Source organism: Curtobacterium sp. VKM Ac-1376 (assembly GCF_015351025.1).
Taxonomy (GTDB): Bacteria; Actinomycetota; Actinomycetes; order Actinomycetales; family Microbacteriaceae; genus Curtobacterium.
Genome location: NZ_JADKRV010000001.1, coordinates 507,344 through 561,755, shown reverse-complemented (window position 1 = coordinate 561,755; position 54,412 = coordinate 507,344). Strand labels below are relative to the sequence as shown.

The window sequence follows — 54,412 nt, the reverse complement described above, 5'->3', positions numbered from 1 at the left end:
TCACGCTGCACGAGATCCTCCGGCTCCGGCAGGACGTCTTCGTCGTCGAGCAGGAGTGCGCGTACGCGGACATCGACGGCCGTGACCTCGAGCCGGGCACTGTGCAGTTCTGGGCGGGGAGCGGGTCGGTGGACGCGACCCTCCGCCTGCTGCGCGAGGCCGACGGCACCGAGCGCATCGGCCGCGTGGCCACCGCGAAGCACGCCCGCGGGCAGGGGCTCGGCGGGCAGCTCATCGAGGCGGCAATCGCCGAGTCCCGCTCACCCAGCATCGCGCTCGGCGCCCAGGCCCACCTGGAGCAGTGGTACGCCCGCTTCGGGTTCGAGCGTTCCGGCGACGAGTACCTGGAGGACCGGATCCCCCACGTCCCGATGACCCATCGGCGCTGATTGGAGTGCGCTGAGCCAGGAGCGCCGCGTCAGGCCCGCCAGCGGCGCAGCTCGTCGAACGAGCGACCCTGTGCGGCTCGATCGGCGACGAGCCGTTCGAACACGATGTTCGTCTGGGTCGTGGCCACCGACGGGTCACCACTGAGTTGGTCTGCGACGAAGTCGCGCAGCTGTTCGGTCGACTCGCACGCGATGTGGACGAGGAAGTCCTTGTCCCCCGCCAGGAACGACACGTCCTGCACGACCGGCACCCGCAGCAGTCGTTTCGCGAAGTCACGCAGTTCGTGACGGGCCGCGGCGTGCACCCGGACGGACACCATCGCCTCGATCGAGAACCCCAGTCGCGCGACGTCCACCTCGGCGCGGTAGCCACGGATCACGCCGGCGTCCTCGAGCGCACGGACGCGGGCAAGGCAGGTCGACGGCGCGATGCCGACCGCGGCCGCCAACCGGTTGTTCGGCATCCGGGCGTCCGCCGCGAGCGTCCAGAGGATGCGCTCGTCGACCTCGTCGAGGCGCGGGTGCGGATCGGGGCGACGAGCGGGGCGGTCGGACACGGCTCGACGCTACCGCGACGGTGTGAGCAGGGCGCGGAGGGCGTCCTCGAGGGCTGCGGCCACGAGGGCGTCGTCCGCGGACGCGAGGGGCTCCACCGCCGTCGACTGCCGCAGCATCGTCATCCCGAGGACGACCGACAGCGCGATCTCGGCCCGGACGAGCAGTTCGTCGGAGACCTGGTCGTCGCCGACGGCGCCGGCGAGCCGCTCGGCGTACCGGCGGAGGGTCTCGCGCCGGATCGCGTCCGCGCCGTCGTCGCCGGAGGACCGGAGCAGCAGCATGAGCTGGAGCGAGTCGTCGTCGGTCGGCGCCCGGACGACGTGGGTGACGAGGCCGGCCAACGCCCGCTCGAGCCCCTGCTCGACGGGCTCCTCGGTGCCGAGGTCGCGCACCACCCGGTCGAGGCAGGCGCGGAACAGCCCCTCCTTCGACCCGAAGTAGCGGTTGATCAGGGCGACGTTCACCCCGGCGTCGGCGGCGATGTCCCGTACCGTCGTCGCCCGGTACCCGTCGAACGCGAACCGGCGCCTGGCAGCCTGCACGAGGTGCAGGCGAGTGGCAGCGGCGTCCTTGCTCATGGCCGAAGCCTAACGGTGCGCACAGGGATGTAAGCGCGTGTTGACATAGACCTCGATCCGCGTACGCTCGTCGAGTCAGCAACTGTTTACATCGACAGTGACACCCACTGAGACGACACGGAGCACGATGACCGACACCCTGCAGAGCCCCCGCACGGGCTCGCACCCCACCACCGCCGGACACCGGCCGAACAGCACGGCGATCATCGTCTACCTGTCCCTCGGCGGCCTGTCGTTCGCGGTCCTGCAGTCGCTCGTCGCCCCGGCGCTGTCGACCATCGGGCAGGACCTCGGCGCGTCCACCAGCGCGACGAGCTGGGTGCTCACCGCCTACCTGCTCTCGGCCTCGGTGCTCACGCCGATCCTCGGCCGCCTCGGTGACATGATCGGCAAGCGCAAGGTCCTGATCGTCGTGCTGTCGATCCTGCTCGTCGGTGCCGTGCTCGCGGCCCTCGCGCCGAACCTCGGGGTCCTCATCGTCGGACGCGCACTGCAGGGTGCCGCCGGCGCCGTGATGCCGCTGTCGATCGGCATCGTCCGCGACGAACTCCCGAAGGAGAAGGTCAGCGTCACCATCGGCCTGCTGTCGGCGATCTTCGGCATCGGCGCCGGTGTCGGCATCGTCGCCGCCGGCCCGATCGTCGAGCACCTGTCGTGGCACTGGCTGTTCTGGCTGCCCGCCGTGCTCGTCGTGATCGCGCTGCTCGGGGCGATCTTCGGGATGCCGGAGTCCCCGGTCCGCAAGCCCGGTCGTCTCGACATGGCCGGCACGTTCGTCCTCGCGGTCTCGCTCGTCGCGATCCTGCTCGCCGTCAGCGAGGGGGAGACCTGGGGCTGGGGCGACGCCAAGACCGTCGGACTGCTGGTCCTCGGCGCCGTCGCGCTCGCGGTCTTCGTGCTCGTCGAGCTGCGGGTCGCCGAGCCGCTCATCGACGTCCGGCTCTTCGCGGTCCGCGGCGTCTGGACGGCACACGTCGTCGCCCTGGTCTTCGGGTTCGCGATGTTCGGCACGTTCGTCCTGGTCCCGACGCTCCTGCAGCTCCCGGCAGCGACCGGCTACGGCTTCGGCAAGGACGTCACCCAGGCCGGGCTCTTCCTGCTGCCGACCGTCGTCATGATGGTCATCGCCGGTCCGATCGCGGGCATCCTCGTCCGGAAGATCGGGCCGAAGCCCCCGATGCTGATCGGCGGGTTCGCGATCGTCGCCGCGTTCCTGCTGCCCGCGATCGCCCACGGCGAGCTGTGGCAGGTGGTGGCCTCGGGCGTCCTGACCGGCATCGGCATCGGCATGGCGCTGGCCGCCTGCTCGAACGCCATCATCGAGAGCGTCCCGGCGAACCAGACCGGCGAGGCCATCAGCGCCAACACGGTCGTCCGCACCATCGGCTCGAGCGTCGGCACCGCGGTCATCGCGGCGCTCATCACCTCGCACAGCACGCCGCAGGGGCTGCCGACCGACGACGCGTTCACGATCGGCTTCTGGGCGTGCGCCGGTGTCGCGGTCCTCGCCGTGCTCGCCGCCCTGATCGCGCCGTCGATGCGTGCGCGTCGCGCGGCGGCCGCGGCCCGTGGCATCGACGACCTCGAGGAGATCGCCGGGTAGGGACTGTCGGCCAGACCACCCCGGGAGGCCCGTCCTGCGTCGTCGGCGCGGGGCGGGCCTCCCGGTCGTCACTCCCAGGCTGGGAAGGAACTCAACGCGCCCCGACCGGCGTGAGGATCATCGGGTCCGTCGCGTCCCGCAGGGGGACGCGGACTGCCGCGCCCGCACAGGAGACCCCAGATGAGCACCACCGACCACGACGACCGCACCTCGACCGGCCGACCGTCGTTCCGCGACACCGTGACCGCCGGGCTGGTGCAGAAGGCCCTCGAGCCGGTGCTCCGCGCCGTCCGCGACGAGGTCGCGTCGGCGCGGCGCGAGATCGGCGAACGCGCGAGCAGCGCGAAGACCGGGCTGGTGCTGACGGGCGTCGCCGTCGCCTTCGCGCTGACGACCCTGGTCGCGCTGGCGGCGTTCGTCGTCACGCTGTCGGCGCTGGTGCTGCCGCTCTGGGCCGCCGTCGGCATCACGTTCGGTGTCTTCGCGATCGTGACCGCGGTCCTGTTCGTGCTCGGACTGCGGGGCCTCCGACGGGGCGTGCCCCCGGTGCCCGAGCACACCATCCGCGCAGCGAAGGACCGCGTGGAGCAGGCGGGTGACCGCACCACGCACGGGGGCGAGCGCGCGAGCGAGCGCGACTGACCGCGCCGCGCTACATCGCGAGCGTCATGCCGACGACGGCGACCGTCATCGCGAAGACCTCGCCGCTCCGGACCGCACGCCGGTCCTCCCGCGCCCACTCGGACCGGAGCAGCCAGCCACTGAACGCGCAGTAGCCGATCACACCTGCGCCGAGCACGGCCGACAGGGCGATGCCGTGCCCGCCGTGGCCGCCGGTGACGCCGGTGGCGTGCCCCATCAGCAGCATCCCCGCCATGACCACGGCGGAGAGTGCGCGGTGCACGTCCATCGGTTCGCCACGGCGGCCGTCGGCACGGCGACGGCGCATCACGGGCAGCGGCGCGAGGAGCAGCAGGAGCGTCGCGGCGAACAGCGTCCACACGGCGCCCGCGTCGACCACCGGCATGAGCATCGCGACGAGCATCACGCCGGCCGGCACGATCACGCCGGGTCGCGGCCGGTACCGGTCGCCGACGATGCAGCACACCGATGCGAACTGCGGCACGACGAGCATGGCGTCGGCGACGGTCTCGTGCACGGCGTGTCCTCGGGCGCGTGGGTGGTGCGGGGCTGGGTCAGTCCTCGGCGCGGGCAGCGGCCTTGGCGGCGCGCTCCTGCTTCACGCGGGCGTTCTCGGCGTGCACGGCGGCCTGCGTCGCACGCTCGCGGACGAGCCACTCCGGCTTCTGCTCGAGCAACGTCTTGATCTCCGCGGTGGTCAGCGCGTCGTCGATCCCGGAACGGTTCAGACCCGAGATCGAGATGCCGAGCTTCTGGGCCACGACGGGCCGCGGGTGCGGGCCGTCGCGTCGGAGGTCTTCGAGCCACATCGGGGGTTCGTTCCGGAGCTCGTCGAAGGCGGTGCGCGTGACGGGAGCGTTCCGGAAGGACTCCGGAGCGGCCGTCAGCAAGATGCCGAGCTTCTTCGCGGCCGTCTCGGGCTTCATGGTCTGTTCCTGCGGCATGGTGTCAAGGGTACGGCCCCTATGCTCGTGTGCATGACCGCGGCTCTCACCATCGCCTTCGTGCCGGGGGTCTCCCCCGCAAAGTGGGCCCGTGTCTGGCGGGAACGCTTCCCCTCGATCGAGCTCCGGCTGCGGCCGATCGGCGCCGACGACGTCGACGACACGCTGGCGGGCGAGGCCGACATGGTCTTCGCCCGGATGCCGGTGTCCGAGCAGCACAACGCAATCCCGCTCTGGACCGAGACGGCCGTCGTCGCGATGCCGAAGGACTCCCCGCTCGCCGAGCTGGCCGAAGTCGACCTCGACGATGCCGAGGTGCACGTCGTCGACCCCGGCCCCGTGCCCGCGGACATCGAGGCCGCGCTCGACCTGGTCGAGGCGAACGTCGGCGTCGTCGTGCTCCCCCAGTCGCTGTTCCGCGCCGCCAGCCGCAAGGACCTGGTCGGTCGTCCGCTCATGAACGCTGAGGGCACGCGCATCGCACTGGTCTGGCGGGACGAGGACGCCACCGAGACGACCGAGGAGTTCATCGGCGTCGTGCGGGGGCGCACCGCGAACAGCTCGCGCAGTCAGCCAGACCAGCCGGGAGGCACGGATCGCGACGACGCGGACGCCTCGGGCCCGGCTCGTGGCGGCTCCAAGGCGGGGTCGGGCGCGAAGGGCGGGTCCGGTTCCAAGGGCGGTGCCGGCGGCGCAGGCGGCAAGGCAAAGGCGAAGTCGCCCGGCAGCGGGAAGTCCGGCAGCGGGAAGAAGTCCAACACCGGCAAGGCCCCCACGCCCGGTCGCGGGAAGATGCGCGGCAAGCCGAGCCGGGGTTCCAAGGGCAACCGATGACGGACACGCGGCTGGTCGCGATGCCGGCCGAGCGCCTCCCGGCCTGGCTGGACGCCACGATGGCCGAGTACGTGACGTCGCGGATGCAGGCGGGCGAGACCCGGGAGCAGGCCGAGGCCAACAAGCAGCAGTCGCTCGAGCGGTGGTTCCCCGACGGCGAACCGGCCGACGGGCACCTGGTCTGGGACGTCGTCGACCAGGACGACGGCGTCGTCGGGTACCTGTGGATCGGGCCGTTCGCGCCGGACAGCACCGACTGGTGGGTGTTCGACGTCGAGATGGACCAGGCGCACCGGCGCCGTGGGCACGCCCGACGTGCCCTCGAGCTGGCGCACCGTGCGGCAGCGGAACACGGTGCGACGAGCATCGGCCTGAACGTGTTCGGGTACAACACCGGGGCGCAGGAGCTGTACGCAGCGCTCGGGTACCAGCTGACGTCGGCGCAGATGCGGAAGCCGCTGGCCTGACGCCGGGGTGCGGCGGGGTGCGGCGGGGTGCGGCGCGTCACGACACCCCGCATGCGCGGCCCCGAGCGGTCACGAAGTGTCGGCTGGCCGCGCCCGGAACGACGTTTCGTGACCGTTCGGCGGACACCAGCGGGGATTCCTGACCGCCGTCGGTCCGTCCGCGTCAGCGCAGGACGGCTGCGGCGGCTCGGGTGACGCGTTCGCCGCGTGCTTCCTCCGCTGCCGCACGGGCCCGGGCGACCACGACGGCGTCGGCCCGCTCGGCCGAGCCGCTGTCGAAGGGCGGCTGCGGGTCGTACTCGATCTGCAGCTGGATCGCCTCGGCGGCGGACCGGCCCGCGAGTTCGGCCGCGAGCCACAGCGCCATGTCGATGCCGGCGCTCACCCCGGCGGCCGTGACGACCGCGCCGTCCTCCACGATCCGGGCGTCGACCGGCTGCGCGCCGAAGGCCTCGAGCATCGGTTTCGAGGCCCAGTGCGTCGTGGCCCGCTTGCCCGCGAGCAACCCGGCGGCACCGAGCACGAACGCACCCGTGCACACCGAGGTGACCCACGTCGCCCCTTCGGCCTGGCGACGGACGAAGGCCACGACCGCCGGGTCGAGCATCGCGTCGAAGGCGCCGTCACCGCCGGGCACGACGAGCACGTCGGCGAGCGCGGCTCCGTCGGCACTCGCCTCGGCGATCGTCTCCGTCGGGACGAGCGCCAGGCCGCAGTCGCTCGGGACCGGGTCGAGGGTGGCCGCGACGTACGTCACCCGCGCGCCCGGCACCCTGCTGAGGACCTGCGCCGGACCGGTGAGGTCGAGCTGGGTCAGGTGCGGGAACAGCAGGAACGCGATCCGGATCTCGTCGGCCATGCCGCGACCCTAGCCCCGGGACACGCGGGCCGTGCCGGTCAGCCCCAGACGCCGGAGGTCCCCCGGCGGTGGCTGCCGACCAGGTGGGTGTCGACGATGCCGAGCGCCTCCATCAGGGCGTACATCGTCGTCGGGCCGACGAACGCGAACCCGCGCTTCCGCAACGCCTTCGACAGGGCGAGGGACTCGTCGGACGCCGTGGGCACCTCGGCGTACGAGGACGGCTCGGGCGTCGTGTCCGGGCGGAAGGACCACACGAAGTCGGCGAGTCCGCCGTCGGCACGCAGGGCGATCGTGGCGCTCGCGTTGGTGATGGTGGCCAGGATCTTCGCTCGGTTCCGGACGATCCCCGCGTCGGCCATCAACCGGGCGACGTCGTCTTCGCCGAAGGCCGCCACGGTGTCGGGGTCGAAGTCGGCGAAGGCCCCACGGAACGCCGGCCGCTTCGCCAGGATCGTGCGCCAGGACAACCCGGACTGGAACGCCTCGAGCGAGAGCCGTTCGAACACGCCGCGCTCGTCCCGCACGGGCATGCCCCACTCGGTGTCGTAGTAGTCGCGCAGCAGCTCGTCCGACGACGCCCACACCGGCCGCGCCAGACCGTCGTCACCGGTGACGAGGTCGGGTGAGGAAGCGGGCGCGGTGCCGGCGGGTTCGGTGCTCATGGCACCATCCTGGCGGGCACCCCCGACAGCCCGAGACTCACTCGGCGGGCGGCCCGTCCTCCATCGCCTGCTCGTCCATCCACACGTACTCCCAGCGGTGGCCGTCGGGGTCCGTGAAGCTGCGCTGGTACATGAAGCCGAGGTCCATCTCGGGGCGGTCCTCGGTACCACCGGCGGCGACGGCAGCGTCGACGATGCGGTGGACCTCGTCCTTCGACGGGGCGCTGAGCGAGTTGATGACCTCGATCGTCCCCTCGTCGGCGATCGTCTTGTCGGTGAACTCGGCGAACTTCGGCTTCGTGAGGACCATCAGGTAGACGGTGTCGCTCACCACCACGCACGCGGCGGTGTCGTCGCTGAAAGCCGGGTTGATGGAGTAGCCGAGTGCCTCGTAGAAGGCCTTCGAGCGGTCGAGGTCGGCGACGGGCAGGTTGATGAAGACCATGGTGTCCACGGGTGGTTCCTTTCGTCACGCTCAACCTGGCCCTGGTGCGAGCGCAGCGCAACCGTTTCGTGGGGGAACCAACCGGTACACGGGTCAAGGCGCCGGTTCCGAGGCCGGAAACGACGAAGTCGCTGTCGTGCGACAGCGACTTCGTCGTTCTGGGTCATGCAGGACGGGCCGAACCGGCTCAGGCCAGCTCGCGCCCCTCGCCCGCGGCCCGCTGGTGCGCCTCGGCCTCGGCCTGGCCGATGATGTCCTCGGCGGGCACCGGGTTCAGGCGGTCCCAGAGGAAGAACAGCAGCCCGCCGACGAGCAGCGAGATGCCGACCCACAGGTTGATGTGGATGCCGCCGGTCTTCTCGGGGTCGGTGTCCCAGTGCACGATCCCGACGATGGTCGTGATCACGCCGTAGAGCACGAACAGGCCACCGAGGATGCGGCGGAGGTCGAGGCGGCGGGTGGAGCGGACCAGGGCGGCCTTCTGCTCCTCGGTCATCGCGCCGGGGGTGGTGGTGTCACTCATGAGTGGTGATCTCCTTCGCGGATCAGAGGAACGGGAGGTACAGGACGACGCACAGCACGAGCGCGACGGTGCCGAGCAGCGCGGGCGAGCGGTACCAGGCGGTGTCGGTCGCGACGGAATCGCCGTGCAGGTCGATCTTGCCGACGCCGTAGACCAGCCCGCCGAGCTCCTTCTCGTCCTTCGGCTTCGTCAGCATCGAGACGACGAACCCGACGACCAGCACGGTGACGAACGAGATGATCGCGCCGTACAGGGTCTCGGCGGTCGCCGTCGCGAACAGGTCCGGGTTGACCAAGTACGCGATCCAGGTGATCGTCGGCGTGACGATGCCCAGGACGTAGCCCCAGAGCGCGCCCTGCGTCGTCATGCGCTTCCACAGCAGACCGAGGATGAACACGGCGAACAGCGGCGCGTTGAAGAACGAGAACAGCGTCTGCATGTACGTCATGATGTTGGACGCCTGCGCGGCGATGAACGCGGTGGCGATGCCGATCACGACACCGACGACGGTCACCCAGCGGCCGGTCTTCAGGTAGTGCATGTCCGGCATGTTCGGCCGGATGTAGCGCTGCCAGATGTCGTACGTGAAGACGGTGTTGAACGAGGACACGTTCGCCGCCATACCCGCCATGAAGGAGGCGAGCAGACCGGTCACCGCGATGCCGAGCACACCGGTCGGCAGGTACATCTGGATGAGCTTCGGGATCGCGTCGTTGTACGTGAGCGTCCCGTCGGCGAACTGGTTGCCGACGACGGCCGCGGCGATGAGACCGGGGATCACGACGATGGCGGGGATGAAGAGCTTCGGGATCGCGGCGATGAGCGGGGTGCGGCGGGCCGCGGACATGTTCTTCGCCGAGAACGCGCGCTGCACCTCGGTGAAGTTCGTGGTCCAGTACCCGAAGCCGAGCACGAAGCCCAGGCCGAGCACGATGGCGAGCCAGTTGGCACCGATCGGGTTCGTCACGTCACCGAAGCCGGTGCCGGCCCACGCCTGCAGGTGCTGCACACCCTGGGTCTCGGTGATGGCCTTCGACAGGCCGTCCCAGCCGCCGACACGGTGCAGACCGACGATCGTCAGCGGGATGAGCCCGGCGATGATCACGAAGAACTGCATGACCTCGTTGTAGATGGCGCTGGAGAGGCCGCCGAGCGTGATGTAGACGAGCACGAAGCCGGCGGAGACGATGATCGCCAGCCACTCCGGCCAGCCGAGCATGGCCTCGATGACGATGGCCATCGCGTAGAGGTTGATGCCGGCGATGAGCACGTTCGACACCGCGAACGCGATCGCGTTCACCAGGTGCGGCGCCTTGCCGAAACGGCGCAGCATGAACTCCGGCACGGAGCGGACCTTCGAGCCGTAGTAGAAGGGCATCATCACGAGCCCGAGGAACACCATCGCGGGCACGGCGCCGACGAGGTAGTAGTGCAGGGTCGCCATGCCGATCTGGGCGCCGTTGGCGGCCATGCCGAGGATCTCGGTCGCGCCGAGGTTCGCCGACACGAACGCCAGACCCGTGATCCAGGCCGGCATCGACCGACCGGACAGGAAGAAGTCCATGCTCGTACGGACCTGTTTGCGGGCGGTGAACCCGATCCCGATGACGACCGCGAAGTACACGATGATCATCAGGTAGTCGACCCATCCCAGGTCGAGCCGTATCCCTGTGTTCGCTGCAGCGAGAACCATTCAACATCTCCACGTCAGTGTGTTGCGGTCGACAACTGCGCCGACCCGGACGGAGACGTTACACCGATTTGTGACCGTTCACATAGCCGGCGCATGCATCGTCCGGACCACGCCGTGCTCCCCGCGTTCGCTACGCTCGGCCCATGACCGACGCGCCGCGCATCCTCGTCCTCAACGGCCCGAACCTCGACATCCTGGGGCGCCGCGACCCGGAGCAGTACGGCTCGGTGACGCTCGCCGAGATCGAGGCGATCGTGCACACCGAGGCAGCCGTGCACGGACTCGAGGCGGACTTCCGCCAGACGAACCGCGAGGGCGACCTGGTCGAGTGGCTGCACGAGGCGCTCGACGACTTCGCCGCGGTCGTCATCAACCCCGCCGCGTACGCGCACACCTCGGTCGCGCTGCACGACGCCGTCGAGGCACTGTTCGTCCCCGTCGTCGAGGTGCACCTGTCGAACACGTGGAAGCGCGAACCCTTCCGCCACGTCGACCACGTCGCCACCGCCGCGACGGCGGTCATCGCCGGAGCGGGCGCGGACGGTTACCGCCTGGCGGTCGCGCACGTCGCGTCCCTGCTCGGCTGAGCCACAGCAAGACTGGGCCCACGCCGCCGGTACCAGGCGGACGCGCCAGCGGCCGACTGGCCGTGCCGGTGGGGAGAGGCCCGTGGCGGCGTCGCCACGGGCCTCCCGTCCGCCTGCTGGTCGCGCTGGGTCGCGCCCGTTCCTTCCCATCGCACGCGCGATGCAAGGTGGTTCCGGGCGTACCCGATGAGAAGTTCGGACCAGGGACGCCCGGAAACACCCGGTACGACCGGAAGGGCCAGGCGCGACCGCGCGGGTCAGAAGTCGGCGGGCCGCCGCACGTCGGCGACGCCGGCGGACGCGAAGCCACCGCGGATGAGCGGGACGGCCCGACGCACGGCCTGGTCGATCCGGAGCTCGAGGTCGATGCTGGCGATGTCGTAGCCGCCCTCGCGCTTGGTGAAGTCCCGCTCGTTGCCGAACACCCCGAGCGGCAGGGTCGTCGACTGGAAGAAGCCGAACAACGGACGCATCTGGTGCTCGACGAGCAGCGCGTGCCGGTCGCTGCCGCCGGTCGCGGTCAGGAGCACCGGGGTGTCGACGAGGTCGTACTGCCCGACCCAGTCGAAGAACAGCTTGAACGCGCCCGAGTAGGCGGCGCGGAAGGCCGGACTGCCGACCACCAGCACGTCGGCGGCCTCGACCGTCTCGAGCGCTCGACGGGTCCGCTCGGACATCGCCTCGCGACTCGACGCGGCCCCGAGGTCGGCGAGCAGCGGTCCGATCTCGATCGTCTCGGTGCGGGCACCGTCGATCTCCTCGGCGAGGCGCGCCACGGTGGCCGCGACCAGGGTGGAGGTCCGCGAGGGGTCCGATGGGCTGCCGCTGACGCCGACGACCAGTTCTCCGCTCATGCGGTCGATGCTCACACGGTCCCCGGTGGCGTGGCACGTTCGTGACGGCATGTGTCGGAGGCCAGGCGACCGGCGTACGGTCCGCGTCATGCAGACGTTCCTGCCGTTCGCCGACTTCCGGGCGTCCGCCGAGGTCCTCGACGACCGGCGGCTCGGCAAGCAGCGGGTCGAGACCCTGCAGGTGATGCGCGCACTGACGCTCCCCGACTACGGCTGGCAGCACCACCCGGTCACGGCGATGTGGCGCGGCTACCGCCCGGCGCTGATGGCCTACCAGGAGGCCACGTGCCGGGTCTGGGCGGAGCGCGGGTACGCCGACACGTGTCTCGAGAAGACCCTGCTCGACCTGGGCCGTGTGCCGGAGGACCTGGCGGCGTACGAGCGCGGCGACGTGCCGATCCCACCGTGGAACGACGACGAGGCCCTGCACCGATCGCACCGGTCGAAGCTCGTGCAGAAGGCGCCGGAGCACTACCGGGAGCTGTTCCCCGACGTGCCGGACGACCTGGACTACGTCTGGCCGGGGACCCCCGAACCGGCGACGCACTCGGCCTGAACGTCAGGCCACGGGCAACCAGCGGCCACCCTCGCGGCGGGTGACGACGTCGGAGCGGATCTCGACCAGGTCCCGCAGGCCGTCGACTGTGGCGTCCCGGACAGCCGCGGCGGCGCGGTCGTCCTCGGCCTCGAACCGAACGACGGCGCAGGGCACACCGCGGAGCAACCGGACGTCCTCGGCCTCCACCACCGCGTGCTCTCGCACCAGACGGGCGGCAGTGGGCAGGACGGCGTCGGGTGCCGTGCCGGGAGCGAGCGCCCCCACTGCCAGGGTCACGCGGTACGAGGGCATGCCGCGACGCTACCGGGGAACCGGAACCCGCCGTGGGCTGCAGGGGAACCGACGCCGCTCAGGGGTGCGGACGTCGAGACCCACGGCGGGATCGCGGTGTGCGGCGGGACACGACGACAGGGGGAACGTCGCGCCCCGCGCCGGACGTCGATCAGGGAATCGGCATCCGGTCTGGGTCCACCGCGCGGCTCGGGTCGGCAAGCCGCGCGGTGGTGGACCTCAAGGGTGTTCGGTGTCCTCTCGGTACCGGTCCGTCTCGGTCGGTGTGGGCATCGACCGAGGTGTTGCGGCAGGGCGGACCATCGGGAGCAGGGCACTCCCGGTGGTCGCGAGCGCGCCGACCACGGCGATGAGCCCGAGCGGGGCCGTGCCGAGGTCGTGCTGCGCTGCCAGGGCGAGCGCGACGAGGGTCGCCGGGGCGGGCAGGAGCTGCACCGCGCGGAAGCGGTCGTCCCGTCGCGTCCGGGTCGCCATCACGTTTGCCATGTGGAACACTCTGGCGCAGATCACCGGTCCGCAGAAGGGGGGACACGTACCCAGAGATGGAGTAGAACGTCTAGTACACCTCAGCCGAGGGCGCGAACCGTCGCGACCGACTCCGCCACGGCTCCGACCACGACCGGGACGTCCGCCACGGCCAGTGTTCCGTCGAACGTCAGGCGGAGCGCGGTCCGGGCGACCTCGTCCGGGACCCCGAGCGCCGTGAGCACGTGTGACGCCTCGGCGCTGCCCGCCGCGCAGGCGCTGCCGGACGACGACACGACGTCGCGCTGCTCGAGTTCGAGCAGCACGGTCTCGCCGTTCACCCCCGGGAAGCAGAACGACGCGTGCCCGGGCAGCCGGTGCTCCCGCGACCCGGTGACGAACGCGCCGGGTACGGCGACGAGCACCCCGTCGAGCACGGCGTCACGCACCGCGGTCGCGACGTGCGACGACGACGAGATCGACGACGGGGCTGTGAGCCTGAGAGCGGTGGCGACCGCCACTGCCCCGGCGACGTCCTCGGTGCCGGAGCGTCGACCGCGCTCCTGTCCCCCACCGTGCAGCAGCGGCTCGAGGCGCACCCCGGAACGGACCGCGAGCACGCCGGTGCCCTTCGGAGCTCCGAGCTTGTGCCCGGACAACGACAGCGCGTCGACCCCGAGCACGTCGAGGCCGATCGGCAGCCACGGCGCGGACTGCACGGCGTCGGTGTGGAACCGGGCGCCGACCCCGTGGGCCACCTCGGCGAGCGCCGGGATGTCCTGCACGGTGCCGATCTCGTTGTCGGCGTGCGCGATCGACACGAGGGTGGTGTCCGGCCGGAGCGCGGCGCACAGCACCTGCGGGTCCACCCGCCCGTCCGGAGCGACCGGCAGCACGGTGACGTCGAAGTCGTGGAACCGGGCGAGGTACGCGCAGCTCTCGAGCACGGCCTCGTGCTCGATGGCGCTCGTGACGACGTGTCGGCCCCGGGGCTCGGCGAGGGCGATCCCCTTGACCGCGGTGTTCGCCCCCTCGGTTCCGCCCGTGGTGAAGACGACCTCGGCGGGTCGGCAGCCGAGCACCTGCGCGGCGGCAGCCCGTGCGCCGGAGAGCCCGCGTGCGGCTTCGTCGCCGACCCCGTGGGTCGACGAGGGGTTGCCGAAGACCCCGGTCAGGTACGGCCACATCGCTTCGAGCACCTCGCGGCGGACCGGGGTGGTGGCGGCCCGGTCGAGGTAGAACACGTCAGTCCCCCGCGGGGACCGTGACGTGCTCGACCGGTGCCGCGACGTCGATGTCCAGTCCGAGGTCGAGGGCCCGTGCGGAGTGGGTCAGCGCTCCGACCGAGATGACGTCGACACCGGCCGCCGCGATCGCCGCGACGGTGTCCAGCGACACCCCGCCCGACGCCTCGACGAGGGCCCGGCCGGCGACGATCCCGACACCGGCCGTGAGTTCGGACGGCGTGAAGTTGTCGAGCATGATCGTGTCGACCCCGGCCGCGACGACGGGTTCGATCTGGTCGAGCCGGTCGACCTCCACCTCGACGTGGACGGTGTGCCCGAGCCGCTGCCGGGCGGCGGCGACCGCGTCCCCGATGCCGATCCCGCCGGCCAGGAGCACCGCCAGGTGGTTGTCCTTGGCGAGCACGGCGTCGGACAACGAGGTGCGGTGGTTGTGCCCGCCGCCGCAGCGCACCGCGTACCGCTCGAGGGCTCGGAGGCCCGGCGTCGTCTTCCGGGTGTCGACGATCCGCGCGGACGTGCCCGCGGTCGCGGCGACGTGGGCCGCGGTGGTCGTCGCGATGCCGGACATGCGCTGTACGAGGTTGAGGGCGACCCGTTCGGCCCGGAGGACCGCCCGTGCCGGTCCGGTGACGGTCGCGATGACGTCCCCGGCCGCGAAGGGCGTGCCGTCGGCGACGTGCAGGACGGCGTCGATCGATGGGTCGACGGCGTGCATCACGGCGGCGAAGACCCCACCGCCGCTCAGCACGCCGGGCTCCCGGGCTCCGAGGGTGGCGGCTGCGGTGGCCGCGGCGGGGATGAGCGCCTCGCTGGTGACGTCCCCCCACGGCGCGTCCTCCTCGAGCGCGGTGTCGATCACGCGGCGCAGGGCGTGCGGCGGGATGGAGCCGGGGTCGATGGTCATGCGGGTACCTCCTGCGGAACGACGGTGGAGCCGTCGGCGTGTGCGCTGTCGTGTGGGTCGGGGCGTTCGGCGACCCAGGCGTAGGAGGCCGGGGCGGCGGGGTCGGTGTCGGGGTGGTCGGTGCGGGCGTGCGCCCCCCGGGACTCCGTGCGGGCCTCGGCGGCGAGCGCCACGAGTCGGGCCAGGTCGAGCAGTGCACGGTCCTCGTGCTCACGCACGCCACCGGTGGTCGGCGCGGTGAGCGCGTCGAGCTCGCGGCGCGCGCTCGCCAGCCCGTCGGCGTCACGGAGCAGCCCGACGCGGTCCGTCATGACGGACTGGACCGCGTGGCGGACGTCCGCGGTCGGGTCACGGTGATCCGCGCCTCCCGTCAGCCCTTCTCGGGAGGCCCGGATCGCGTCCGCCGCCCGGGGCACGCTCGTGATGTGGAGACCGGCGTCACCGCGCAGGCGGAGCAGGCCGGGTCGCGGCGCGGCGACCGCGTCCGCGGCGCGGACCGCGAAGACGAGTCCCTCGAGCAGCGAGTTGGAGGCGAGGCGGTTGGCCCCGTGGACGCCGGTGCACGCGGCCTCGCCGACGGCGAGGAGTCCGGGCAGGCTCGTCCGTCCCTCGGCGTCGGTGGCGATGCCGCCCATCGAGTAGTGCGCGGCGGGTGCGACCGGGACGCCTTCGCGGGTCCAGTCGAAGCCGGCGTCGCGCGTGGCCCGGGTGAGTCCGGGGAACCGGCTGACCAGGAAGCCGGCGTCGAGTCCGGTGGTGTCGAGGAGCACGGGGGCACCGCCCTGGTCGCGCATCGCGGCGGCGATCCCCCGGGCGACGACGTCGCGCGGGGCGAGCTCGGCGTCCGGGTGCACGCTCGTCATGAACCGTCGGCCGGTGGCATCCCGGAGGACCGCGCCCTCACCGCGGACGGCCTCGGACACCAGTCCGCCGCCGGGCACGGCGAGCCGGGTCGGGTGGAACTGGACGAACTCCAGGTCGGCCAGGACGGCACCGGCGCGCCAGGCGGCGGCGACCCCGTCACCGGTCGCGACCAGGGGGTTGGTGGTCTCGCGGTACAGGTGCCCCGCTCCCCCGGAGGCGATGACGACGGCGTCGGCGGCGATCCGCCGGGGTTCGCCGAGCAGGTCGAGCACGTCGATCCCGACCACGCCGCCGTCGCGGACGACGAGGTCGGTCAGGCTGGTGCGCTCGAGGATCGTGACGTGCCGGCGGTGCAGCGCGTCGATCAGGGTGCGCTCGATGGCGGTCCCCGTCGCGTCGCCGTCGGCGTGCACGACGCGCCAGCGACCGTGTGCGGCCTCGCGGCCGCGGGCGAGGTCGTCGCCGTACCGGTCGAGGCCGGCGGGGTCGGTCGACCGGTCGAAGGGCACGCCGAGGGCGAGGAGGTCGCGGACCCGTGCCGGGCCGTCGGTGCAGAGGACCTCGACGGCACGGGCATCGGCGCTGCCCGCGGCCGCGACGTGCGTGTCCGCCTGGTGCAGCGCCGTCGAGTCGTCGGCGCCGAGCGCCACCGCGATGCCGCCCTGGGCGTACGCGGTGGCGCTGTCGGCGAGCGCCCCCTTCGTCACGAGCGTGACGTCGTGGGCGGTGCTGGCGCGGATCGCTGCGGTCAGCCCGGCGATGCCCGAGCCGACGATGACGACGTGCACGGTGGTCTCCCCTGGTCGTTCTGGCTCGCGGGTCAGGCTCGGGGCTTCGCCGCGAGCATGCGCTCGAGCGCGATCTTGGCGTCGGCCTGGACGACGGCGGGGACGACGATCTCGTTGAGGACCTCGCCGCGGACCAGTGCTTCGAGCACCCAGGCGAGGTAGCCGGGGTGGATTCGGTACATCGTCGAGCACGGGCACACCACGGGGTCGAGGCAGAAGATCGTGTGCTGCGGGTACTCGGCCGCGAGCCGGTTCACCATGTTGATCTCGGTGCCGATCGCGAACGTGGTGGGCTCGGTGGCCGCGGCGACGGTCTTCCGGATCAGGTCGGTGCTGCCGGCGTGGTCCGCGGCGTCGACGACGGCCATCGGGCACTCGGGGTGCACGATGACCTGGACCCCCGGGTGCTCCCGTCGCGCCTGGTCGATCTGGTCGACGGTGAAGCGTCGGTGCACCGAGCAGAAGCCGTGCCAGAGGACGACCTTCGCCTCGAGCAGGTCGGCGGCGGTGTTGCCGCCGCCGGGCAGCCGCGGGTTCCACATCGGCATCAGGTCGGTGCTGATGCCCATGGCCTTCGCAGTGTTGCGCCCGAGGTGCTGGTCGGGGAAGAACAGCACGCGCTGCCCGCGCTCGAACGCCCACTCCAGCACGGTGGCGGCGTTCGACGACGTGCAGACGATGCCGCCGTTCCGCCCGCAGAAGGCCTTGAGGTCGGCGGCGGAGTTCATGTAGGTCACGGGGATGACGGGCACTCGGCCGTCGGCGTCCGGCTCGGTCCCGTAGACGGCGGCCAGTTCGGCCCACGCGGCCTCGACGCTGTCGATGTCGGCCATGTCCGCCATCGAGCAGCCGGCGGCCAGGTTCGGCAGGATCACGCGCTGGTCGTCGCGCGCCAGGATGTCGGCGGTCTCGGCCATGAAGTGCACGCCGCAGAACACGATCGCCTCGGCGTCGGGCTTGGTCAGGGCGGCGTTGGCGAGCTGGAACGAGTCGCCGAGGAAGTCCGCGTGCCGGACGACCTCGTCGCGCTGGTAGAAGTGCCCGAGCACCACGACGCGGTCGCCGAGGGTGGCCTTCGCCCGTTCGATGCGGTCGTGCAGCTCGTCGGTCGGCGTCGTCTTGTACTCGTCGGGCAGGACACCCTGGCGCGGGGCACTCGTCGGGATGACGTCGGACATCGACGAGCCGGGGCCGTACCCGGGGCGGGAGTCGAAGTCCCACGTCGGCATGGCGAGATCGGGCGTGCAGGTGCTGCCGCCCGCCTTGCCGTTGGAGATGAGTTCGATGGTCGTGGCGATGGACACGGGTCCCCTATCGGTTCCGCTGCTGGCGCTGCTGCTGGCGCTGGTGCTGGCGCTGGTGCTGGTCGGCCCCGGCGCGCAGCGGGCCGTTGTCCGCGTAGGCGAGGTCGGGGTTCGAGCGGTACAGCCGGGCCGGTCGGTGCCGGTCCCCGCTCGTGGTCTCGTCGGTCGGCAGGACCGCGTCGGTCTTCTCGACCTGCCGTCGGAAGTTCGCGGGGTCGAGCGCCCGGCCGAGCACCGCCTCGTACACGCCACGGAGTTCGGCGAGGGTGAACCGGTCATCGAGGAACGCCTGGGCGATCCGTGAGTAGGACACCTTGTTGCGCAGCCGCCACAGGGCGTACTCGACGATGCGGTCGTGGTCGAAGGCGAGCGGTGGGTGCTCGTCGGCCAGGAACCACCGGACGTTCCAGTCGTCGGGGACGACGTTCGCCTCGTCCGGGTGCACGAGCGCCCAGTACACGATCGACACGACGCGGCTCGGCGAGCGGCCGACGTCGCCGAACGCGTACAGCTGCTCGAGGTACCGCGGTTGCACGTTCGTCGTCTCACGGAGTCGGGCGGCCGCCGAGTCCTCGAGCCCCTCGTCCACGCCGACCCAGCCACCGGGCAGCGCCCACGACCCCTCGAACGGCTCCGCGACGCGACGGACGAGCGGCATCCACAGCGCCGGAGCCCCGGTGTCGGGGTGCGGGCGCAGGGCGACGATCACGGTGGAGACCGCGACGCGGATGCCTGCTTCGTCCATGGGAAAGATAGTGTCAATCTGACTCGAAGTGTTCGGGTTGCAATGACACTATCACCGACCGTGCTCGCCACCGTCACGAGATCGTCACAGGACCGAAAAGTGCCGACAGCTGCCTGCGGATACCGTGAACGGCATGACGACGGTGACGAGGGTGCATGCCGTGGTGTCGGGGACGGTCCAGGGGGTCGGCTTCCGCTACTGGACCGCTCGGAAGGCCGACGGGCTCGACCTCGTCGGGTACGCCAGGAACCTGTTCGACGGCACCGTCGAGGTCGAGGCCGAGGGACCGTCGGTGGCGGTCGACTCGCTGGTGGAGTGCCTCCGCACCGGGCCGCCCTCTGCGACGGTGACCGACGTCACGCTGCGCACGGTCGTGCCCCACGGGGACGCCGACGGGTTCGCCATCCTGCACTGAGCGGGTTCGCGGCAGGACGGATCGCGCGGCACCGGTCCTCCGTCCGCGGATGTCGGAGCGAACCGGAATAATCGCATCCACTCAGGCGGTTGGCCTGTGTGCGCGTCCTGCGCCACACCCGTTCCACCAGTCGTGACCCACCAGGAGCCCCGCATGACCCAGGCCGTCGATTCCGCACCCCGAACGGGAAGCGTCTCGCAGCCGTCCCCTGCCGAGAGCCGACTCGTGATCGGGCTGCTGCTCGTCTCCGCGTTCGTCGTCATCCTCAACGAGACGATCATGGGCGTTGCGCTGCCCCGGCTCATGGACGACCTCGACATCAGCGCGGCGACCGGCCAGTGGCTCACGACGGGCTTCCTGCTGACCATGGCGGTCGTCATCCCGATCACCGGGTTCCTGCTGCAGCGGTTCAACACCCGCCCGGTCTTCGCCTGGGCGATGGGGCTGTTCTCCCTCGGCACGCTGATCGCGCTGCTCGCGCCCGGGTTCACCCTGCTGCTCGTCGGCCGCATCGTGCAGGCCAGCGGCACCGCGATCATGATGCCGCTGCTCATGACGACGGTCCTGACCCTGGTCGACCCGGCGCACCGCGGCCGGGTGATGGGCAACATCTCGATCGTCATCTCGGTCGCCCCGGCGATCGGCCCGACCATCTCCGGCCTCATCCTCAACGCGTTCTCGTGGCGCTGGCTGTTCGGCTTCGTCCTGCCGATCGCGATCGCCGCACTCATCCTCGGCATGGTCAAGGTGCAGAACGTCTCCACGCCGCGGAAGGCACCGATCGACGTGCTCTCGGTCGTGCTGTCCGCCTTCGCGTTCGGCGGCATCGTCTACGGGCTGTCGAGCATCGGTGAAGCCGCCACGACCGGTCTGGCCGTCCCGGTGGGCGCGCTCGTCGTCGGCGCCGTCGCCCTCGCGGTGTTCATCGTCCGGCAGACCCGGCTCCAGCGCACGGACAGCGCCCTGCTCGACCTCCGCACCTTCCGCACGCGCGGCTTCACGGTGCCGATCGTCGCGATGGGCCTGAGCTTCATGGCCATGTTCGGCACGCTGATCCTGCTGCCGATCTACCTCGAGCGCGTCCTCGGGCTCGAGGTGCTGCAGGTGGGGCTGCTCCTGCTCCCCGGCGGGCTCCTGATGGGCCTCCTCTCCCCGATCGTCGGTCGCATCTACGACCGTCGTGGTCCCCGCGTGCTGCTCATCCCCGGATCGATCATCGTCAGCGCCGTGCTCTGGGCGCTCTCCACGGTCGACGTGGACACGAGCGTCTGGTTCGTGCTCGGCGCCCACGTCCTGCTCAGCGTCGGCCTGGCCCTGACCTTCACGCCGCTGTTCACCGCGGCGCTCGGCGGGCTGCCCCCGAAGCTGTACTCGCACGGCAGCGCGGTGCTCGGCACGGCGCAGCAGCTCGCCGGTGCCGCCGGTACGGCACTGTTCGTCACGCTGCTGACCATCGGCGCGGCGACCGCTGTCGAGGGCTCCGGAGCCGAGGGACTCGCCGTCGCCACCGCCTCGGGTGTCGGGACCGCCTTCCTGGTCGGCGCGGTCATCTCGCTGTTCGGCATCCTGGCCTCGGTGTTCGTCCGTCGTCCGGATCTGCCCGAGGGTGCGCCGACGCCGCCGCCCGTGCACTGACGCAGGCACGACGCAGGCACGACGCCGAACACCGCCGCGTCACGCACGGGCCGCGGCCCCGCGTGGCAGGGTGGGCGGCATGCGGTCGACGGTGCGCGAGCTGAACTGGTCCGGCACGGTCACCTACACCGCCGAACAGGTCCTGCGACCGTCGTCGCTCGACGAGGCAGCCGCGATCGTGGCCCGGTCGCCCCGGGTCCACGGCCTCGGCACCCGCCACTCCTTCAACGACGTCGCGGACACCCCGGGGGTGCTGCTCGACCTGACCGGGATCCCCACCGACCTGGTCGTCGACGCGGACCGGCGGACGGCGACGCTCGGTGCCGGCACCCGGTACGGCGACGTTGCCCCGGACCTCGACCGTGCCGGGTTCGCCCTGCACAACACGGGATCCCTGCCGCACATCTCCGTGGGCGGCGCGGTCGCCACCGGTACCCACGGCTCCGGAACCACGCTCGGCTCGCTGAGCACCGCGGTCCGGTCGTTCCGGGTGCTCGGGCCCGACGGCTCCGAGCGGACGATCGACCGCTCGGACCCGGACTTCGACGGAGCCGTCCTGCACCTCGGGCTGCTCGGGATCGTCACGCGGGTCACCCTCGACGTCGAACCCGCCTACCGGATGCGCCAGGACGTCTACGGTCCGATCCCGTGGGACACCTTCACCGAGCACGTGGCCGAGGTGCACGCCGCCGGGACCTCGGTGTGTTCGTACACGGTCTTCGGCGACGAGATCAGCGAGGTCCTGCTGAAGTCCCGCGTGCCCGACGGCGACGACGACGTCCCCGTGCCGGGCGAGCTGCTCGGCGCTCCCCGGTCGCCCGGCGCCCCCGGTGACGCAAGCCGCACCGCCCGCGACGGATCGGTGGGGCCGTGGTGGGACCGCCTGCCGCACTTCCCCATCGGGTCCGTCCCGAGCCACGGGTCCGAGGTGCAGAGCGAGCACTTCGTCCCGCTCCGGCACGCGGGGGCCGCACTCGACGCGCTCCGGGGCCTGGCCGACCGGATCCAGCCCCACCTGCACGTCTGCGAACTCCGGACCATGGCCGCGGACGGGTTCTGGCTCAGCCCGGCCCAGGGCGAGGACGTGCTCTGCATCGCGTTCACCTGGAAGAAGCACCCCGCCGAGGTGGCTGCAGTCCTGCCCGACCTCGAGAGCCGGCTGGCACCGTTCGGCGGTCGACCGCACTGGGGCAAGATGAGCTCGGTCGACGCCGCCGCGATCGCCGGACTGTACCCGCGCGTGGCGGACTTCCGCGACCTCGTCGCCCGGGCCGACCCGGACCGGACGTTCGCATCCGCCTTCGGCGAGCGGGTGCTCGGGACCTGACCCGGGCCTCCCGGCCGTGCCCCGCCCGCCGGAACCAGGTTCCGGACACGGAACCACGGGATCGCGCGGTGCTGTGTCCGGAAGCTGGTTCCGGATGCGGCAACCCGCCCGACGCGACCCCGCCCAGCGGTCAGACGGACGCGAACGCGAGCGGGGTGATGGTCCGCGTCTCGCCGTCCCAGTGCCGCACGCCGCCGACGTCCAGCGTCTCCGGCAGGGGCACCGACCGCAGCGCGGCGACGGCGCGTGGAAGGTCCTCGTCGCGCACCCGACGGGCGAGCGTGAGGTGCGGCGACCACCGCCCGGGCAGCGAGGTGTCGACGCCACCGGGAGCGACGGCGTGCACCTCGTGGTGGAAGGTCGTGAGCGCGTCGTCGAGCACGACCGCGCGCACGAGCACGGACCGTCCGGCACCCGCGGGGAAGAGCAGGAGCCCGCCGAGCCGGATCACCGTCGGGACGGACGTGCGGAACGCGGACGGCACCGGCAGCGACTCCCCAGCAGCGAGGGTGACGTGCGGGGCGTTCGACGGCGACGGGTGCCGCCCCAGGCTGGGCAGATCCCCGTCGACGAGCGCCTGCCACGCCGACCGCACGGCGGCGTCCGACTCCGGGCCGAGGACGAGTTCGATGCTGCGCACGGTCCGAGTCAACCAACCGTGACCCCGGTGTAACACAGCGGAACGGAACTCGCTCCGGGGCGGAGCGCACGTCACACTCGTGTCCACGCCGCGGACCACCACGGCGTCCCCGCACCGCACGGCCCACGAGGAGCACCCGCATGTCAGCAGCGCCCGCACTGCCCGAGAAGCCGAAGGGCAAGCGCCCGATCGGCTGGATCGTCGCCGCCGCGATCGTCGTCGTGGCGATCGTCGTCGCCGTCATCGTCGGAGCCGTCCGCTCCGGTGGCAGCGACGACGCAGCGGCCGGTGACGCCGCCCCGAAGACCGTCACGATCGGCGTCGCGGACAAGTCGCTCGGCTACTGGAGCACCTACACGAAGCTCGCGAAGGAGCAGCTCGACGTCACCGTGAAGCTGACGAACTTCTCGGACTACTCGCTGCCGAACCCGGCGCTCAAGGACGGCCAGCTGGACATCAACCAGTTCCAGCACATCCAGTACCTGGCGGACTACAACGTCACCTCGAACGACGACCTGCAGCCGATCGGCTCCACCGCCGTCTACCCGCTGCCGCTCTACGCGACGAAGTACGACGAGCCGTCCGAACTGCCCGCGGACGCCAAGGTCGCGATCCCGAACGACTCGATCAACCAGGCGCGCGCCCTCCTGATCCTGCAGGCTGCGGACCTCATCACCCTGAAGGACGGCGGTTCGGCGTTCTCCACCGCGGACGACATCGAGACCAAGAAGGTCGATGTGCAGCCCCTCGACGCCTCGCAGACCGCGAACGCGCTGCAGCAGGGCTCGGTCGCCGCAGCCGTCGTCAACAACAACTTCGCCACCGCGGCCGGCCTGCCGATCTCGGACGCGATCTACCAGGACGACCCCTCGAGCGCGAGCGCGGCCCCGTACGTGAACGTCTTCGCCGTGCGTGACGAGGACAAGGACAACAAGACGTACCTGTCGCTCGCGAAGCTGTTCCAGGACGAGTCCGTGCAGAAGGCCTTCGCGAAGGACCTGCCCGAGGCGGTCGCCCGCGACGAGAGCGCTTCGAAGCTGCAGGACGAGCTCGCCCAGGTCGAGCAGGACGCGAAGGCGGCCAAGCAGTAGTGCCGGTCCTCGTCGAACTCCGCGGCGTCTCGAAGCACTACCGCCGCGCCGACACCGGCGAGACCGTGGTGGCCGTCGAGGACGTCTCCCTGGACGTGCACCAGGGAGAGGTCCTCGGCGTCATCGGGTACTCCGGTGCCGGCAAGTCCACCCTCGTCCGGTTGGTCAACGCCCTGGAGCTCCCCAGCTCCGGCACGGTCACCGTGGCCGGCCGCGAACTGACGGCGATCCCCGAGCGGGACCGCCGGACGGCGCGTCGGAACATCGGGATGATCTTCCAGCAGTTCAACCTGTTCCGGTCCCGGACGATCGCCGGCAACGTCGCGTACCCGCTCAAGGTCGCCGGTGTGCCGAAGGCCGAGCGTGACCGTCGTGTGGCCGAGCTGCTCGACTTCGTCGGGCTGCTCGAGCGCGCCCACGCCTACCCGGAGCAGCTGTCCGGCGGGCAGAAGCAGCGCGTCGGCATCGCCCGGGCGCTCGCGGCCTCGCCCGACCTGCTGCTCGCCGACGAGGCCACGAGCGCCCTGGACCCCGAGACCACCTCCGAGGTGCTCGGCTTGCTCCGCCGCGTCAACCGGGAGCTCGGCGTCACCATCATCGTCATCACGCACGAGATGGACGCCGTCCGGCAGATCGCCGACCGCGTCGCCGTGATGGAGCAGGGTCGGGTCGTCGAGGTCGGAGACGTCTACGACGTGTTCTCCGCACCGAAGACCGGCGCCGCCCAGCGCTTCGTCCGCACCGCGCTGCACGACCGGCCGTCCCCCGAGACGCTCCGGCGGCTGCAGGACCGCCACCCGGGTCGGCTCGTCACGGTGCAGATCACCGACGAGGCCGGGCTGCAGAACCGCATCGACGCCGCGTTCCGCGCCGCCGGGGTCACCGCCGAGCTCGTCTACGGCGGGGTCGGCGAGATCCGGGAGCGTCGGATCGGGTCACTCACCTACGAGCTGAGCGACGCGGGCGGTGCGTCCGGCGGGTCCGGCGCCATCGACACCGCGATCGCCGCGCTCCGCGCCGACGGCGTCACGACGGACGAGGAGGGCGCCGCGTGAACAACAACTCGTTCCAGAGCGTGATCGACACGTTCGACGTCTTCCTGGCGGCGATCCGCGACACCGTCGTGATGTCACTCGTCTCGCTGGTCATCGCGGGCGTCATCGGGCTCGCGCTCGGCCTGCTGCTCTACGCGACCCGGCCGGGCAACCTGCTCGGCAACCGCACCGCTTACACGGTCCTCAACGTGTTCGTGAACCTGATCCGGCCGATCCCGTTCGTGATCTTCCTCGCCGCCATCGCGCCGCTGTCGCGGGTCGTCGTGCAGACCACGATCGGCGTCCCCGCGGTGACCTTCGCGATCTCGCTGGCGGCGGCGTTCGCGGTGTCCCGGATCGTCGAGCAGAACCTGCTCTCGGTGGACCCCGGTGTCGTCGAGGCGGCTCGGGCCTCGGGCGCGCACCCGGTGTCGATCCTGCTGACCGTGCTCATCCCCGAGGGCCTCGGCCCGCTGATCCTCGGCTACACGTTCATCTACATCGGCATCGTCGACATGACGGCGCAGGGTGCGCTGATCGGTGGCGGCGGGCTCGGCGAGTACGCGATCACCTACGGCTCGCAGCGCTACGACTGGTGGGTCGTCTACGTCTCGGTGGCCGCGATCGTCGTCATCGTGCAGCTCGGCCAGTTCATCGGGAACCGTCTGGCGCGGGCGACCCTGCGGCGCTGACGCGGGCGGGCGCGGTCGGGTGCGGTCGTGACTCCCCGCTCACGTCCGCCGAGCGGTCCCGAAGTGTCGCTCGGCCGGACCGCGAGCGACAGTTCGTGACCGCTCGGCGGTGCACGCGCGGCACGTTGCGCACCCTCGGCACGCCCTGCAGCGCAACCGCCTGGAGGCCCGGTGCCGGTCCACGAGACCGGCACCGGGCCTCCAGTGCGTCGCCGACTTGACAGGCGCACCCGGCGTCGTCCGCCGAGGGGTCACGAAGTGTCGCCCGGGGCGCCCTCGGGCGACAGTCCGCGACCGCTCGGCGACGTGCGCACGGCATGTCGTGCCCGCTCGCCACCGGGCGACCGGGCGCGTCAGGCGGCGGGGTGCTCCACAGTCGCGACGGCGCCGGTCTCGCCGGGGTGCTCGTAGTGCGCACGGACCAGGATCGGCCGGTGGTCGGAGATGCCGGCGGGCAGGGTCTCGACGCCCGCGATGTGCAGCCCGACGCTCGTCGCGAAGTCGAAGTGACCCGTGAACTTGCGGTACCGCAGGTACGTCGGCTGGTCGGACAGCGAGAGCGCGAAGCCGTGCTGCTCGATCTTGCGCCGCAGGTTCGTCTGGAACCACGGGTAGTTGAAGTCGCCGACCATGATCGCCGGGGTGTCGTTCGACAGCTCGCGGAGGAACTGGTGCGCAGCCTCGATCTGCTTGCGGCGGAGCGAGTTCGTGGCGGTCAGCGGGGAAGCGTGGAACGACGCGACGACGACCTCGGCGTCGGCCTCGGTGTCACGCAGGTGCATCGCGATGAGCCGCTCGTGCGCGGGGGCGAGGACCCGGTCGTGCAGCGACTTCTGCAGCGAGTGGATGTTGAAGTCCTGCACCTCGAACCGGTCGTCGCGCTTGTAGATCGCGAGCCCGAGGCGGTTGGTGCGCGTCGACGCGGCGAGCGAGAGGCCGCCGATCGAGGGCGCGAGGTCGTTGCTGTCGCACTCCTGCACGCAGAGGACGTCGGCGTCGGACGCCTCGGCCAGCGCGGCGAGCTCGCCGTTCGCGGTGTGCTCACGGAGGTTGTAGCTGACGACGCGGAGCTGGATCGGTTGCACGGTCTGGTCCGTTGCGATCGTGCTCTGCTGCTCTGGCGCGGCCATGCTGCCTTCCTGTCCGGGTGTTCCGGTCACCCTGCCGCGGTCACCGTACTCGGCGATCGCAAACGGTTGCTGAGACTGTAACGCCTGCCGGGTTTCGTCCGCGTGACCGTGTCGCGAACGGACACCCGCGGGTTCAGGCGCGGGACCGACGCACCGGGCGGACCGTCTGCCCCGCTGTGCGACTCATCAGGATGCCCTCGACGCAGGCGACCGCGAGCAGCGCGGCGATGACCCAGAAGGCGACGGCGTAGGGGCCGTCGCCGCCGAGTCCGGACGCCGCACGGATGACCACGGCGACGACGGCGACACCGAAGCCCGCAGCGGTCTGCTGCAGCGTGGACGACAGCGTGTTCGCGGGTGTCATGTCCCCTTGCTCGACGTCGGCGAAGGCGATGGTGTTGTACGCCGTGAAGCCGACCGACCGCGCGGCACCGCTGACCACGAGCAGCACGGCCAGCAGCCAGAACGGGGTTTCCTCGGTCATGAACGCCATGGCGACGACGCTCAGCGCAGCGATCGCGGACGACACGATGATCACTGGCCGGTAGCCGAACCAGCGCAGGAACGGGGTCGTCATCGGCTTGATCCCGAGGTTGCCGACGAAGACCCAGAGCACGGCCGACCCGGCGAGCACGGCGCTCCAGCCCCAGGCGTCCTGGAACAGCAGCGGGAGCACGAACGGCACCGCGGAGACCGCCAGGCGGAACAGACTGCCCCCGGCGTGCGACACCCGGAAGGTCTCGAGCCGGAACGCCTCGAGGCCCATGATCGGGTGCGGTGCCCGGCGGAAGTGCCGGACCGCGAACCAGCAGCAGACAGCTCCGACGACGCCGGACACCACGACGGCCAGGACCGGGACGCCGTCGAGCGCGAGCAGGGACGCCATCACGACGAGGGACCCGAGGCCGAAGCACGCCAGCAACGAGCCGAACCAGTCGAACGGCACCCGTTGCGCCGCACGCTCCTGCGGCACGAGCACCAGGGCGGCGACGAACGCGATGACCCCGAGCGGGAGGTTGATCAGGAAGATCCAGTGCCACGTCAGGGTGTCCACGAGCACGCCGCCGATGAACGGGGCGATGATCGGCGCGGCCAGCGCGGGCCACGTGAGGATCGCGATGGCGGTGACGAGCTGCTCGCGCCCGGCGCTCCGGAGCACCACGAGGCGGCCGACGGGCACCATGAGCGCACCGCCCAGGCCCTGCAGGATCCGCCAGAGCGTCAGTTCGACGAGGCCCGTGGACAGTGCGCACAGCGCCGAGGCGATCGTGAACACCGCGATGGCGCCGGCGAACACGGTGCGGGAGCCGACGCGGTCGGTGAGCCAGCCGGACACCGGGATGAAGACGGCGAGGGTGACGAGGTAGGCGGTGATCGTGATGCCCACCGCGGCGGAGTCGACCCCGAGGTCCCGCCCCATCGCGGGTGCCGCGGTCGCCAGGATCGTGCCGTCCAGGAGTTCCATGAAGAAGGTCCCGGCGACCAGCACGGCGACCGCCGTGCTGCCCGTCCGTCGTCTGGGTGTCGTCGCCGTCGTCGTCATCGCGCTACGAGACTATGCCCGCACGGTGCCGGGGCCGGTCCTGCTGCGGCGCTCTTGCGCTCCCTGGGCTTTTGCAATGCAGAATGTGCGCAACGGAAGCGTTGCCCCGAGCAGCAGCCGAGCGGAATCGTGGGCGGCATCTGACGACAGGAGGCTCGATGACCAACGCCAGCACGACGGGTGCACCGCCTCGCCACGTCCTCGACGACGCGCTCCTGCCGGTGATGACGCTGCGCGAGTCGGCGCTCGCGCACAACACGGCGGTGATGCAGGCCTACGTCGAGCGGCACGGGTTGCTCTTCGCACCGCACATGAAGACCCACATGGCCCCGGACCTCGCCGCCCGCCAGGTCGCCGCCGGGGCCTGGGGCGTCACGGTCGCTTCGGTGCCGCAGGCGGTGGTCGCCTGGGAGCACGGCGTGCACCGGATCCTCGTCGCCAACGAGGTCCTCGACCCCGCCGGCCTCGCCTGGCTCGCCTCGCGGCGCTCGGTCGACCCTGCGGCGGACGTCCTCTGCTACGTCGACTCGGGCACCGGGGTGGCCGCCGGCGTCGCCGCGCAGGACGCCGTGGGCGGGGAACTGCACGTCCTGGTCGAGATCGGGTTCCCCGGCGGGCGGACCGGGGTCCGTTCCCCGGCCGCCGCACGCGACCTCGCCGCGACCGCGCACGACGCCGACCTGGTGCTCCGAGGCGTCGCCGGGTACGAGGGCGGGCTGCCCGGCGTCGACACCGCCCGCGACTACGTGTCCGGCGTGCTCGCGGTCGCGCTCGCGATCCGCCCACTCGTCCCCGGTCCACGAGCCCTGCTGAGCATGGGTGGCAGCGCCTGGTTCGACGCCGTGGTCGACGCGGTCACCGCGCGCCCCGAGGACCTCGACGTCCTGCTGCGCTCCGGCGCGTACCTGACCCACGACGACGGCTTCTACGCCGCGCGCACGCCCTTCGGCCGCCAGCCGGCCGAGGGCTCGCTGCGCGCCGCGATCGAGGTCTGGGGGCGGGTGACGAGCTGCCCGGAACCCGGGCTCGCCTTCGTCGCGGTCGGCAAGCGCGACATCTCCTTCGACGAGGGGCTGCCGGTGGTCCGGCAGGTCCGACCGGGAGGCACGGGTGCCGTCGATCCGCTCGTCCCACCACCCGGGGCGGTCACCGTCACCCGTCTCGACGACCAGCACTGCTACCTCGCGCTGGCGGACGGGGCCCCCGAGCTGGTGCCCGGCGACGTCGTCGTGTTCGGCATCTCGCACCCGTGCACGGTGTTCGACAAGTGGCGGCAGGTGCACGTCCTCGACGACGACGACACCGTGCTCCGGACGATCGCGACGTGGTTCTGATGCGCGCCACCACCCCGTCGGCGGCTCCGGCCGACGGCGATGCCCCGGCCCGGAACGCCGCTCTGTCCCTCCGACGGGCGCTCCGGCTGCTCGACTGCATCGCGGACCGTACCCGCTCCGGCGCGGCCTCGGTGAGTCTGACCGAACTGGCGGCGGAGCTCGGCACCGCGAAGTCCACGGTGCTCCGGCTGACCGCCCCGATGCTCGAGAACGACCTGCTCCGCCGCACGCCCGACGCCGGGTTCACGCTCGGGCTCGGCGCGCTGTTGCTCGGGCAGAGCTACCTCGAGGGCATCGACCTGCGCTCGGCCGCGGCACCGTTCCTGCGGCGGACCGCGGAGCAGACGGGGCTCACCTGCCACCTGGTCGTGCCCGACGGCACCGACATCGTGTACGTCGACAAGGTCGAGACACGTGGCACCGTCCGGATGGGATCGCGGATCGGCAACCGTCTGCCCATGCGGAACACCGCCTCGGGCAAGGCGATCGTGGCCTTCGGTGAGCCGGAGCTGCTCGCGCGTGTGCTCGCCGAGCCGGCGCAGGTCATGACCGAGCACACCATCACCGATGACGACCGCTGGCGGCGCGAGGTCGATCGCACGCACGGCCGCGGGTACGGCATCGACGACCGTGAGAACGAGCCGGACATCCGCTGCGTCGCGGCACCGGTGTTCGACCACGCGAACCAGGTCGTCGGCGCGATGAGCATCTCCGGCCTCGCCTCGCGGTTCCCGGCGGCCGCGGTGCGGGAGCTCGGTGACGGAGTGGTCCGCACGGCCCACGAGATCTCCGTCGCACTCGGCTCGTCCTCCGCCCAACTGGCCCTCGCGCGGAGTGCCCGGTGACCGGGCCGGGGTCGGGGTCGGGGTCGGGGTCGGGGTCGGGCTCGGGCTCGGGCTCGGGGTCAGTGCTCACGTTCGGCGAGACGATGCTGCTGCTCACCGGCCGTGACGTCGGCGCCGTGCCCGATCTCGAGCACATGCGCGTGGACACCGGCGGGGCCGAGAGCAACGTCGCGATCGGACTCGCCCGTGCCGGCGTGCCGACCACGTGGGTGGGCCGAGTCGGCACCGACCCCGCGGGTGACCGGGTGATGGCCGACGTCGGCGGCGAGGGCGTCGACGTCGTTGCGGTGCCCGATCCCGACCGGTCGACGGGCATCATGATGAAGGAGCGCCTGCCCGACGGGCGCACGCGGGTCACCTACCACCGCCGCGGGTCCGCAGGCTCGGCCCTGACCGCCGCCGACCTGCCCGGCAGCATCGTCGAGTCCGCCGCACTCGTGCACGTCACGGGCATCACCCTCGCGCTCTCCGACTCCGCGCGGGACACCGTGTCCGTCGCCCTCGACCGCGCCGCTGCCGCCGGTGTACCGGTGTCCTTCGACGTCAACCACCGCCCGAAGCTCATCGGCGCCGACCGTGCTCGTGACCACTACCGGCAGGTCGCGGCGCGGTCGGCCGTGGTGTTCGCCGGCGACGACGAGGCCCGGCTCGTGCTCGGCCGCGACGAGCAGGAGGACGACGAGGAAGCGCTCGCGCACGACCTCGCCGCCCTCGCCGGGGGCCGGGCGGTCGTCAAGCTCGGGTCCCGCGGCGCCGTCGCCTCGATCGACGGCACGTTCCTGCGACGGCCGGCGACCCCGGTGCGCGTGGTCGATCCGGTCGGAGCGGGCGACGCCTTCGTCGCGGGCTGGCTCGCCGCGACCCTGGGCGGTGCGGCCCCGGCCGTCGCCCTCGACCGTGCTGCCGACGCCGGGGCACTCGCCTGCACCGTCGAGGGTGACTGGCGACGGGGCGACGTCGATGCGCTGTTCCAGGCTCCCGGCGCGCCGGACGGGCCGGCCACCGACCACGCCGTGCACGACCGCGTCGACCGCTGACCGCACGAGCCCACGACCGCACGACCGCTGACCACGTGCCCGCTGACCACCACTCGAGGAAGAGCTCCAGATGACCAGCACGACGAACACCGCCCCCGGTCCGGCGCCCCACGACCGAGCCCGCCACCGGCACCAGGCCGGACCCGCGATCGCGATCCTCCGTGGTGGCACCGGTGAGCACGTCGAGGACGTCGTCGCCACCCTGGTCGAGTGCGGCGTGACCGCGATCGAGATCACCACGAACACCCCGCGGTGGCGCGAGGGCATCGCCTGGGCGGTCGAGCACTACGGTTCGGCGGCATCGGTGGGCGTGGGCACCGTGCTGGACGTGCGGCAGCTCGACGATGCCGCCGCGGTCGGGGCATCGTTCGCGGTCAGCCCGCACCTCGACGCCGACCTCGGCGAGCGCGCCCACGAGCGCGGTCTCGGCTGGTACCCCGGCGCTGCGACGCCGACCGAGATCGTCCGCGCCTGGCAGCTGGGCGCGCGCGCCGTGAAGGTGTTCCCGGCCGCACAGCTCGGCGGTCCGGCGTTCCTCCGGCAGGTGCTGGCACCGCTGGACTTCGTCGACGTCATCCCGACCGGGGGCATCGGGGTGGACGACGTGACCGACTACCTGGCAGCGGGTGCGGTCGCCGTGGGGCTCGGGTCGCCGCTCGTCGGTGACGCCCTGACCAGCGGTGACCTCGACGCGCTGCGGGGCCGGGCCGAGCGCCTCGCGACTACGCTCCCCCGATGACCCGTCCCGAGCCCGGCGCGGACGGCGCCCACACCCCGACCGCCGTCCTGCTGCGCGGTGGCGCGATCATCGGCGCCCACGGCGAACCGGAGCGCGCTGACGTCCTCGTCGACCACGGCGTCATCCGGGCGGTCGGACCGGAACTGGCCGTGCTGTCGGGTGTGCACGAGATCGCGTGCGACGGGCGGCTCGTCCTGCCGGGTTTCATCGACGCGCACTCGCACGCCGGATCGCTCGTCCACGATCCGGCCGTGCAGTTGGCGCTCCTCCGCCAGGGCGTCACCACGATCGTCACCGGTCAGGACGGCGTCGGTCCGGCTCCCGGTGACGGGCGGTACGCCGACCGGTACTTCGCCGCGATCGACGGCTCGCACCCGACCTACCGGGGCGGCGGCATCGGGGCGCTCCTCGCCGGGTACGACGGCACCACCCCGGTCAACGTCGCGACCCTCGTCCCCGCGGGAACGGTGCGGCACGAGGTCATGGGCGACGACACGGGCCCGGCGACCGGCGGCCAGCTCGTCGCGATGCGCGAGCTCGTGCGCGAGGGGCTCGCCGCCGGCGCCGTCGGGCTCGCGACCGGGCTCGACTACGTCCCCGGGCTGTTCGCCGACACCGCGGAGCTCGCCGCGCTCTGCACCGAGGTCGCGGCCGCCGACGGCGTGTACGTGTCGCACATGCGCGGCGGCTACGAGGGGAACGCTCGTGCGGGGCTCGACGAGATCGCGGACATCGTCCGGTCGTCGGGCGTCCGCGGGCACGTGTCGCACCTGCACGCGCCCGTCGCCCTCGCGGTGTCCGCCCTCACCGAACTCGCCGAAACCGGTGCACCGCTGTCGTTCGACGCCTACCCGTACTCACGAGGGTGCACGATCCTGTCGATGCTGCTGCTGCCGGCATCCCTGGCCCGACCGGGGACCGACGACCTCGCCCACGCGATCCGCGACGACGCCGGGCGCGTCCGGGTCCGCGGCGCCGTGCTCGACCGGGTGCTGTCCCGGGCCGACCTCGGCACCGGCTGGGCCGAGCAGATCACGCTGTCCCACGTGCCCGCTGCAGAGTTCCACGCCCTGCAAGGTCGCACACTCGCCGACGCCGCTGAGGCGACCGGCAGCGACCCGGTCGACCTCGCGCTCGACGTCCTCGTCGATTCGGCGTTGCAGGTCACCGCGGTGATGCGGGTGCCGCAGCCCCGCACCGCCGACGAACTCGCGCCCCTGTTCCGGCTGCCGGGCCACACCGCCGGGTCGGACGGCATCTTCGTCGGCACGCACCCGCACCCACGGGCGTTCGGTACGTTCGCGCGGTACCTGCAGGAGTACGTCCGCGCCGGGCGGTACACCTGGGCCGAGGCACAGCGGCACCTGTCGACCACCGCCGTGGAGCGCCTGGGACTCGGCGCTCGCGGCACGGTCGCGGTCGGGGCCGTCGCTGACCTGGTGGTGGCGGACGCGGAACGGGTGCGTGCACGGTCGACCTACGAGCACCCGATGCTGCTCGCCGAGGGCATCGACGACGTCCTGGTCGCCGGGGTCCCGGTGCTCGCCGACGGCGCTCTGACCCACGCGACCCCCGGTGCCGGGGTCCGCCGCGACCGGGGTAGGACGGGGTAGGAACGGATCGGGCAGCGAGGGCACCGCCGACACCGGGGACACCGGCGACACCGCGGACACCACTGGCGGCCGTTGAGCGATCAGGCGCCGGTTCGGCCGCGAACCCGGCGACCCGCGGTCACTCCGCGACGGGGAGCACCGCCACGACGTCGATCTCGACCAGGATGTCCGCCAGGTGCGACTGCACGGTGGTGCGGACCGGGTACGGCTGGGTGAAGTGCTTGGCGTACTCCTCGTTGAACGCCGCGAAGTCCCGGTCGGAGTGCTCGAGGTGCACCGTGGACTTGACGACGTCGTCGAGGGTCGCACCGTGCTCGGCCAGGACGGCCGCGACGTTGGCCAGCACCTGCGCCGTCTGGCCGGCGACGTCGTCGGCGATCGCACCCGTCGCCGGGTCCTGCGGACCGAAGCCGGCCGTGTAGACGAACCCGTTGGCCACGATGCCCTGGCTGTACGGGCCGGCCGGCTTCGGGGCGTTGTCGGTGACGATGGCGGTCTTCGGCACGGTGGCTCCTCGTGTGTCTGCGTGCGTGGGATCCCAGGCTAGGCGGCGGGGACGCCAGGGCCCGGCCGCCCGCCGGGCGCGTTCCGGAGTGCAGAACGCCGAGCGTGCCTCCCGGTCAGCGCTGCGGCGGACGACCCGTGCACACCCTCGCCGTTCCGTGGGATCCCACAGGCAGCAGCCGACTACCCTGGCCGGGTGTCGTCCCGCCTGCCCGAACGCCGAGGAGCTCGCGCGTGAGCCGTCTCGACGGTGCCGGCGTGGCCACCGGTACCATCGCGACCGGCCGACGACGTGTGCTCGAGACGGTCACGTCCCTGCCGGCGTGGGCGGCGGTCCTGCTGGTCTGGACCGGCGGCCGGGTCCTGTCGACGCTCTGGCTCGCGCTCGCGTACCCGCTCACCGGACGGGCCCTGCCGGAGAACGCGATCTGGGGCAACGAACACGGGTTCCTGGCGTTCCTGGTCGCGTGGGACGGACAGTACTACGAGCAGATCTCGTTGCACGGGTACCCCGACGTGCTGCCACTCGACGCGGCGGGCCACGTCGCGCAGAACGCGTGGGCCTTCCTGCCGGCGTTCCCCTTCACGATCCGTGCACTGACCGCGTCGACGGGGCTGCCGTTCGAGGTCGGAGCCCCGATCGTCGCCGTCGCCGCCGGGCTGGTGGCGTCCTGTCTGCTCTACCGGCTGGTGCGCGACCGGGCGGGCAGCGCCGCGGCGCTGTGGGCGGTCTTCTTCTTCACGTGCGGCCCGCTGTCGTTCCTGCTGCAGGTCGGCTACGCCGAGAGCATGTTCCTCGCGCTGTCGTTCGGCGCGCTGCTCGCCCTCGAGCGACGACGGTACGGCCTGCTCACGCTGCTCGGTGTCGTCGCCGCGTTCACCCGCCCCGGAGCGCTGGCGATCCCGCTCGTGCTCGGGGTCGTGGCACTCGTGCGCTGGGTCCGCGCCCGTCGCGAGACGGGCCGGGTGTTCGAGACGTTCCCGCTCCGCGAGCAGGTGCGGGTGCTCGCCGCCGGGCTGACGATGGTCACGGCGGGGCTCGCCTGGCCGGTGATCGCGTCGCACGTCACAGGCGCGCCGAACGCCTACCTCGAGACCGAGATGTCGTGGTGGGTGAACTTCATCGGCCGGGTCGAGTTCGTGCCGCTGACGCCGTGGTTCCTCATCGCTGCTCGCTGGCTCGGCGTCGGCGGCGTGCTGCTCATCGCGGCGCTGGTCGTCGCGTTCCCGGTGTGGCTGCTCCGCCGCTCGACGCTGCGCCTCGGGTCGACGACGGTGCTGTACTCGGCTGCGTACGCGCTGTACATCTTCGCTGTCTCGCTGCCGATGGCCTCGACCCCGCGGCTGCTCATGCCGCTGGCACCGTTGTTCGGGTCGCCGGAGCTGGTGGCCAAGCCCTGGATGCGCCGGACGTTCGTGACGGCCGCGCTCGCCGGGCAGCCGGTGCTCGTGGCGGTGCTGTGGCTGCTCGGCCCGCCGTGACACGCTGAACGCCGGCATCTCCGCATGATGCCGGCGTCCAGCGGGCGTGCGAGCGTGCGGGCCGTACCCCGAGCGCCGAGCGCCCGGCGCGGTCAGAGCTCGATCGCGCCGTGGTCGCCGGTGTCAGGCTGGCTCCGCTTGCCGATCGCCGCCTTGAACATCTGCACCAGGCTGCCGACCGGGCCGGTGTCCTGGGTCCAGTACTCGACCGAGACGCCCTGGACCGTGAGGAGCCGGACCGACGGATCCTGCCGCCCCTCCGGGAACCAGGCCTCGGCGAACGGGGACCACAGCTCGTCGACGGCCGAGTCGTCCCGCGTCACGGTCGCGGTGCCGGCGATGGAGAGGTAGCCGCCCTGCGACTCGATCGAGACGTTGACGTGCGGGTTCCTCGCGATGTCCTCGACCTTCTCGCTGCCGTCCTGCACCAGGAACCGCAGGGTCCCGTGGAACGCCTTGTCCTGCACGGCGAGGGGCCTGGCGTGCAGGTTGCCGTCCTCGCTCACCGTGGTGAGCAGTGCGGTGTGGGCGCCGTGGACGATGTCCGAGATCGCGGCGCTGTGGTCCGTCTGTGTGTCGGTCATGGTGCTCCTTTGCATCGTGCGCCCCGTTGCGCTCGACGTGCGACCGTCGGTGCACGGGGCCTACCGTTCCGACCAGTCTGCCCCTCCGGCGCTGGACGCGACAGCCCGGCGCGGCGATCGGGTCGGCCTGGAGGCCCGGTGCAATCCCGGCAGCAGGCTTCAGCCCGTCACATCCCGGCCGTCGAGCCGCGGATGCGCGTGCAGGAAGCGACGATGCACGAGTCGAACGACACGTGGTTCGTCGGAAGATGCGAACGCACCTCGTGCACGTGCATCAAGCGACGGGACACGAGTCGAACGACACGTGGTTCGTCGGAAGATGCGAACGCAGCGGATGCAGGAGCGGCCGCGCGGACGGGTCAGGCGGGCTCGCGGATCGTGGTCTCGACGTCGACGACCTGCGGGATCCGCGGCATCGACGCGAAGCCGAACGCCACGGGCGGGTCGAGCGGGGCCAGGTCACCGAGGGGTTCCCCGGCCCAGGTGCCCCGGACCCCGGTGACGTCGTGCGCCCCGGTCACGCCGTAGTACTCCCGACGGCCGTTGCCCGCCGACCCCGCGGTCCCGGAACCGGGTGCGATGAGCCGCGCGATCGGGTCGATGGCGGCGAGCCACCGGGGGTCGCGGGCGACGGGCTTCGGGACGATGCGCAGCACCCGTCCGAGCGGTGAGATGCCGCCGACGTCGATCGAGGCCTGCAGCGCCCCGGCGGACAGCTCGAGCCCTCGGGCTGTGCGGCGTGCGCGGACGTCGACGACCGAGACGGTGTCGAAGCGGTAGGTGCCGGAGACGTACGCGGCGACGATCTCGTCCGGCGCGAGCAGCACGCTCGAGCCGTCGGGCAGCTCGAGGAACAGGTCGGTGAACGCCCCGAACGGCGAGTGGTCCCACATGCCGATGACGATCCGCACGCCGGAGGTCGTGCCGACGCCCATGATCCGGCCGCGGAACCGACGCTCAACGGGAGGGGTGCTGGGACGTGATGGCATGCCGTGGACGGTACCCGGCGCCCCCGTGAGCCGGACCGACGGAGCCGGCGTGCACCTCCAGGCCGGCTGTCTCGCGGAACCGACAGATCTGCGCGAACGTTCCGCGGAGATCTGTCGGTTGCGCGGAGATCACCCGCGCGGCCGGGCCGGCGGCTACGCGACGGGGACGGGCTGCGCCAGCAGCTCGCGCACGCGGGGCGCGACCTCGGTGCCGTAGAGCTCGATCGAGCGCATCATGTCGGTGTGCGGCAGGCGACCCGTCGCGTACCGCATGTCGAAGCGCGAAGCGCCGAGGATCCGCATGTTGCGCGCGATCTTCCGGGCGACGGTCTCCGGCGACCCGACGTAGAGCGAGCCTCCGGCGGACAGGCCCGCGCGGTACCCGGCGACGTCGAGGGGCGGCCATCCGCGCTCCCGGCCGAGCTGATCGGTGACGGCCTTGTGGTACGGCCAGTAGCGCTCGGCGGCCTCTTCGTCGGTGGCCGCCACGAAGCCCGGCGAGTGCATCGCGATGGGCTGCTGGGGCAGGTCGAGCTGCGCGAGCGCCTGGCGGTACAGCCGCGAGAACGGGGCGAACTGCGCGGGCTGCCCGCCGATGATGGCGAGGAACAGCGGCAGCCCGTACGACGCGGCACGGATGACCGACTGCGGGGAGCCGCCGACGCCGATCCAGGTGGGGATGGCACCGTGCTCGAGCTTCGGGAAGACGTCCTGGTCGACCAGGCCCGCGCGCTTCGTGCCGGACCAGGTGACGGCGTCGCCGCCGCGCAGGGCCGCCCAGAGCTGGAGCTTCTCCTCGAACAGGACCTCGTAGTCGCTCAGCTCGTAGCCGAACAGCGGGAACGACTCGGTGAAGGAACCACGACCCAGGATGACCTCGGCGCGGCCGTTCGAGAGCGCGTCGACCGTTGCGAACCGCTCGTAGACGCGCACGGGGTCGTCCGACGACAGGACCGTGACGGCCGAGCCCATGCGGATGTGCGAGGTCGAGGCGGCGATCGCGGCGAGGACGACCTCGGGGGCGCTCACGACGAAGTCGGCGCGGTGGTGCTCGCCGACACCGATGAAGTCGACCCCGACCTGGTCGGCGAGGACGGCCTGGTCGACGACGTCGCGGATGCTCTGCGCGTCGGACTGCAGGGTGCCGTCATCGAGCTCGGTGACGTCGCCGAACGTGTCGAGACCGAGCTGCAGCGGTCCGATCCGCTCGGGTGCTGGCGGCGGGACGTCCGAGGGGCGGTCGGTGCCGAATGCGTTGCTCATGGTCTCCTCCTGGTCGCACTTTCATGCGTTTGCATAAAGATAGCACGGCGGGCACCGACGCGCACGGGGCCGGCGGCCCGGCCGGGTCGGGGTCGGCCAGCCCGCGCGAGTACGGTCACCCGCATGCCGAACCTCCCCGACCAGACCGGACGCCGCATCGTCGTCACCGGCTCCAACAGCGGTACCGGGCAGGAAGCCGCCCTGCGCCTCGCAGCCGCCGGCGCGAGCGTCGTGCTCGCCGTCCGCAGCACCGAGAAGGGCGAGACCGCCGCGGCCGGCATCCGCGCCGTCCACCCGGCCGCCGACGTCGAGGTCCGCGAACTCGACCTCGCCGACCTCGTGAGCGTCCGCCGGTTCGCCGCCGGCATCGTCGACGAGGAACGCCCGATCGACGTCCTGATCAACAACGCCGGTGTGATGGCCCCGCCGCAGCGCTTCGAGACCGTCGACGGGTTCGAGCTGCAGTTCGGCACGAACTTCCTCGGCCCGTTCGCCCTGACGAACCTGCTGCTGCCGTCGCTGCTCCGCGCCGAAGCCCCTCGTGTCGCGACGATGTCGAGCCTCGCCGCGATCCCCGGCCGGATCCGCTTCACCGACCTGCAGTGGGAACGCGGGTACAACGGCTGGCGTGCGTACGCGCAGTCGAAGCTCGCCGACCTGCTCCTCGCACTGCACCTGCACCGCCTGACGGTCGAGGCCGACGTGCCCCTCGTCAGCACCGCGGCGCACCCCGGGTACACCCGCACGAACCTGCAGTCCGCGGGGCGGTCGCTCGGTCGGTCGAAGCCGGTGCGTGCGAGCACCCGCGCGCTGCCGTTCACCCAGGCGGTCGAGCAGGGCACCGAACCGATGCTGTACGCCGCGGTCGGCCCGAACGCCGTGGGTGGGGCCTACTACGGCCCCTCCGGCCCGTTCGGCGCCACCGGCCCCACGACGACCGTCTCGATCCCCGGATCGGCACGGAGCGCCGACCTCGCTCGCTCACTCTGGGCGGTCGCCGAGGACCTCACCGGGACGCGTCCGCCCCTCTAGCCGAGGGCGCGGGGCGCGTCGTGCTGGTCGGGCGCCCCTCGCACGGTGCGAAGGGCACCACGGCTCGTGCGAGGTTCCGGACGTGGTGCGAGGGGGCGCGGGTCGCACCGAGTACGGAACCTCGCACCGTGCGCACGCGGGCGCGGGCGCGGGCGCGGGCACGGGGCGCGGGCGCGGGCACGGGGCGCGGCCGGGAGGCACGGTGCGGCTCCGGCACGCTCCTCGCCTCAGGCGCGGTGCAGCTCCACCGACCCGTCGAGCTGACCGGGTTCGGTCAGGCGCGCGTGCTGCAGGACGGTCCGGTCCGGCCCGACGGCGGCGGCGACGACCGAGAGCGTCGTCATGTGCCCCTCGGCCTCGTGCACGTCGCGCAGGATCGCGTCGGGGTGGTCGGTCGGCAGCGCGGCGGACTCGGCGAGCACCCCGAACCAGCCGCTCCACCCGTCCCCCGCGTCGTCGCCGGCGTCGGCGGCGCGGAGTTCGTCGAACGGCCCGAGCACCGGCGGCCCGACGGGAGCCTCGACGGCGCGGAAGGCACTGAGCCAGCGCCCGATGCGCGGCGAGGCCGGGTCGTCGGTCTCACCGTGCGTGACCATGTGCACGCCCGGGCCGAGCTCGGTGGTGCGGACCCGCTCGCCGTCCCAGGTGCGGACCGACGCACCCTCGGCCGTCGCCCGCACCAGGTTGAAGGCCCGGGTGGTCGGCAGCGTGCCGTCGTGTCCGGGCAGCAGGTCGTCGGCGACGGCGTCCACCGGCAGCACGCCCCGGGTCGTCCACGTGCCATCCTCGCTCGCGACGGGCTCGCCGCGGTTCAGCACCACCGCGAGGCCCGCCCGGTCGGAGACCGCGAGCCACGCCCCACCGGCCGACCGGTCACGGACGCCCCGCAGCTCCGGGTCGCGGTCCGGCCACCACGCCGCCGGAGGGTCCCACGGGCGCTCGGGCGACTCGTCACGCAGGGCGAGCACGGTGACGGGCCACGCGGCCCCGGGGTCGACGCGGACGACGACGGTGCACATGCCCTCGATCCTCGCACGTGGCCCCGGTAGCGTGAGCCAGGTGAACGCAGCAGCAGAGCGCGCCCTGACCGTCATCGTGGGGATCACCGGGGGCATCGCCGCCTACAAGGCCGTCGGGGTCGTCCGCGACCTGGTCAAGCGCGGGCACGACGTGCACGTGGTGCCGACCGAGGGTGCCCTGCGCTTCGTCGGGCTGCCGACGCTCGAGGCCCTGAGCCGCAACCCTGTCACGACGAGCGTCTGGGACGACGTGGCCGAGGTGCGGCACGTCGCACTCGGCCGCCGCGCCGACCTCGTCGTCATCGCCCCGGCCACGGCGGACTCGCTGGCCCGGATGGCGCACGGCCTGGCGAGCGACCTGCTCGGCACGACCCTGCTCGCCACCGAGGCCCCCGTCGTGGTCGCCCCCGCGATGCACCCGCAGATGTGGGAGCACCCCGCAACCCGGGCCAACGTCGCCACGCTTCGGGAACGCGGCGTGCACCTGGTCGGCCCGGTCGTCGGCGCGCTCACGGGCGACGACGCCGGCATCGGGCGGATGGCCGAGCCCGAGGACATCGTCGTCGCGGCGCTCGCCGTACTCGACCGTCCGGTGCATGCTGGCCGGCGCGCTGCGGAGACCGGTACGGGCTCCGGCACCGGTGCCGGCGCCGGTGCCGGCGCCGGAGGCCGGGCCCGCGGCGAACAGGGCGACCTGGCCGGCGTCCGCGTGCTCGTGAGCGCGGGCGGCACGCGAGAGCCCTTCGACCCCGTGCGGTTCGTCGGCAACCGGTCGAGCGGCCGGCAGGGGCTGGCGATCGCCGCCGATGCCGCCCGCCGCGGAGCGGCCGTCACGGTGGTGGCCGCGAACATCGACGCCTCGCTGACCGCCGCACTCGATGCGACGGTGGTGCCGGTGGGGTCGGCGCTCGAGCTCGCCGAGGCCGTGCACGCCCGGGCTGCCGAGGCCGACGTCGTGGTGATGACCGCGGCGGTCGCCGACTACCGACCGGCCGAGGTGCACACCGAGAAGCTCAAGAAGGACGCGCAGGGCGAGCACATGACGCTCGAACTCGTCCGGAACCCCGACGTGCTGGCCGACCTGGTCGCGTCTCGGCGGACCGGCCAGATCATCGTCGGGTTCGCCGCGGAGACCGAACCGGACCGCGCCGCGCGCATCGAGCTCGGGCGAGCCAAGATCACCAGGAAGCCCGCCGACCTGCTCGTCGTGAACCACGTCGGCTGGTCGGCCGGCTTCGAGCGTGAGGAGAACGCGATCGAGGTCCTGGTCCCCGGGGGCGAGGTGGTGCGCGAGACCTCCGGCACGAAGGCCGAGGTGGCGACGGCGGTCCTCGACCTGGTCGCGACCGCACTGACCTGAGCTGGCACCGACCTGAGCCGGCACTGACCTGAGCCGGCACCGACCTGAACCGGCGCTGACCCGATTCCGAGGACGGGCGAGCACGATGGGTCCATGCGACGACGTGAGCGGATCCGGCGTGCCGACCGCACTGCCAGCCTCCTCGCGGTGATCCTCGGCGGAGCCGGCGTCACCCACTTCCTGCGGCCGCGCGGGTACGACCGGATCGTGCCGGATCCGCTCCCGCCGCGGCTGACCACCGTGGCGTCCGGCGTGGCCGAGCTCGGCATCGCCGCAGGGCTCGCGTTCCCGGCCACCCGCCGCACCTCCGGGTGGGCGGCGGCGGCACTGTTCGCTGCGGTGTTCCCCGCCAACCTCAAGATGGCGAACGACCTGCTCGACCACCCGCGGTCGAACAGGGTGATGCGTCTGGTGTCGGTGCTCCGGCTCCCCCTGCAGGTGCCGCTGGTGCTCTGGGGCCTGCGCGTCGGCCGGCACGCGTCGAAGCCGTGACCCAGCCGTCGTGGACCCGTGCCGCGGTGCCGCTGCTGCACCGCCCCGTCACCCAGCACGCCTGGGAGGACATCGTCTTCGCGCACTGGCGCCACGACCCGGCGTCCCTGCAGCGGTTGGTCCCCCGCGGCACCCGTCCCGACGTCGTCGACGGCAGCGCCTGGGTGGGACTGTCGGCCTACGTGTTCCGCGAGACCAGGGTGCCGCCGTTCCCGTCGGCCGGTCGGCTCGGCACGATGACCGAGGTGACCATCGAGGTGCTCACCGTGGACGACCAGGGGCGCCGCGGGGTGACGTACCGGACCGTGGACACCGCCAACGTGCCGGCGATCGTGGCCGCGCACGCGCTGCTCGGGGTGCCGTACACCTTCGCGCACGCGCGGTCCCGCCGTCGCGGTGAGGCCGTCGCGCACCGCTCCGTGCGGCACCCCACCCGCGCCCTGCACCCGGTGCGCTGGGCACGGTCGCTGCGGCAGGAACGCTCGACGGGCACGGCCAGACCGAAGCACGCGGCCTCGGTCCGCGTCACCGCGGGCGAGGTCGTCGACACTCCGCTCGCCGCCGAGCTCACCACCCGCGCCGGCATCCACGCCCGGTACCTGACGCAGACGCTGTTCTGGCAGCGCCAGCACCCGCCGCTGACGACCCGGGCAGGCCGACTCGACCGGCTCGAGGGCGACCTGCCCGACGCCGTCGGCATGCCCGGGCTGTTCGACCGCGAACCGGACTCCCTGCTGGTCGTCGACGGCACCACCGTGCGCTACGGCTGGGGCGGAGTGGTCCGGTGAGCGGCGGCACGGCCGAGGACGGCGCCCACCCCTACGACCTCGAACGCTTCGTGCAGGCGCAGCGGGGCGTGCACGACACCGCGCTCGACGAGCTCCGCCGCGGCCGGAAGACCTCGCACTGGATGTGGTTCGTGTTCCCGCAGCTGGCCGGGCTCGGGCGGAGCGCCACGGCCGAGCGCTACGGCATCATCGGAGCCGACGAAGCCCGCGCGTACCTGGCCCACCCGGTGCTCGGACCACGCCTGCGGACGGCGGCCGAGGTCGCGGCAGCCGCCCCCGCGCGGTCCGCCGACGAGCTGCTCGGCAGCACCGACGCGCTGAAGCTCCGGTCATCGATGACCCTCTTCGACCGGGTGGCCACGGACCCGCGGCCGTTCGCCGCTGCGCTCGACCGCTGGTACGGCGGCGCCGAGGACGCCGCCACGCTCCGTCTGCTCGCCGAGGCCGCACAGGACACTGGACCGACACCTGACACGTGCTGATCCGACCGCAACGCCGTTGTCATATCAGGTACGGTGAGCACGTGCGATGACGCCCGCTCCGCACGTTCGACCAGGCGCCCCCGAACGCCACCACCCTCGAAGGAGAACGCATGCCGGTCCCCCGCAGCGCCCCGACCGAGCACCAGTTGCTCCGTGACACCGTCCGCCACAAGATCCACGACGCGATCATGGACGGTACCCTCGTCCCCGGCGAGCGACTCAACGACGACGAGCTCATCGCCTGGCTCGGGGTCTCGCGCACCCCGATCCGCGAGGCCCTCAGCCAGCTGTCCCGCGCCGGCCTGATCGAGATGGCCCCGAACCGGTACACCCGTGTCACCACGCCGAACCCGGCCGAGGTCATCGAGGCGATGCAGACCCTCGGCGTGCTGTTCGGCGGTGTGGTCCGGCTGGCGGTCCCCCGCCTGGGTGCCGGCGCCCGCAAGAAGATCCTCGCGCAGCTCGACAAGACCATCACCGAGCTCGAGGCGCACGACGTCCCCGCCGTGAACCACGACGCGCTCGACGTCTTCGCGCTCTACGTCGCCGAGTGCGGCAACGAGAACCTGCAGCGCGTGTGCCGCGACACGATGGACGGCCTGGCCTTCCGACTCCGGCTGCCGAACCTCGACGAACTCGTCGATTGGGACCGGATGACCGAGGACTTCCGCCGGCTGCGCGCCGCGACCGAGTCCGGCGACAACGTCGAGGCCGAGCTCGCGACCGAGGCGATCCACCAGCTGCCGGGCGAGAAGCACTGATCCTGCCTGTACCCGCGTACAGGAACCCGCCCGTCTCGCTCGCGTGAGGCGGGCGGCTCCTGTACCACGGGCCTCCCGGCGGGGTTCCGGAACCACGCGCGCGACGCTCCCAGTCCCGGGTCCGCGGGAGCCGATAGCATCGCTGGCGACCACCCGAACCACCACCCGGAGCAGCACATGAGCCCCCGCCCGACGGACCGTACCGAGGTCGCCGCACGCCTGGCCGCCGCGGTCGGTCGGATCAACCGCCGGGCGCGAACCGACTCGGCTTCGCTCGGCTACGGGATCGTGTCCGCGCTCGCGTCGATCCAGCGCCACGGACCCCTGCGCCCCGGTGACCTGTCACGGATCGAGGTGGTCACGAAGCCCACCATGACCCGCATCCTGACCGAACTCGAGCAGCGCGGGTTCATCGAGCGTGAGGCCGACCCGCGCGACGGCCGCGCCTTCATGGTCACGGCGACCGCCGAGGGCATCGCGGCCGTCGAGCGCGCGCGCGCGAACCGCACCGGCATCGTCGCCGAACTCATCGCCGAGCTCGACGAGTCGGACGTGGAGGCCATCGCCGGTGCGCTCGAGGCCCTCGAGCGCGTAGCCCAGGGCGACCGCGCACAGGAACCTCACACCTTCTAGCGCCGATCCGGCCGTTACCGAACCGTTACCAGCAGGTGGACGGACCGTTCTGCCAGCGATCCTGGACGCGCTGCCCAGCCTGCCGGGTCATGGTGTCGGCTCCGCCCGACGGCGACCACCCCCACGGTCACCCGCGGCGGACGGACGGGCCCCACACCACCGTCCGGTCCTCCCCGGCTCACCGGGCTCCCACGACGACGTCTCGATGGCACCGACATCGCCGACGTCGGGCGTGCCCGCACGACCGACCACCCCGGTCAGGCGCACGGAGTCCCGCCCCCCACGAGCCGCCCGACCACCGGAACCGATGCGACACTCCCCTGAGCTCCCCATCACGATCGCCCCGACACGACGTGAGGCCCTGAACACCCCGACCCGCCGGATGCGCAGAGCCCTCCGGCACCGCGCGACCCTGGTCGCCGGTGGTGCAGCCGTCCTCGCCGTCGCCGGCGGTGCCCTGACCGTGGGCACGCAGCCCGCGATCGGTGAGGCCCTCGGCATGCCGACCGGGACCGCGAGCGCTTCGACGACCCCGCAACCGGCGCTCCACGGGACGGCGCTCGACCGGGCGCAGGCGGCGGCGACCATCACCACTGCGACGACGGTGATCCAGACCGCGAACGACAAGGTCGACACCTCGGCCCTCGAGCAGCGCGTCGACGACCTGAGCGACTACCCGCAGCTGTCCGGCGCCGAACTGACCACGCGGATCTCCACGACGGTCGCCTCGGCCACGCACGTCGAGCAGGCGAGTGCGACCCAGGACAAGCGCGACGTCGACGCAGCGGCCGCCGCTGCCGCGCAGGCCGCGGCCGAGGAGCGCGCCGCAGCGGCAGCCGCCGAGGCCGCCCGCGCGCTCGCGGCCGGCAACACGGTCGCCGGCGCCAAGGCCACGGCCACGTCGCTCGCGTCCTCCGAGTACGGCTGGGGCGCCGACCAGTTCCAGTGCCTCGACGACCTGTGGACCAAGGAGTCCGGCTGGAACTACCAGGCCGTCAACGCGAACGGCGGCGCGACCGGCATCCCGCAGGCACTCCCGGGCTCCAAGATGGCCACGGCCGGCTCGGACTGGCAGACGAACGCCACCACCCAGATCACGTGGGGCCTGCGGTACATCAGCTCGGCCTACGGCACCCCGTGCACCGCGTGGGCGCACTCGCAAGCGAACAACTTCTACTGATCGGTGCGGGTCGGCCGCTCCGCGTGCGCCTGGTGCGCGAGCCGCTCGCGGACGAAGGCGATCACCGGCGCCGCTCGCGAAGCCGGTGCCGCGTAGAGGGTGGTCAGCGTGAGACCGTCTCGGCCCGGGATCCCGAGGTCCTCGCACTCGAACTCGAGCAGTCCGAACGGGGGGATGACCTCGTAGGCCGGCCCCGTCGTGAACACCCGCGTGTCGTGGGAGGCCCAGAAGGCGGCGAAGTCGGGGTCGCGGACCGAAAGCTGGCCCACGATCGCGTGCACGCGGGGGTCGGAGAGGTCCGAGCGCATCCGGAAGACGGCGACCATCTCGCGCGCACGCCGGTGCCACTCCGGGTAGATCGAGCGGTCCATCGTCGTGAACATCTGCACGAGGCGGTTCGCTCCCGGTCGCATGCTCTCGCTGAGCGCGGCGGCGAGCGGGTTCGACGCCACGACCCCGATGACCTCGTCCGCGACGAAGGCGGGACCGTCGTGGCGGGCGAGCAGCCGCTGGAGCTCGTGGTCGTCGGGGGTCCTGGTCCGGGGGTCGGGTGCCGGCGGTGCCGGGCGGGCCAGCCGTCGGAGGTACTCCAGCCCCGATCGGTCGAGGGCGAGCGCCCGGGCGAGTGCGACGACGACCTGCTCGGACGGCTGGTGGTCCCGGCCGCGCTCGAGCCGCAGGTAGTACTCGGCGCTGATCCCCGCCGCGGCCGCGACCTCCTCACGACGGAGCCCCGGCACCCGCCGGTTCGGCTCCGGGTGGAGCCCGATGTCCTCGGGGCGCGTGCGATCGCGCCGAGCGCGGAGGTAGTCGCCGAGGAGCGCTGACCGAGTGACCACGTCTGCTCCTGCCGCAGGTTCCCGTCGAGTCCAGAGGCCTCGATCATACGTGCGGCAGGACCGGTCATCGGGTCAGACGTCCCTAGCGGCGGTGACGACGGCGTCCGTACCGTCGACCGACACGACGTCCGGTTCGAACGCGACGTCCCAGCGCACCGGGAGGACCGGCCATGACCGACAAGACACCCCGCGAGGAAGCGATCGAGAAGCTCGAGGAGGCCCGCGAAGCCGAGAAGCGCCGGGCCGAGGAAGACGAGAAGCGACGCCTCGAGTAGGCCGGACCATGACCACACCGCACCCGCTCACGCCCCGCAGGGTCGCTGTCGTCGGCGGGTCGCTCGGCGGCCTGTTCGCCGCGACGCTGCTGCAGCAGGACGGGCACGACGTCACCGTCTTCGAGCGCTCCGCACGGGGCCTCGCGCGCCGGGGTGCCGGGCTCGTGGCACAGCAGGACCTGTACGCCCTGCTCCACCGGCTCGGCCTCGACCGGGCGGCGGACGTCGGGGTCACGGCTCGGGAACGCATCACCCTCGACCGAGCCGGGCGCCTGGTGCACCGGGACCCGACGCCGCAGACGCAGGTGTCCTGGGACCACCTCTACGTGACGCTCCGGGCGCTGCTCGACGAGGGCTCGTACCTCCTCGGCCACCGCGTCGAGGAGGTACGAGCCGACGACGCCCACGCCGAGGTCGTCTCCGCCGACGGGCGGGTCCGCTCGTTCGACATCGTCATCGGCGCGGACGGGGCGAACTCGGTCGTCCGACGCTTCGTCGCACCCGGTCGGTCCGACAACCGCTACGTCGGCTACAGCACCTGGCGTGGTCTGGTGCCGGAGGCGGCCCTGCTCGACGGTCCGTCGGACGTGCTGCTGGAACGCTTCGCCTTCTACAACGGTGCCCGGTCGCACATGCTCGGCTACCTGGTGCCCGGGCCGGACGGCGAGACCGAGGTGGGCTCCCGCCGCTACAACTGGGTGTGGTACCGACCGATCACCCCTCCGCAGCTGGCCCGTCTGGCGCAGGAGTCCGGTCGTGCCTCTGGTGACCCGTCGCTGGCCGTGTCGCTCGCCCCCGGCGACCTGCCGACGGCGCTGCGGGACGAGCTGCGTGCCGACGCCGAGGCCGAGCTGCCGCCGCCCTTCGCCGCGGCCGTGCTGGCGGAACCGGAGCCGTTCCTGCAGGCCATCGTCGACTACGTCGCACCGGCCATGACCGCGCACCGGGTGGTGCTGCTGGGGGATGCGGCGGCGGTCGTCCGTCCGCACACCGCCATGGGCGCGGCCAAGGCAGCGGGTGACGCCCTCGCACTGAGCGACGCGCTCGGCCGGTGGCCGCTCGACGCTGCCCTGGCCACCTACGACAGCGACCGGCTCGAGGTCGCCCGGGCCGTTGCGCAGTACGGCGTCCGGCTCGGGCGCTCGCTCCCCTTCGCGCAGCGAGTCTGACGTGACGTCTGCGTCCGGGTCCGGGTCCGGGTCACCGGAGCGCGTCACACCGGTGCACGTCGCGCTGGTCCTCCTCACGCTCGCCTCGGGGGCGGCCGACGCCTTCGCCTTCCTGGTGCTCGGCGGGATCTTCACGGCGAACATGACGGGCAACCTGGTCCTCGCCGGCATGTTCACCCGCCCCGGGTGGCCGACGACCCTGGCCGGGGCACTCACCGCGATCGTCGTCTTCGCCGCCCTGGTGTTCGGGGCGTTCCGCGTCTCCCCCGCACCCTCGGCCGGCACCCCGTACCCCGTGCGGTCCGTCGGCGCACTCGCCGCCGCGGCGCTCGGGGTGCAGACCGTCCTCGCGAAGCGCCTGTCCGGAGCGTCCGGACTCACGACGACGTTCGTCACCGGGACCCTGACGAGCCTGATGGAGGGGCTCGCCGAGGCACGGCGAGGGTCCCGGGTCCTGCAGCTCGCGGTCGTCCTGGCGCTGGTGGTCGGGGCCGTCGCCGGCACCGCCCTGGCGCGCGCCGTGCCGCCCGCGGCCCCGCTGCTGCCACTGCTGCTCGTCGCGACCGCCACCGCCGTCCTGCTCGTCGCACGGCACCACGCCGGAAGGACCCACCGTGCTGGAACCGATTGACGACGCCGTCTCGAAGATGACCGCGTCGGTGGAGAACGAACTCGTCGTCCGCGATTTCCTCGACAACCTCCGGGCCCGCGACGTGGAGCAGCTGGCGCCGTTCCTGGACGCCGACGTCGTGTACCAGCCGAGCACCTGCGGTCGGGTCCACGGCCGAGCGGAGGTACTCGGCGTGTGCCGGACCATCGTCGACCGGTTCGAGCGGTTCGAGTTCATCCCGAACCGCGTCGCCGTGAGCGGTCCGGTGGTGCTCCTCGACCAGACGCTGCTGATCCGGTTCCCCGGTGGAGCCGACCGCACGTTGATGAGCTTCGCGTGCTTCGAGGTGCACGACTTCCAGATCACCAGCTGGCGGCAGCTGCACGGGTGACGACACGGGCCGCGCTGCGTGCCGGCTCGGGGCGACCCGCGGCAGCGGCTGCCGGTAGCGGCAACGGCAGCCGGCAGTCGGCAGCGGTCAGAGCGTCCGGCGGAGCAGCACGGATGCCTCGGGGGTGTTCACCCGGAACGCGAACGACTCCTCGACGTACAGGGTGACGTCGTCGCGGTCGTGGTCCAGGTAGCCGAGGGCCAGGTCCTCCCCGACGGTGAGCGAGAAGTCGCCCCCGCGCAGGCTCACCAGCAGCGACTCGTCGATGCCCGGCGTCCGTTCGACGTCCCCGCCGGTGATGCCCTCGAGCTGCGCACGCAGCGGGGTGCCGGCGTCGTCGGTCTCGATGATGTCCGCCCAGTCCACGGGACCGCAGGCCAGGGCGTACGGACCCGCGACACCGGCGTCCCGGAGCGACGCGACCGCCGCGGTGACGGCGGCCCGGAAGGACTCCGGGGTGCCGTCGTGCGACTGCACCGCCTGGGTGGATGCCTGCCCCGCACCGGTGATCCCGCCCTCCGGCCAGCCCTGGAGCGTCGCCCGGTTCTCGAGCGCCGCGAGCCGGAGCACGGCGCCGTCGAGCTCTGCGAGGTCGACGTCGGTGGCGCCGCGGGAGAAGTCCACCATCTCCTCGAGCCGCACGGTGAACGTCGCACGGACCTCGCAGAGGGGCAGGACCCGTCGGCGTCGTGCGGTGATGCCGTCACCGGCCCCGCCGGTCACGGGGTCCGTCCGACCGAGGTCGACCGCGGAGCGCTGCCAGCCGTGCGGGCCGTCGAAGTCGACGATGCGCCGGGCGGTGAGCGCCGGGACCAGGCGGTCGCGTGCTTCGGCATCGAGCATCGTCCAGGCGTCGGCGCCGAACGGGGCCAGTTCGCGCAGGAGGTGGTTCATGGCGTGTGCCCTTCCGTGCTGCGGAGCGAACCGATGCCCAGACCGGGACCGGACGCGTCGGGGGTCGTCACCACGGCGGGTGACGCGGGTGACGCATCGGCGTGCACCGCGGGTGGCGTCGCGAGGGCAGCGAGATCGACGAGACGATCACGTGCCGGTGCGAAGAACGTCGCCCCGGTGACGGCGCGCGAGAAGTCGAGCAACCGGTCGTAGGTGCCCGGCGGGTCACCGACGAACATCCGCTCGATCATCCGCTCGATGACCCACAGCTCGCCGCCGTACCCGATGAAGTACGTGCCGTACTCGCCGGCGCCCGGTCGTCCGAAGGGCATGTTGTCCCGCAGGATGTCGTGCTCGACCCCGTCGTCGTCGACGATCGTCGCGAGCGACTTGTGCGACGGGCGTACCTCGGTGTCGCTGTCGCGTTCCACGTTGTCCGACTTCGAGCGGCCGATGATCCGTTCCTGCGCGTCGGTGCCGAGCGCGTTCCACGCGTCGAGGTCGTGCACGTACTTCTGCACGACGACGTAGCTCCCGCCCGCCCAGTCCGGGTCGTCCGCACCGACGAGGGCGGAGGCCGCCAGGTCCTGCGCCACGGGGTTGGCCGTGCCGTCGACGAACCCGAGCAGGTCACGGGTGTCGAAGTACCGGAACCCGCTGACCTCGTCGACCACGCTCACGTGGCTGCCCAGTGCGGCCAGCAGCAGGCGTTCGAACTCGAAGCAGAGATCGGTGCGCTCGCTGCGGACGTGGAAGAGCAGGTCCCCTCCGGTCGACGGCGCCCGGTGGACCGGCCCGGCCACCGTGCGGAAAGGGTGGAGCGCCCGCGGTCGTGCGTGCGGCGAGAAGCGCTCCCACGCCGTGGCGCCGATGCCGACCACGCAGGACAGGTGCGCGTCGAGGTCGCGGAACCCGACCGTCTTCAGCAGACCGTCGAGATCGCTGAGGACGTCACGCACGGCGCCGAGGTCGTCGTCGGCCGGTCCGACGTCCACGGTGAGGAACACCGCTGAACGGGACAGCGGCGCGCCGACGCTCTGCGCGTCGATCGGGACGCGGCTGCCCGGAGCGCCGGTCATCGGCGCACCCGTGACGGGCTGGAGGCCATGGTGTCCGCCTTTCCTCCGCAGCCGTCCTGACGGTGCGGTCCGGGCCGTTCGGTGTCCCCTCGAGCATCGCGAGTCGTCAGCCGGTTGCGCCTGAGTCGGATGACCCGCTCCGGCGACCACCCGCGCGGCGGAGCGTGAGGAGGGGATGGCGAGGCGACCACGGGGGGATGTGGCGACCACCCGGACGTCGGTAGCGTCCGGGAGCGCCGACACGGTCCTCCCGGACCACGCGGACCGACCGATGACCCAGGAGCGACGATGAGCATCAGCATCTCGGACACGCGACCGACGCGCCGCACCGGACACGACGACGACGTGTTCCGACGGGCCATGGAGGCCTCGGCGAGCACCGCCGACCGCTTCGTGGTCGTCGAGGGGCCGCGAGGATCGGGCAAGTCCCACGCGCTCACGAGCATCGCGGCGGCTGCTCGGGCGGACGGCCACGCGGTCGTCCGGTGGCGCTCAGCCGACGGCGATCCGGTGATCACGGCCGCGTCGTTCGGGCCCTGGCTCGCACTCGTCCGCGGAGCCGACAGCGGGGCGCCCCGCCCGTCCCGCAGCGTCGTCCTCGTCGACGACTTCCACGCGCTCGCCGAGGGCGCCAGGAACGCCCTCCGCCAGGCCCTCGCGGAACTGGCGCAGGACCCGAGCACCGTGGTCGTGGTGGCGGTGGACGACCGCCGGGTCGTCCCCGGCTGGATCGACCTGCAGTACGTCCCTCTCCGGCCGCTCGGCGACACCGCGGCCGAGGAACTCCTCCGTCGGGACCGCGTCGACCTCCCCGCGTCGCGGATCGCGATGCTCCTCCGTCTCGCCGACGGCAACCCGTCCCTGTTGCACACGGTGGGACGCGCGTGGGCGGACGGTTCCGTCGCCGACCGCTCCGCGCCGTTCCCGACCGCGTACCCGCAGCCGGGCGCTCCGACCGATGCCGTCGCACGCACCGTCGACGCCCTCACCGACGAGGCTCGGTCGGTCGCGCTCGGCATCGCGGTCGCGTCCGTCGAGTTCCCGGGGGACGACGACGGGTGGGACGTCCCGGACACGCCGCCCCTCGACGCCCCCCTGCGGGGGCTCGTCGCCGAGGGGTCGACCGGGCTCACCTTCCGTGACCCGTACGTCCGCCTGCACCTGCTGTCCAGCGCACCACCCGCCGAGCTCCGGCGCGTCCGCTCCCTCGTGGCGCGGTCGAAGCGCGTCCCCGAGCGGCTCCGGTTGCTCGCGGTCGCGGGGGCGTCGCCGACCCACGACGACGACCTCGTCCCACGCCTCCTGGCCCTCGTCGACGAGTCCCTCCGCCTCCGTCGTCCACACGACGCGACCGCGACCCTCCTCGAGGCGGCACGGCTGACGACGTCCGTCCCGCTGCGCGGACAGCTGCGTGCGCGGGCCGCCGCGGTCGCCGCGTTCGTCGGCGACTTCGGCCTCGTCGACGCCGAGGCCGAACGAGCCGCGCACCGCGACGCCCAGCCGGACCCGGTGCTGGTGGGCGCGGTCGAGTTCGTGCGGGCGCTCCGGTCCGGTGACGTCGGCGCGGGCCGGCGCGCGGTGCTCGCGGCACTCGACGGGCCGGACCGGACGGGGACGGACGACGTCCTCGTGGCGACGCTGCACGTACTCTGCTCCCTGCACGGCGACGGCTCCTGGTGGGACGAGGCCCTGGAGGTCACCGCGGGCCGCGACCTCGACCCGGTGCTGCGACTCGTCGAGGACTGCGTGGACGGGTCGCGGCTGTCCGAGGACGAGCGCGCGGCGCTCCACCGCGAGGCGCGGGTCTCGGCGGCGGACGCCCAGCCGTGGAAGGCGGTCGCGCTCCACGTCGCCTGGACGCTCCTCGACCCGACCGATCCGCGGCGCGAGGTCGTCGACGCCGTGCTCCGCAGGACCGGGGACGCCGGTCTCCTCGGCTGCTTCGCCTCGTACCGTGGTGCCGTCGCCGCGTACCAGGCCGGCCGGCTGGACGCCGCGGGCGCAGGGTTCGACCACGTCCGCGAGAGCGCCGAACGCCGGGGTGCCGACACGCTCGTCGCACTGACCGACGCCCTGCAGGCGCTCGTCCACTCGGTGCGGGGCGAGCCCGAGCAGACCGCGCGGAAGGCCGACCGTGCCGCACGGTGGGCGGTCCAGCACGGCACGCCGCTCGTCACCCGCGCCGCCGAGCACGCGCGGTCGTCGCTGGACGTCGCCACCGGCCGGTTCGAAGAGGCCCACGCCCGCTCGACGACAGGACACCGGACGACCCGTCGGTGGCTCGCGAGCAGCTACGGGCCGGTCGAGCTCCTCGACGCGGTCGAGTCGGCCGCCCGGCTCCGGATGACGGACCACGGCACGGCACTGGTGACCGCCGCCGAGCGGGCGCTCGGCGCTCGGTGCGCCCCGCGGGAGTCACTGATCGTGACGACCTGCAGAGCGGTCCTCGGCACCGACGCCGACTCCCGCACCCGCTTCGAGGACGCCCTGGCGACCGTCGACGACGACGTCGCGCCGTTCGAGGTCGCGCGCGTGCGGCTCGCGTACGGTGAGTGGCTCCGTCGCGACATGCACGCCCTGGAGGCCCGCACCCAGTTCCGTCTCGCAGCGCGGGCATTCGAGGTGCTCGGCGCCCGCCACTGGCAGCTGCGCGCCGAACACGAGTTGCGTGTCGCGGGCGGCGCCGGGGTGCCGACCGGGTCG

Annotated in this window: 59 protein-coding genes (2 of these 59 cut by a window edge); 31 read left to right on the top strand and 28 right to left on the bottom strand. The window is 72.6% G+C overall.

The features are described from left to right. Nucleotides 1-389, top strand: partial view of a GNAT family N-acetyltransferase gene (locus tag ITJ56_RS02740; RefSeq protein ID WP_194627344.1) — the 3' portion only. 43 nt of this gene lie to the left of the window's left edge; 389 of the gene's 432 nt are visible here — the last part of the coding sequence; the start codon falls outside the window, past its left edge; its stop codon occupies nt 387-389. Nucleotides 390-418: 29 nt separating this feature from the next. Here the strand turns inward: ITJ56_RS02740 and ITJ56_RS18820 are convergent, their stop codons facing one another. Both ITJ56_RS18820 and ITJ56_RS18660 read right to left on the bottom strand, forming a co-directional pair. Then, nucleotides 419-946 carry an Lrp/AsnC family transcriptional regulator gene (locus tag ITJ56_RS18820; protein WP_194627342.1) on the bottom strand — a complete coding sequence of 176 codons (528 nt, stop codon included), beginning with the start codon at nt 944-946 and terminating at the stop codon, nt 419-421. A 9-nt stretch (nt 947-955) separates the two neighbouring features. Further along, nucleotides 956-1,525, bottom strand: coding sequence for a TetR/AcrR family transcriptional regulator (locus ITJ56_RS18660; RefSeq protein ID WP_194627340.1), 570 nt, complete (start codon nt 1,523-1,525; stop codon nt 956-958). A 127-nt stretch (nt 1,526-1,652) separates the two neighbouring features. On the opposite strand from ITJ56_RS18660, the gene ITJ56_RS02725 reads away from it, so the two are divergent. Further along, the gene (locus ITJ56_RS02725; protein WP_194627339.1) at nt 1,653-3,128 is read left to right on the top strand and encodes an MFS transporter; all 1,476 of its coding nucleotides are present in this window, start codon (nt 1,653-1,655) and stop codon (nt 3,126-3,128) included. Between the two features lie 180 nt (nt 3,129-3,308). After that, entirely contained in the window at nt 3,309-3,770 is a 462-nt protein-coding gene (locus ITJ56_RS02720) for a phage holin family protein (RefSeq protein ID WP_194627337.1), read from the top strand. A gap of 10 nt (nt 3,771-3,780) precedes the next feature. Here the strand turns inward: ITJ56_RS02720 and ITJ56_RS02715 are convergent, their stop codons facing one another. Together ITJ56_RS02715 and ITJ56_RS02710 are read right to left on the bottom strand one after the other, a co-directional pair. After that, nucleotides 3,781-4,287 carry a hypothetical protein gene (locus ITJ56_RS02715; RefSeq protein WP_194627335.1) on the bottom strand — a complete coding sequence of 169 codons (507 nt, stop codon included), beginning with the start codon at nt 4,285-4,287 and terminating at the stop codon, nt 3,781-3,783. A gap of 37 nt (nt 4,288-4,324) precedes the next feature. Further along, on the bottom strand, nt 4,325-4,714 hold the full coding sequence (locus ITJ56_RS02710; RefSeq protein WP_194627333.1) for a DUF5997 family protein: 390 nt from the start codon (nt 4,712-4,714) through the stop codon (nt 4,325-4,327). Between the two features lie 33 nt (nt 4,715-4,747). Between ITJ56_RS02710 and ITJ56_RS02705 the strand changes: the two genes are divergently transcribed. Beyond that, nucleotides 4,748-5,548, top strand: a complete 801-nt coding sequence (locus tag ITJ56_RS02705; RefSeq protein WP_194627331.1) for a LysR family transcriptional regulator substrate-binding protein — start codon at nt 4,748-4,750, stop codon at nt 5,546-5,548. Then, nucleotides 5,545-6,015 (top strand): GNAT family N-acetyltransferase, encoded by a 471-nt coding sequence (locus ITJ56_RS02700; protein ID WP_194627329.1) that lies wholly within the window; start codon nt 5,545-5,547, stop codon nt 6,013-6,015. The genes ITJ56_RS02705 and ITJ56_RS02700 overlap by 4 nt, the downstream gene beginning before the upstream one ends. Nucleotides 6,016-6,178: 163 nt before the next feature. On the opposite strand, the gene ITJ56_RS02695 is transcribed toward ITJ56_RS02700, so the two are convergent. The 5 genes from ITJ56_RS02695 to ITJ56_RS02675 form a co-directional block, all read right to left on the bottom strand. After that, nucleotides 6,179-6,874 (bottom strand): DJ-1/PfpI family protein, encoded by a 696-nt coding sequence (locus ITJ56_RS02695; protein WP_194627327.1) that lies wholly within the window; start codon nt 6,872-6,874, stop codon nt 6,179-6,181. A gap of 38 nt (nt 6,875-6,912) precedes the next feature. Further along, nucleotides 6,913-7,539, bottom strand: coding sequence for a DNA-3-methyladenine glycosylase I (locus ITJ56_RS02690; RefSeq protein ID WP_194627325.1), 627 nt, complete (start codon nt 7,537-7,539; stop codon nt 6,913-6,915). 37 nt (nt 7,540-7,576) lie between these two features. Next, complete coding sequence (locus ITJ56_RS02685; protein ID WP_228517097.1) at nt 7,577-7,984, bottom strand: VOC family protein; 408 nt, start codon at nt 7,982-7,984, stop codon at nt 7,577-7,579. A gap of 187 nt (nt 7,985-8,171) precedes the next feature. After that, nucleotides 8,172-8,507 (bottom strand): hypothetical protein, encoded by a 336-nt coding sequence (locus tag ITJ56_RS02680; RefSeq protein WP_194627321.1) that lies wholly within the window; start codon nt 8,505-8,507, stop codon nt 8,172-8,174. 22 nt (nt 8,508-8,529) lie between these two features. Further along, nucleotides 8,530-10,200, bottom strand: coding sequence for a sodium:solute symporter family protein (locus ITJ56_RS02675; RefSeq protein ID WP_194627319.1), 1,671 nt, complete (start codon nt 10,198-10,200; stop codon nt 8,530-8,532). A 143-nt stretch (nt 10,201-10,343) separates the two neighbouring features. Between ITJ56_RS02675 and aroQ the strand changes: the two genes are divergently transcribed. Continuing rightward, complete coding sequence (gene aroQ / locus ITJ56_RS02670; RefSeq protein ID WP_194627317.1) at nt 10,344-10,787, top strand: type II 3-dehydroquinate dehydratase; 444 nt, start codon at nt 10,344-10,346, stop codon at nt 10,785-10,787. Between the two features lie 257 nt (nt 10,788-11,044). On the opposite strand, the gene ITJ56_RS02665 is transcribed toward aroQ, so the two are convergent. After that, entirely contained in the window at nt 11,045-11,641 is a 597-nt protein-coding gene (locus tag ITJ56_RS02665) for an NAD(P)H-dependent oxidoreductase (protein ID WP_194627315.1), read from the bottom strand. Between the two features lie 88 nt (nt 11,642-11,729). Here ITJ56_RS02665 and ITJ56_RS02660 point away from each other — a divergent pair, with 88 nt between their 5' ends. After that, nucleotides 11,730-12,197 carry an MSMEG_6728 family protein gene (locus ITJ56_RS02660; protein WP_194627313.1) on the top strand — a complete coding sequence of 156 codons (468 nt, stop codon included), beginning with the start codon at nt 11,730-11,732 and terminating at the stop codon, nt 12,195-12,197. A gap of 3 nt (nt 12,198-12,200) precedes the next feature. Here ITJ56_RS02660 and ITJ56_RS02655 read toward each other — a convergent pair whose 3' ends face one another. The 7 genes from ITJ56_RS02655 to ITJ56_RS02625 form a co-directional block, all read right to left on the bottom strand. After that, a complete protein-coding gene (locus ITJ56_RS02655) occupies nt 12,201-12,491 on the bottom strand; it encodes a hypothetical protein (protein ID WP_194627311.1) in 291 nt (96 codons plus the stop codon). 219 nt (nt 12,492-12,710) lie between these two features. Next, on the bottom strand, nt 12,711-12,977 hold the full coding sequence (locus ITJ56_RS02650; protein ID WP_194627309.1) for a hypothetical protein: 267 nt from the start codon (nt 12,975-12,977) through the stop codon (nt 12,711-12,713). 80 nt (nt 12,978-13,057) lie between these two features. Next, nucleotides 13,058-14,200, bottom strand: a complete 1,143-nt coding sequence (locus ITJ56_RS02645; protein ID WP_194627307.1) for a cysteine desulfurase family protein — start codon at nt 14,198-14,200, stop codon at nt 13,058-13,060. A 1-nt stretch (nt 14,201) separates the two neighbouring features. Continuing rightward, nucleotides 14,202-15,107, bottom strand: a complete 906-nt coding sequence (nadC, locus tag ITJ56_RS02640) for a carboxylating nicotinate-nucleotide diphosphorylase (RefSeq protein WP_194627305.1) — start codon at nt 15,105-15,107, stop codon at nt 14,202-14,204. Then, complete coding sequence (gene nadB / locus ITJ56_RS02635) at nt 15,104-16,759, bottom strand: L-aspartate oxidase (protein ID WP_194627303.1); 1,656 nt, start codon at nt 16,757-16,759, stop codon at nt 15,104-15,106. The genes nadC and nadB overlap by 4 nt, the downstream gene beginning before the upstream one ends. Nucleotides 16,760-16,791: 32 nt before the next feature. Then, the gene (gene nadA / locus ITJ56_RS02630) at nt 16,792-18,063 is read right to left on the bottom strand and encodes a quinolinate synthase NadA (RefSeq protein ID WP_194627301.1); all 1,272 of its coding nucleotides are present in this window, start codon (nt 18,061-18,063) and stop codon (nt 16,792-16,794) included. Nucleotides 18,064-18,070: 7 nt separating this feature from the next. Further along, on the bottom strand, nt 18,071-18,808 hold the full coding sequence (locus tag ITJ56_RS02625; RefSeq protein ID WP_194627299.1) for an NUDIX hydrolase: 738 nt from the start codon (nt 18,806-18,808) through the stop codon (nt 18,071-18,073). A gap of 133 nt (nt 18,809-18,941) precedes the next feature. On the opposite strand from ITJ56_RS02625, the gene ITJ56_RS02620 reads away from it, so the two are divergent. From ITJ56_RS02620 to ITJ56_RS02610, 3 genes are all read left to right on the top strand, one after another. After that, entirely contained in the window at nt 18,942-19,223 is a 282-nt protein-coding gene (locus tag ITJ56_RS02620) for an acylphosphatase (RefSeq protein ID WP_194627297.1), read from the top strand. Between the two features lie 153 nt (nt 19,224-19,376). Beyond that, nucleotides 19,377-20,858: an MDR family MFS transporter gene (locus ITJ56_RS02615; RefSeq protein ID WP_194627295.1), complete on the top strand. Its 1,482-nt coding sequence runs from the start codon at nt 19,377-19,379 to the stop codon at nt 20,856-20,858. 79 nt (nt 20,859-20,937) lie between these two features. Continuing rightward, the gene (locus ITJ56_RS02610) at nt 20,938-22,185 is read left to right on the top strand and encodes an FAD-binding protein (protein WP_194627293.1); all 1,248 of its coding nucleotides are present in this window, start codon (nt 20,938-20,940) and stop codon (nt 22,183-22,185) included. A gap of 130 nt (nt 22,186-22,315) precedes the next feature. On the opposite strand, the gene ITJ56_RS02605 is transcribed toward ITJ56_RS02610, so the two are convergent. After that, nucleotides 22,316-22,825: a 2'-5' RNA ligase family protein gene (locus ITJ56_RS02605; protein WP_194627291.1), complete on the bottom strand. Its 510-nt coding sequence runs from the start codon at nt 22,823-22,825 to the stop codon at nt 22,316-22,318. Nucleotides 22,826-22,965: 140 nt separating this feature from the next. Here ITJ56_RS02605 and ITJ56_RS02600 point away from each other — a divergent pair, with 140 nt between their 5' ends. From ITJ56_RS02600 to ITJ56_RS02590, 3 genes are read left to right on the top strand one after another with little or no spacing between them, the layout of a single operon-like run. Next, the gene (locus ITJ56_RS02600; protein ID WP_194627289.1) at nt 22,966-23,916 is read left to right on the top strand and encodes a MetQ/NlpA family ABC transporter substrate-binding protein; all 951 of its coding nucleotides are present in this window, start codon (nt 22,966-22,968) and stop codon (nt 23,914-23,916) included. Further along, on the top strand, nt 23,916-24,971 hold the full coding sequence (locus ITJ56_RS02595) for a methionine ABC transporter ATP-binding protein (RefSeq protein WP_194627287.1): 1,056 nt from the start codon (nt 23,916-23,918) through the stop codon (nt 24,969-24,971). The genes ITJ56_RS02600 and ITJ56_RS02595 overlap by 1 nt, the downstream gene beginning before the upstream one ends. Then, the gene (locus tag ITJ56_RS02590; protein WP_323749701.1) at nt 24,968-25,642 is read left to right on the top strand and encodes a methionine ABC transporter permease; all 675 of its coding nucleotides are present in this window, start codon (nt 24,968-24,970) and stop codon (nt 25,640-25,642) included. Before ITJ56_RS02595 ends, ITJ56_RS02590 begins: the two co-directional genes overlap by 4 nt. Before the next feature lie 353 nt (nt 25,643-25,995). On the opposite strand, the gene ITJ56_RS02585 is transcribed toward ITJ56_RS02590, so the two are convergent. Both ITJ56_RS02585 and ITJ56_RS02580 read right to left on the bottom strand, forming a co-directional pair. Next, entirely contained in the window at nt 25,996-26,772 is a 777-nt protein-coding gene (locus ITJ56_RS02585) for an endonuclease/exonuclease/phosphatase family protein (protein ID WP_194627286.1), read from the bottom strand. Nucleotides 26,773-26,905: 133 nt separating this feature from the next. Next, the gene (locus tag ITJ56_RS02580; RefSeq protein ID WP_194627279.1) at nt 26,906-28,315 is read right to left on the bottom strand and encodes an MFS transporter; all 1,410 of its coding nucleotides are present in this window, start codon (nt 28,313-28,315) and stop codon (nt 26,906-26,908) included. Between the two features lie 158 nt (nt 28,316-28,473). Between ITJ56_RS02580 and ITJ56_RS02575 the strand changes: the two genes are divergently transcribed. The 5 genes from ITJ56_RS02575 (at nt 28,474) to ITJ56_RS02555 (ending at nt 33,883) form a co-directional block, all read left to right on the top strand. Further along, nucleotides 28,474-29,649 carry an alanine racemase gene (locus ITJ56_RS02575; protein ID WP_194627277.1) on the top strand — a complete coding sequence of 392 codons (1,176 nt, stop codon included), beginning with the start codon at nt 28,474-28,476 and terminating at the stop codon, nt 29,647-29,649. Beyond that, entirely contained in the window at nt 29,649-30,494 is an 846-nt protein-coding gene (locus ITJ56_RS02570) for an IclR family transcriptional regulator (protein ID WP_194627276.1), read from the top strand. Before ITJ56_RS02575 ends, ITJ56_RS02570 begins: the two co-directional genes overlap by 1 nt. Nucleotides 30,495-30,556: 62 nt before the next feature. After that, nucleotides 30,557-31,531 carry a sugar kinase gene (locus ITJ56_RS02565; protein WP_194627274.1) on the top strand — a complete coding sequence of 325 codons (975 nt, stop codon included), beginning with the start codon at nt 30,557-30,559 and terminating at the stop codon, nt 31,529-31,531. A 70-nt stretch (nt 31,532-31,601) separates the two neighbouring features. Beyond that, on the top strand, nt 31,602-32,270 hold the full coding sequence (locus ITJ56_RS02560) for a bifunctional 4-hydroxy-2-oxoglutarate aldolase/2-dehydro-3-deoxy-phosphogluconate aldolase (protein WP_194627272.1): 669 nt from the start codon (nt 31,602-31,604) through the stop codon (nt 32,268-32,270). Beyond that, the gene (locus ITJ56_RS02555; protein ID WP_194627270.1) at nt 32,267-33,883 is read left to right on the top strand and encodes an N-acyl-D-amino-acid deacylase family protein; all 1,617 of its coding nucleotides are present in this window, start codon (nt 32,267-32,269) and stop codon (nt 33,881-33,883) included. Before ITJ56_RS02560 ends, ITJ56_RS02555 begins: the two co-directional genes overlap by 4 nt. A gap of 118 nt (nt 33,884-34,001) precedes the next feature. Here the strand turns inward: ITJ56_RS02555 and ITJ56_RS02550 are convergent, their stop codons facing one another. Beyond that, entirely contained in the window at nt 34,002-34,388 is a 387-nt protein-coding gene (locus tag ITJ56_RS02550) for a RidA family protein (protein ID WP_194627268.1), read from the bottom strand. Between the two features lie 233 nt (nt 34,389-34,621). On the opposite strand from ITJ56_RS02550, the gene ITJ56_RS02545 reads away from it, so the two are divergent. Further along, entirely contained in the window at nt 34,622-35,869 is a 1,248-nt protein-coding gene (locus ITJ56_RS02545) for a hypothetical protein (RefSeq protein ID WP_194627266.1), read from the top strand. Nucleotides 35,870-35,961: 92 nt separating this feature from the next. Here ITJ56_RS02545 and ITJ56_RS02540 read toward each other — a convergent pair whose 3' ends face one another. The 3 genes from ITJ56_RS02540 to ITJ56_RS02530 form a co-directional block, all read right to left on the bottom strand. Next, on the bottom strand, nt 35,962-36,453 hold the full coding sequence (locus ITJ56_RS02540; protein ID WP_194627264.1) for a pyridoxamine 5'-phosphate oxidase family protein: 492 nt from the start codon (nt 36,451-36,453) through the stop codon (nt 35,962-35,964). 359 nt (nt 36,454-36,812) lie between these two features. Next, nucleotides 36,813-37,442, bottom strand: coding sequence for a hypothetical protein (locus ITJ56_RS02535; protein ID WP_194627262.1), 630 nt, complete (start codon nt 37,440-37,442; stop codon nt 36,813-36,815). A 153-nt stretch (nt 37,443-37,595) separates the two neighbouring features. After that, entirely contained in the window at nt 37,596-38,705 is a 1,110-nt protein-coding gene (locus tag ITJ56_RS02530; protein WP_228516935.1) for an LLM class flavin-dependent oxidoreductase, read from the bottom strand. Between the two features lie 123 nt (nt 38,706-38,828). Between ITJ56_RS02530 and ITJ56_RS02525 the strand changes: the two genes are divergently transcribed. After that, nucleotides 38,829-39,737, top strand: a complete 909-nt coding sequence (locus ITJ56_RS02525; protein ID WP_194627260.1) for an SDR family oxidoreductase — start codon at nt 38,829-38,831, stop codon at nt 39,735-39,737. A gap of 227 nt (nt 39,738-39,964) precedes the next feature. On the opposite strand, the gene ITJ56_RS02520 is transcribed toward ITJ56_RS02525, so the two are convergent. Next, nucleotides 39,965-40,756, bottom strand: coding sequence for an NRDE family protein (locus tag ITJ56_RS02520; RefSeq protein WP_194627258.1), 792 nt, complete (start codon nt 40,754-40,756; stop codon nt 39,965-39,967). Nucleotides 40,757-40,820: 64 nt separating this feature from the next. Between ITJ56_RS02520 and ITJ56_RS02515 the strand changes: the two genes are divergently transcribed. From ITJ56_RS02515 to ITJ56_RS02485, 7 genes are all read left to right on the top strand, one after another. Then, nucleotides 40,821-42,116, top strand: coding sequence for a bifunctional phosphopantothenoylcysteine decarboxylase/phosphopantothenate synthase (locus tag ITJ56_RS02515; RefSeq protein ID WP_194627485.1), 1,296 nt, complete (start codon nt 40,821-40,823; stop codon nt 42,114-42,116). A gap of 93 nt (nt 42,117-42,209) precedes the next feature. Beyond that, a complete protein-coding gene (locus ITJ56_RS02510; RefSeq protein WP_194627248.1) occupies nt 42,210-42,608 on the top strand; it encodes a hypothetical protein in 399 nt (132 codons plus the stop codon). Continuing rightward, nucleotides 42,605-43,396 carry a YqjF family protein gene (locus ITJ56_RS02505; RefSeq protein WP_194627246.1) on the top strand — a complete coding sequence of 264 codons (792 nt, stop codon included), beginning with the start codon at nt 42,605-42,607 and terminating at the stop codon, nt 43,394-43,396. Before ITJ56_RS02510 ends, ITJ56_RS02505 begins: the two co-directional genes overlap by 4 nt. Beyond that, the gene (locus ITJ56_RS02500; RefSeq protein WP_194627244.1) at nt 43,393-43,878 is read left to right on the top strand and encodes a DUF1810 domain-containing protein; all 486 of its coding nucleotides are present in this window, start codon (nt 43,393-43,395) and stop codon (nt 43,876-43,878) included. The genes ITJ56_RS02505 and ITJ56_RS02500 overlap by 4 nt, the downstream gene beginning before the upstream one ends. 110 nt (nt 43,879-43,988) lie before the next feature. Then, nucleotides 43,989-44,639 carry a GntR family transcriptional regulator gene (locus ITJ56_RS02495; RefSeq protein ID WP_194627242.1) on the top strand — a complete coding sequence of 217 codons (651 nt, stop codon included), beginning with the start codon at nt 43,989-43,991 and terminating at the stop codon, nt 44,637-44,639. Between the two features lie 177 nt (nt 44,640-44,816). Continuing rightward, a complete protein-coding gene (locus ITJ56_RS02490; protein ID WP_194627240.1) occupies nt 44,817-45,272 on the top strand; it encodes a MarR family winged helix-turn-helix transcriptional regulator in 456 nt (151 codons plus the stop codon). Between the two features lie 307 nt (nt 45,273-45,579). Next, on the top strand, nt 45,580-46,452 hold the full coding sequence (locus tag ITJ56_RS02485; protein WP_194627238.1) for a phospholipase: 873 nt from the start codon (nt 45,580-45,582) through the stop codon (nt 46,450-46,452). Here ITJ56_RS02485 and ITJ56_RS18815 read toward each other — a convergent pair. Continuing rightward, nucleotides 46,446-47,291, bottom strand: coding sequence for a helix-turn-helix transcriptional regulator (locus ITJ56_RS18815; RefSeq protein ID WP_194627236.1), 846 nt, complete (start codon nt 47,289-47,291; stop codon nt 46,446-46,448). The genes ITJ56_RS02485 and ITJ56_RS18815 overlap by 7 nt on opposite strands. A gap of 283 nt (nt 47,292-47,574) precedes the next feature. Between ITJ56_RS18815 and ITJ56_RS02475 the strand changes: the two genes are divergently transcribed. From ITJ56_RS02475 to ITJ56_RS02465, 3 genes are read left to right on the top strand one after another with little or no spacing between them, the layout of a single operon-like run. Further along, entirely contained in the window at nt 47,575-48,735 is a 1,161-nt protein-coding gene (locus ITJ56_RS02475; RefSeq protein ID WP_194627234.1) for an FAD-dependent monooxygenase, read from the top strand. A gap of 1 nt (nt 48,736) precedes the next feature. Beyond that, complete coding sequence (locus tag ITJ56_RS02470) at nt 48,737-49,366, top strand: DUF1275 family protein (RefSeq protein WP_194627232.1); 630 nt, start codon at nt 48,737-48,739, stop codon at nt 49,364-49,366. Beyond that, nucleotides 49,350-49,736, top strand: a complete 387-nt coding sequence (locus ITJ56_RS02465) for a limonene-1,2-epoxide hydrolase family protein (protein ID WP_194627230.1) — start codon at nt 49,350-49,352, stop codon at nt 49,734-49,736. The genes ITJ56_RS02470 and ITJ56_RS02465 overlap by 17 nt, the downstream gene beginning before the upstream one ends. An 87-nt stretch (nt 49,737-49,823) precedes the next feature. On the opposite strand, the gene ITJ56_RS02460 is transcribed toward ITJ56_RS02465, so the two are convergent. Continuing rightward, nucleotides 49,824-50,630, bottom strand: a complete 807-nt coding sequence (locus tag ITJ56_RS02460; RefSeq protein ID WP_194627228.1) for a family 1 encapsulin nanocompartment shell protein — start codon at nt 50,628-50,630, stop codon at nt 49,824-49,826. After that, nucleotides 50,627-51,709, bottom strand: coding sequence for a Dyp-type peroxidase (locus ITJ56_RS02455; protein ID WP_194627226.1), 1,083 nt, complete (start codon nt 51,707-51,709; stop codon nt 50,627-50,629). Before ITJ56_RS02455 ends, ITJ56_RS02460 begins: the two co-directional genes overlap by 4 nt. Nucleotides 51,710-51,997: 288 nt before the next feature. On the opposite strand from ITJ56_RS02455, the gene ITJ56_RS02450 reads away from it, so the two are divergent. Continuing rightward, a protein-coding gene (locus ITJ56_RS02450; RefSeq protein ID WP_194627224.1) for a LuxR C-terminal-related transcriptional regulator crosses the window boundary here: on the top strand, nt 51,998-54,412 show its 5' portion. The gene runs 243 nt beyond the window's last position; the window shows 2,415 of its 2,658 coding nt (coding positions 1-2,415); the start codon lies at nt 51,998-52,000; its stop codon lies off the right edge, out of view.

What these genes read in the sequence shown, in the direction of transcription:
- ITJ56_RS18660 (WP_194627340.1), bottom strand. Translation starts at nt 1,525, where the DNA reads ATGAGCAAGGACGCCGCTGCCACTCGCCTGCACCTCGTGCAGGCTGCC.
- ITJ56_RS02725 (WP_194627339.1), top strand. Translation starts at nt 1,653, where the DNA reads ATGACCGACACCCTGCAGAGCCCCCGCACGGGCTCGCACCCCACCACC.
- ITJ56_RS02720 (WP_194627337.1), top strand. Translation starts at nt 3,309, where the DNA reads ATGAGCACCACCGACCACGACGACCGCACCTCGACCGGCCGACCGTCG.
- ITJ56_RS02710 (WP_194627333.1), bottom strand. Translation starts at nt 4,714, where the DNA reads ATGCCGCAGGAACAGACCATGAAGCCCGAGACGGCCGCGAAGAAGCTC.
- ITJ56_RS02705 (WP_194627331.1), top strand. Translation starts at nt 4,748, where the DNA reads ATGACCGCGGCTCTCACCATCGCCTTCGTGCCGGGGGTCTCCCCCGCA.
- ITJ56_RS02700 (WP_194627329.1), top strand. Translation starts at nt 5,545, where the DNA reads ATGACGGACACGCGGCTGGTCGCGATGCCGGCCGAGCGCCTCCCGGCC.
- ITJ56_RS02695 (WP_194627327.1), bottom strand. Translation starts at nt 6,874, where the DNA reads ATGGCCGACGAGATCCGGATCGCGTTCCTGCTGTTCCCGCACCTGACC.
- ITJ56_RS02690 (WP_194627325.1), bottom strand. Translation starts at nt 7,539, where the DNA reads ATGAGCACCGAACCCGCCGGCACCGCGCCCGCTTCCTCACCCGACCTC.
- ITJ56_RS02685 (WP_228517097.1), bottom strand. Translation starts at nt 7,984, where the DNA reads ATGGTCTTCATCAACCTGCCCGTCGCCGACCTCGACCGCTCGAAGGCC.
- ITJ56_RS02680 (WP_194627321.1), bottom strand. Translation starts at nt 8,507, where the DNA reads ATGAGTGACACCACCACCCCCGGCGCGATGACCGAGGAGCAGAAGGCC.
- ITJ56_RS02675 (WP_194627319.1), bottom strand. Translation starts at nt 10,200, where the DNA reads ATGGTTCTCGCTGCAGCGAACACAGGGATACGGCTCGACCTGGGATGG.
- aroQ (WP_194627317.1), top strand. Translation starts at nt 10,344, where the DNA reads ATGACCGACGCGCCGCGCATCCTCGTCCTCAACGGCCCGAACCTCGAC.
- ITJ56_RS02665 (WP_194627315.1), bottom strand. Translation starts at nt 11,641, where the DNA reads ATGAGCGGAGAACTGGTCGTCGGCGTCAGCGGCAGCCCATCGGACCCC.
- ITJ56_RS02660 (WP_194627313.1), top strand. Translation starts at nt 11,730, where the DNA reads ATGCAGACGTTCCTGCCGTTCGCCGACTTCCGGGCGTCCGCCGAGGTC.
- ITJ56_RS02655 (WP_194627311.1), bottom strand. Translation starts at nt 12,491, where the DNA reads ATGCCCTCGTACCGCGTGACCCTGGCAGTGGGGGCGCTCGCTCCCGGC.
- ITJ56_RS02650 (WP_194627309.1), bottom strand. Translation starts at nt 12,977, where the DNA reads ATGGCAAACGTGATGGCGACCCGGACGCGACGGGACGACCGCTTCCGC.
- nadC (WP_194627305.1), bottom strand. Translation starts at nt 15,107, where the DNA reads ATGACCATCGACCCCGGCTCCATCCCGCCGCACGCCCTGCGCCGCGTG.
- ITJ56_RS02625 (WP_194627299.1), bottom strand. Translation starts at nt 18,808, where the DNA reads ATGGACGAAGCAGGCATCCGCGTCGCGGTCTCCACCGTGATCGTCGCC.
- ITJ56_RS02620 (WP_194627297.1), top strand. Translation starts at nt 18,942, where the DNA reads ATGACGACGGTGACGAGGGTGCATGCCGTGGTGTCGGGGACGGTCCAG.
- ITJ56_RS02615 (WP_194627295.1), top strand. Translation starts at nt 19,377, where the DNA reads ATGACCCAGGCCGTCGATTCCGCACCCCGAACGGGAAGCGTCTCGCAG.
- ITJ56_RS02610 (WP_194627293.1), top strand. Translation starts at nt 20,938, where the DNA reads ATGCGGTCGACGGTGCGCGAGCTGAACTGGTCCGGCACGGTCACCTAC.
- ITJ56_RS02600 (WP_194627289.1), top strand. Translation starts at nt 22,966, where the DNA reads ATGTCAGCAGCGCCCGCACTGCCCGAGAAGCCGAAGGGCAAGCGCCCG.
- ITJ56_RS02585 (WP_194627286.1), bottom strand. Translation starts at nt 26,772, where the DNA reads ATGGCCGCGCCAGAGCAGCAGAGCACGATCGCAACGGACCAGACCGTG.
- ITJ56_RS02580 (WP_194627279.1), bottom strand. Translation starts at nt 28,315, where the DNA reads ATGACGACGACGGCGACGACACCCAGACGACGGACGGGCAGCACGGCG.
- ITJ56_RS02575 (WP_194627277.1), top strand. Translation starts at nt 28,474, where the DNA reads ATGACCAACGCCAGCACGACGGGTGCACCGCCTCGCCACGTCCTCGAC.
- ITJ56_RS02570 (WP_194627276.1), top strand. Translation starts at nt 29,649, where the DNA reads ATGCGCGCCACCACCCCGTCGGCGGCTCCGGCCGACGGCGATGCCCCG.
- ITJ56_RS02560 (WP_194627272.1), top strand. Translation starts at nt 31,602, where the DNA reads ATGACCAGCACGACGAACACCGCCCCCGGTCCGGCGCCCCACGACCGA.
- ITJ56_RS02555 (WP_194627270.1), top strand. Translation starts at nt 32,267, where the DNA reads ATGACCCGTCCCGAGCCCGGCGCGGACGGCGCCCACACCCCGACCGCC.
- ITJ56_RS02540 (WP_194627264.1), bottom strand. Translation starts at nt 36,453, where the DNA reads ATGACCGACACACAGACGGACCACAGCGCCGCGATCTCGGACATCGTC.
- ITJ56_RS02535 (WP_194627262.1), bottom strand. Translation starts at nt 37,442, where the DNA reads ATGCCATCACGTCCCAGCACCCCTCCCGTTGAGCGTCGGTTCCGCGGC.
- ITJ56_RS02530 (WP_228516935.1), bottom strand. Translation starts at nt 38,705, where the DNA reads ATGAGCAACGCATTCGGCACCGACCGCCCCTCGGACGTCCCGCCGCCA.
- ITJ56_RS02525 (WP_194627260.1), top strand. Translation starts at nt 38,829, where the DNA reads ATGCCGAACCTCCCCGACCAGACCGGACGCCGCATCGTCGTCACCGGC.
- ITJ56_RS02520 (WP_194627258.1), bottom strand. Translation starts at nt 40,756, where the DNA reads ATGTGCACCGTCGTCGTCCGCGTCGACCCCGGGGCCGCGTGGCCCGTC.
- ITJ56_RS02510 (WP_194627248.1), top strand. Translation starts at nt 42,210, where the DNA reads ATGCGACGACGTGAGCGGATCCGGCGTGCCGACCGCACTGCCAGCCTC.
- ITJ56_RS02495 (WP_194627242.1), top strand. Translation starts at nt 43,989, where the DNA reads ATGCCGGTCCCCCGCAGCGCCCCGACCGAGCACCAGTTGCTCCGTGAC.
- ITJ56_RS02490 (WP_194627240.1), top strand. Translation starts at nt 44,817, where the DNA reads ATGAGCCCCCGCCCGACGGACCGTACCGAGGTCGCCGCACGCCTGGCC.
- ITJ56_RS02485 (WP_194627238.1), top strand. Translation starts at nt 45,580, where the DNA reads ATGCGACACTCCCCTGAGCTCCCCATCACGATCGCCCCGACACGACGT.
- ITJ56_RS02475 (WP_194627234.1), top strand. Translation starts at nt 47,575, where the DNA reads ATGACCACACCGCACCCGCTCACGCCCCGCAGGGTCGCTGTCGTCGGC.
- ITJ56_RS02460 (WP_194627228.1), bottom strand. Translation starts at nt 50,630, where the DNA reads ATGAACCACCTCCTGCGCGAACTGGCCCCGTTCGGCGCCGACGCCTGG.
- ITJ56_RS02455 (WP_194627226.1), bottom strand. Translation starts at nt 51,709, where the DNA reads ATGACCGGCGCTCCGGGCAGCCGCGTCCCGATCGACGCGCAGAGCGTC.